Origin of the sequence: Nocardioides luteus (assembly GCF_000960475.2) — a bacterium.
GTDB classification, from domain to species: domain Bacteria; phylum Actinomycetota; class Actinomycetes; order Propionibacteriales; family Nocardioidaceae; genus Nocardioides; species Nocardioides luteus_A.
Map to the genome: position 1 here is coordinate 1 of NZ_JZDQ02000035.1, position 57,298 is coordinate 57,298.

At 70.7% G+C, this 57,298-nt stretch carries 49 protein-coding genes (1 of these 49 cut by a window edge); 22 read left to right on the plus strand and 27 right to left on the minus strand.

The annotated features are described in order from the left end of the window. The 4 genes from UG56_RS21605 to UG56_RS21620 form a co-directional block, all read right to left on the minus strand. Positions 1–1,578, minus strand: a 1,578-nt coding sequence (locus tag UG56_RS21605; RefSeq protein ID WP_045547421.1) for an ABC transporter permease, incomplete at its 3' end; no start/stop codon positions are given. Further along, positions 1,575–2,480, minus strand: coding sequence for an ABC transporter ATP-binding protein (locus UG56_RS21610; RefSeq protein ID WP_045547420.1), 906 nt, complete (start codon positions 2,478–2,480; stop codon positions 1,575–1,577). The genes UG56_RS21610 and UG56_RS21605, both read right to left, overlap by 4 nt. 57 nt (positions 2,481–2,537) lie before the next feature. Then, positions 2,538–3,209: a TetR/AcrR family transcriptional regulator gene (locus tag UG56_RS21615; RefSeq protein WP_045547419.1), complete on the minus strand. Its 672-nt coding sequence runs from the start codon at positions 3,207–3,209 to the stop codon at positions 2,538–2,540. Between the two features lie 75 nt (positions 3,210–3,284). Continuing rightward, positions 3,285–4,817: a carboxyl transferase domain-containing protein gene (locus tag UG56_RS21620; protein ID WP_071327245.1), complete on the minus strand. Its 1,533-nt coding sequence runs from the start codon at positions 4,815–4,817 to the stop codon at positions 3,285–3,287. Between the two features lie 120 nt (positions 4,818–4,937). Between UG56_RS21620 and UG56_RS21625 the strand changes: the two genes are divergently transcribed. The 6 genes from UG56_RS21625 (at position 4,938) to nagB (ending at position 11,265) form a co-directional block, all read left to right on the plus strand. After that, positions 4,938–6,059 (plus strand): LLM class flavin-dependent oxidoreductase, encoded by a 1,122-nt coding sequence (locus tag UG56_RS21625; RefSeq protein ID WP_256206818.1) that lies wholly within the window; start codon positions 4,938–4,940, stop codon positions 6,057–6,059. 351 nt (positions 6,060–6,410) lie between these two features. Continuing rightward, positions 6,411–6,866, plus strand: a complete 456-nt coding sequence (locus tag UG56_RS21630; RefSeq protein WP_256206819.1) for an HNH endonuclease — start codon at positions 6,411–6,413, stop codon at positions 6,864–6,866. Between the two features lie 89 nt (positions 6,867–6,955). After that, entirely contained in the window at positions 6,956–8,074 is a 1,119-nt protein-coding gene (locus UG56_RS21635; protein ID WP_045551753.1) for an ROK family transcriptional regulator, read from the plus strand. Beyond that, positions 8,074–9,522, plus strand: a complete 1,449-nt coding sequence (locus UG56_RS21640) for a glycoside hydrolase family 3 N-terminal domain-containing protein (protein ID WP_052694207.1) — start codon at positions 8,074–8,076, stop codon at positions 9,520–9,522. The genes UG56_RS21635 and UG56_RS21640 overlap by 1 nt, the downstream gene beginning before the upstream one ends. Further along, the gene (locus UG56_RS21645) at positions 9,519–10,466 is read left to right on the plus strand and encodes an ROK family protein (protein WP_071327246.1); all 948 of its coding nucleotides are present in this window, start codon (positions 9,519–9,521) and stop codon (positions 10,464–10,466) included. Before UG56_RS21640 ends, UG56_RS21645 begins: the two co-directional genes overlap by 4 nt. 1 nt (position 10,467) lies before the next feature. Further along, on the plus strand, positions 10,468–11,265 hold the full coding sequence (gene nagB / locus UG56_RS21650; RefSeq protein WP_045551918.1) for a glucosamine-6-phosphate deaminase: 798 nt from the start codon (positions 10,468–10,470) through the stop codon (positions 11,263–11,265). Here nagB and galT read toward each other — a convergent pair. The 4 genes from galT to UG56_RS21670 are packed head-to-tail and all read right to left on the minus strand — an operon-like array spanning position 11,262 to position 16,112. Beyond that, a complete protein-coding gene (gene galT / locus UG56_RS21655) occupies positions 11,262–12,356 on the minus strand; it encodes a galactose-1-phosphate uridylyltransferase (protein WP_045551919.1) in 1,095 nt (364 codons plus the stop codon). The genes nagB and galT overlap by 4 nt on opposite strands. Before the next feature lie 24 nt (positions 12,357–12,380). Beyond that, positions 12,381–13,934, minus strand: coding sequence for a serine/threonine-protein kinase (locus UG56_RS21660; RefSeq protein WP_052694239.1), 1,554 nt, complete (start codon positions 13,932–13,934; stop codon positions 12,381–12,383). Further along, positions 13,931–15,328, minus strand: a complete 1,398-nt coding sequence (locus tag UG56_RS21665; RefSeq protein ID WP_084101406.1) for an FHA domain-containing protein — start codon at positions 15,326–15,328, stop codon at positions 13,931–13,933. The genes UG56_RS21660 and UG56_RS21665 overlap by 4 nt, the downstream gene beginning before the upstream one ends. Beyond that, positions 15,321–16,112, minus strand: a complete 792-nt coding sequence (locus UG56_RS21670) for a PP2C family protein-serine/threonine phosphatase (RefSeq protein WP_045551359.1) — start codon at positions 16,110–16,112, stop codon at positions 15,321–15,323. Before UG56_RS21670 ends, UG56_RS21665 begins: the two co-directional genes overlap by 8 nt. 217 nt (positions 16,113–16,329) lie before the next feature. Between UG56_RS21670 and UG56_RS21675 the strand changes: the two genes are divergently transcribed. From UG56_RS21675 to UG56_RS21690, 4 genes are read left to right on the plus strand one after another with little or no spacing between them, the layout of a single operon-like run. Next, complete coding sequence (locus tag UG56_RS21675; protein ID WP_143055144.1) at positions 16,330–22,647, plus strand: Ig-like domain-containing protein; 6,318 nt, start codon at positions 16,330–16,332, stop codon at positions 22,645–22,647. 10 nt (positions 22,648–22,657) lie between these two features. Beyond that, positions 22,658–23,626 (plus strand): AAA family ATPase, encoded by a 969-nt coding sequence (locus tag UG56_RS21680; RefSeq protein ID WP_045551361.1) that lies wholly within the window; start codon positions 22,658–22,660, stop codon positions 23,624–23,626. A 1-nt stretch (position 23,627) separates the two neighbouring features. Then, positions 23,628–24,899 carry a DUF58 domain-containing protein gene (locus tag UG56_RS21685; RefSeq protein WP_071327248.1) on the plus strand — a complete coding sequence of 424 codons (1,272 nt, stop codon included), beginning with the start codon at positions 23,628–23,630 and terminating at the stop codon, positions 24,897–24,899. Continuing rightward, the gene (locus tag UG56_RS21690) at positions 24,896–27,145 is read left to right on the plus strand and encodes a DUF3488 and transglutaminase-like domain-containing protein (protein ID WP_071327249.1); all 2,250 of its coding nucleotides are present in this window, start codon (positions 24,896–24,898) and stop codon (positions 27,143–27,145) included. The genes UG56_RS21685 and UG56_RS21690 overlap by 4 nt, the downstream gene beginning before the upstream one ends. 1 nt (position 27,146) lies before the next feature. On the opposite strand, the gene UG56_RS21695 is transcribed toward UG56_RS21690, so the two are convergent. The 3 genes from UG56_RS21695 to UG56_RS21705 form a co-directional block, all read right to left on the minus strand. Beyond that, positions 27,147–27,512 (minus strand): PPOX class F420-dependent oxidoreductase, encoded by a 366-nt coding sequence (locus UG56_RS21695; RefSeq protein ID WP_045547689.1) that lies wholly within the window; start codon positions 27,510–27,512, stop codon positions 27,147–27,149. Between the two features lie 33 nt (positions 27,513–27,545). Further along, positions 27,546–29,060, minus strand: a complete 1,515-nt coding sequence (locus UG56_RS21700) for an FAD-dependent oxidoreductase (RefSeq protein ID WP_045547690.1) — start codon at positions 29,058–29,060, stop codon at positions 27,546–27,548. 63 nt (positions 29,061–29,123) lie between these two features. Continuing rightward, positions 29,124–29,558: a DUF4383 domain-containing protein gene (locus UG56_RS21705; protein ID WP_045547691.1), complete on the minus strand. Its 435-nt coding sequence runs from the start codon at positions 29,556–29,558 to the stop codon at positions 29,124–29,126. 111 nt (positions 29,559–29,669) lie between these two features. Here UG56_RS21705 and UG56_RS21710 point away from each other — a divergent pair, with 111 nt between their 5' ends. Continuing rightward, a complete protein-coding gene (locus UG56_RS21710) occupies positions 29,670–30,218 on the plus strand; it encodes a DinB family protein (protein WP_045547692.1) in 549 nt (182 codons plus the stop codon). Further along, positions 30,215–30,385: a VOC family protein gene (locus UG56_RS27650; protein ID WP_177191527.1), complete on the plus strand. Its 171-nt coding sequence runs from the start codon at positions 30,215–30,217 to the stop codon at positions 30,383–30,385. The genes UG56_RS21710 and UG56_RS27650 overlap by 4 nt, the downstream gene beginning before the upstream one ends. On the opposite strand, the gene UG56_RS21715 is transcribed toward UG56_RS27650, so the two are convergent. Beyond that, positions 30,366–31,547 (minus strand): PucR family transcriptional regulator, encoded by a 1,182-nt coding sequence (locus UG56_RS21715; protein WP_084101408.1) that lies wholly within the window; start codon positions 31,545–31,547, stop codon positions 30,366–30,368. The two genes, UG56_RS27650 and UG56_RS21715, sit on opposite strands and share 20 nt — an antisense overlap. A 72-nt stretch (positions 31,548–31,619) precedes the next feature. Between UG56_RS21715 and UG56_RS21720 the strand changes: the two genes are divergently transcribed. Together UG56_RS21720 and UG56_RS21725 are read left to right on the plus strand one after the other, a co-directional pair. Further along, positions 31,620–32,780 (plus strand): ferredoxin reductase, encoded by a 1,161-nt coding sequence (locus tag UG56_RS21720; protein ID WP_045547693.1) that lies wholly within the window; start codon positions 31,620–31,622, stop codon positions 32,778–32,780. 29 nt (positions 32,781–32,809) lie between these two features. Then, on the plus strand, positions 32,810–34,060 hold the full coding sequence (locus UG56_RS21725; RefSeq protein WP_045547694.1) for a fatty acid desaturase family protein: 1,251 nt from the start codon (positions 32,810–32,812) through the stop codon (positions 34,058–34,060). A 1-nt stretch (position 34,061) separates the two neighbouring features. Here the strand turns inward: UG56_RS21725 and UG56_RS21730 are convergent, their stop codons facing one another. Next, complete coding sequence (locus UG56_RS21730) at positions 34,062–34,961, minus strand: SDR family oxidoreductase (RefSeq protein ID WP_045547695.1); 900 nt, start codon at positions 34,959–34,961, stop codon at positions 34,062–34,064. Between the two features lie 76 nt (positions 34,962–35,037). Here UG56_RS21730 and UG56_RS21735 point away from each other — a divergent pair, with 76 nt between their 5' ends. Continuing rightward, positions 35,038–35,601, plus strand: a complete 564-nt coding sequence (locus UG56_RS21735; RefSeq protein WP_045547696.1) for a TetR/AcrR family transcriptional regulator — start codon at positions 35,038–35,040, stop codon at positions 35,599–35,601. Positions 35,602–35,696: 95 nt separating this feature from the next. Further along, complete coding sequence (locus tag UG56_RS21740; protein ID WP_052693289.1) at positions 35,697–36,260, plus strand: RipA family octameric membrane protein; 564 nt, start codon at positions 35,697–35,699, stop codon at positions 36,258–36,260. Here UG56_RS21740 and UG56_RS21745 read toward each other — a convergent pair. Continuing rightward, positions 36,257–36,970, minus strand: coding sequence for a peptidase E (locus UG56_RS21745; RefSeq protein WP_045547697.1), 714 nt, complete (start codon positions 36,968–36,970; stop codon positions 36,257–36,259). The genes UG56_RS21740 and UG56_RS21745 overlap by 4 nt on opposite strands. A gap of 84 nt (positions 36,971–37,054) precedes the next feature. Next, a complete protein-coding gene (locus UG56_RS21750; protein WP_052693291.1) occupies positions 37,055–40,120 on the minus strand; it encodes a M4 family metallopeptidase in 3,066 nt (1,021 codons plus the stop codon). Positions 40,121–40,284: 164 nt separating this feature from the next. Here UG56_RS21750 and UG56_RS21755 point away from each other — a divergent pair, with 164 nt between their 5' ends. Next, positions 40,285–40,584, plus strand: a complete 300-nt coding sequence (locus tag UG56_RS21755) for a WhiB family transcriptional regulator (RefSeq protein WP_045547698.1) — start codon at positions 40,285–40,287, stop codon at positions 40,582–40,584. Here UG56_RS21755 and UG56_RS21760 read toward each other — a convergent pair. Next, positions 40,581–41,462, minus strand: a complete 882-nt coding sequence (locus tag UG56_RS21760; protein WP_045547699.1) for a sigma-70 family RNA polymerase sigma factor — start codon at positions 41,460–41,462, stop codon at positions 40,581–40,583. The genes UG56_RS21755 and UG56_RS21760 overlap by 4 nt on opposite strands. Positions 41,463–41,609: 147 nt before the next feature. Between UG56_RS21760 and UG56_RS21765 the strand changes: the two genes are divergently transcribed. Next, the gene (locus UG56_RS21765; RefSeq protein ID WP_045547700.1) at positions 41,610–42,074 is read left to right on the plus strand and encodes a carboxymuconolactone decarboxylase family protein; all 465 of its coding nucleotides are present in this window, start codon (positions 41,610–41,612) and stop codon (positions 42,072–42,074) included. A 104-nt stretch (positions 42,075–42,178) separates the two neighbouring features. Here UG56_RS21765 and pgm read toward each other — a convergent pair whose 3' ends face one another. Then, positions 42,179–43,828 (minus strand): phosphoglucomutase (alpha-D-glucose-1,6-bisphosphate-dependent), encoded by a 1,650-nt coding sequence (gene pgm / locus UG56_RS21770; protein ID WP_045547701.1) that lies wholly within the window; start codon positions 43,826–43,828, stop codon positions 42,179–42,181. A 38-nt stretch (positions 43,829–43,866) separates the two neighbouring features. Here pgm and UG56_RS21775 point away from each other — a divergent pair, with 38 nt between their 5' ends. Further along, the gene (locus tag UG56_RS21775) at positions 43,867–44,658 is read left to right on the plus strand and encodes a crotonase/enoyl-CoA hydratase family protein (protein ID WP_045547702.1); all 792 of its coding nucleotides are present in this window, start codon (positions 43,867–43,869) and stop codon (positions 44,656–44,658) included. Here the strand turns inward: UG56_RS21775 and UG56_RS21780 are convergent. The 3 genes from UG56_RS21780 to UG56_RS21790 all read right to left on the minus strand — a co-directional run bounded on the left by UG56_RS21780 (position 44,640) and on the right by UG56_RS21790 (position 47,148). Then, entirely contained in the window at positions 44,640–45,467 is an 828-nt protein-coding gene (locus tag UG56_RS21780) for a hypothetical protein (RefSeq protein WP_045547703.1), read from the minus strand. The two genes, UG56_RS21775 and UG56_RS21780, sit on opposite strands and share 19 nt — an antisense overlap. Before the next feature lie 70 nt (positions 45,468–45,537). After that, positions 45,538–46,479 (minus strand): oxidoreductase, encoded by a 942-nt coding sequence (locus UG56_RS21785; protein ID WP_045547704.1) that lies wholly within the window; start codon positions 46,477–46,479, stop codon positions 45,538–45,540. Between the two features lie 60 nt (positions 46,480–46,539). Further along, on the minus strand, positions 46,540–47,148 hold the full coding sequence (locus UG56_RS21790) for a LysE/ArgO family amino acid transporter (protein WP_084101410.1): 609 nt from the start codon (positions 47,146–47,148) through the stop codon (positions 46,540–46,542). 74 nt (positions 47,149–47,222) lie between these two features. Between UG56_RS21790 and UG56_RS21795 the strand changes: the two genes are divergently transcribed. After that, positions 47,223–48,125, plus strand: a complete 903-nt coding sequence (locus UG56_RS21795) for a LysR family transcriptional regulator ArgP (RefSeq protein WP_045547706.1) — start codon at positions 47,223–47,225, stop codon at positions 48,123–48,125. 5 nt (positions 48,126–48,130) lie between these two features. Here the strand turns inward: UG56_RS21795 and UG56_RS21800 are convergent, their stop codons facing one another. Together UG56_RS21800 and UG56_RS21805 are read right to left on the minus strand one after the other, a co-directional pair. Then, complete coding sequence (locus UG56_RS21800; RefSeq protein ID WP_045547707.1) at positions 48,131–48,505, minus strand: hypothetical protein; 375 nt, start codon at positions 48,503–48,505, stop codon at positions 48,131–48,133. A 91-nt stretch (positions 48,506–48,596) separates the two neighbouring features. Next, entirely contained in the window at positions 48,597–49,817 is a 1,221-nt protein-coding gene (locus UG56_RS21805; protein WP_045547729.1) for an MFS transporter, read from the minus strand. Positions 49,818–49,899: 82 nt separating this feature from the next. Between UG56_RS21805 and UG56_RS21810 the strand changes: the two genes are divergently transcribed. Continuing rightward, the gene (locus UG56_RS21810) at positions 49,900–50,775 is read left to right on the plus strand and encodes a LysR family transcriptional regulator (RefSeq protein WP_045547708.1); all 876 of its coding nucleotides are present in this window, start codon (positions 49,900–49,902) and stop codon (positions 50,773–50,775) included. 72 nt (positions 50,776–50,847) lie between these two features. On the opposite strand, the gene UG56_RS21815 is transcribed toward UG56_RS21810, so the two are convergent. Together UG56_RS21815 and UG56_RS21820 are read right to left on the minus strand one after the other, a co-directional pair. After that, positions 50,848–52,701, minus strand: a complete 1,854-nt coding sequence (locus UG56_RS21815; RefSeq protein WP_045547709.1) for an acyl-CoA dehydrogenase — start codon at positions 52,699–52,701, stop codon at positions 50,848–50,850. Between the two features lie 116 nt (positions 52,702–52,817). After that, the gene (locus UG56_RS21820) at positions 52,818–54,062 is read right to left on the minus strand and encodes an MFS transporter (RefSeq protein WP_045547710.1); all 1,245 of its coding nucleotides are present in this window, start codon (positions 54,060–54,062) and stop codon (positions 52,818–52,820) included. 72 nt (positions 54,063–54,134) lie between these two features. Here UG56_RS21820 and UG56_RS21825 point away from each other — a divergent pair, with 72 nt between their 5' ends. Then, entirely contained in the window at positions 54,135–54,587 is a 453-nt protein-coding gene (locus tag UG56_RS21825) for a nuclear transport factor 2 family protein (RefSeq protein ID WP_045547711.1), read from the plus strand. A 76-nt stretch (positions 54,588–54,663) separates the two neighbouring features. Here the strand turns inward: UG56_RS21825 and UG56_RS21830 are convergent, their stop codons facing one another. From UG56_RS21830 to UG56_RS21840, 3 genes are all read right to left on the minus strand, one after another. Beyond that, positions 54,664–55,701, minus strand: a complete 1,038-nt coding sequence (locus UG56_RS21830; RefSeq protein ID WP_052693297.1) for a calcium-binding protein — start codon at positions 55,699–55,701, stop codon at positions 54,664–54,666. Between the two features lie 67 nt (positions 55,702–55,768). After that, positions 55,769–56,401 carry a DUF2461 domain-containing protein gene (locus UG56_RS21835; RefSeq protein WP_045547712.1) on the minus strand — a complete coding sequence of 211 codons (633 nt, stop codon included), beginning with the start codon at positions 56,399–56,401 and terminating at the stop codon, positions 55,769–55,771. Positions 56,402–56,436: 35 nt separating this feature from the next. After that, positions 56,437–57,298, minus strand: the 3' portion of a protein-coding gene (locus tag UG56_RS21840) for a class-II fumarase/aspartase family protein (RefSeq protein WP_045547713.1). Its footprint extends 515 nt past the window's final position; 862 of the gene's 1,377 nt are visible here — the last part of the coding sequence; the start codon falls outside the window, past its right edge; its stop codon occupies positions 56,437–56,439.

A 57,298-nucleotide genomic window follows, 5' to 3' on the forward strand; every position in this document is an offset into this window, starting at 1 on the left:
GCCGATGTCGCGGGTGCGGAACCAACCCCAGGCGCCCAGGAGCACAGCCGCGGTGAGGGCGGTCAGGGTGAGCTCGGGGGCCCACGCGAACGACTCGTTGGGCATCTGCGGGACATGCGAGTAGGGCGAGATGCCGAGGAACCAGCCGGGCGCCTCGAGGAGCTCGCCGACGAGGGTGATCACGAGGCAGAGCGCGGGGAGGGCGTAGCCGAGGCTCGAGCGGCGGAGCGCCAGCAGGCCGGCAGCGAGAGCCGAGGTCAACCAGACCGCCGGTGTCCAGGCCAGGGCCGCGGGCACGATCTGGTCGGGATGCGAGCCGTCGGCCGAGCCCGCCGCCCCGAAGCCGATCCACATGAACAGCCCGGCCAGGAAAAGCAGCCACAGGGCGCCGGCGAAGGCGACCAGCACGGCCGACCAGTACCAGCGGGACCGGGAGGTCGCGGTGGCGAGCACCGTCTCGGCACGCCCGTCGGACTCGTCCGAGCCGGCGTGGGAGATGACCGAGATCGCGAAGAAGGTGATCACGATCGCCACGATCGAGAGGACGGCCGCGACCATGGTGTCGGCCATCGCACCCTCGCCGCCGAGCCGCTGCAGCATCTCCTGGGCGCTGTCGCTGTCCAGCAGGTCACCGAAGCCCGGCACGATCGCGCCGAAGACCGCGCCCATCGCCGCGATCGCGATCGACCAGGTGATCAGCGCCGAGGAGTTCAGACGTACGCAGAGGGCGAGCGCATCCGCCAGGCGGGGCGAGCCGACGGCGGGCCCGGGCCTTGCTGCGATCATCCCCGAGCCGAGGTCGCGGCGACCGTGCAGGACACGGGCGACGCCGACGAGCACGACCGCCAGGCCGACGTAGAGGAGCAGCATCCACCAGCGCGGCTCGGACCAGGCGCGGATCTGGGTGTTCCATCCGAACGGCGTCAGCCAGGAGAGCCAGGACACCGAGGTGTCGCCGATGGCGCGAAGGATGTAGAGGACGCCGATCGCGCCGGCGGTCAGCGAGGCGCACGTCCGCGCGCTCGCGGAGAGCTGCGAGGTCACCGCGGTGATGCCGGTCGCCACCAGGCCGATGCCCGTCCAGGTCGCGCCGAAGACGATGGACCCGGTCGCGGGCAGCCCGCCACCGATCGAGGCGAGCGCCGCGAGGACGCCGACCAGGAGCGAGACCCCGGTGGCCTCGACCAGGGCCGACGCGGTGGGCGCCTCGGCGCCCACCGCGGTGCCGCCCACCAGCTCGAGCCGGCCGCTCTCCTCCTCGACGCGGGTGTGGCGGCGTACGAGGACCACGAGGAGGACGGCGACGAAGATCGCGTAGAGGACGGTCATCTTCGTCATCGCCAGCTCGCCGAGGCTGTGGACGTCGAGGATCGGGCCGTAGAGCGCAACGGTCGCGCCGCTGGCGTTGAGCCCCTCGGCCGTGTGCACCCGCTCCGCCTCGGAGCTGTAGATCGACTCGGTCCCCACGGCGGACGCATAGACCATCAGGGTCAGGACGGCCACCCACACCGGGATGATGACCCGGTCACGGCGCAGGGCCGTGCGGGTGAGCAGTGCGGTGCCTGCGTACGCACTCATCGTGCTGCTCCCTCGGTGCGGTAGGCGTCGAGGAAGAGCTCCTCGAGGCTCGGCGGGGTGGAGGTGAGGGAGCGCACGCCGGCGGCGGTGAGGGCGGTGAGAACGGCCGGGAGGCCCTCGGGGTCGACGGCGCACGTGATGGTCTGGTCCTCGACCTTCACGTCGTGGATGCCGGGGCCGGCGAGCTCCGGGAGGGTGCCGCTGACCTGCGCCGTCACCTTCGAGCGCCGCAGGTGGCGGAGCGACTCCAGGGTGCCGGTCTCGACCGCCTGGCCGGCGCGGATGATCGTCACCCGGTCGGCCAGTCGCTCGACCTCGGAGAGGATGTGGCTGGAGAGCAGCACGGTGGCGCCGCGCTCCTTGTGCTCGGCGACGCACTCGTTGAAGATCTGCTCCATCAGCGGGTCCAGGCCCGAGGTGGGCTCGTCGAGGATCAGCAGGTCGGGGTCCGCGGCGAAGGCGGCGACGAGGGCGACCTTCTGCCGGTTGCCCTTCGAGTAGGCGCGGCCCTTCTTGGTCGGGTCGAGCTGGAAGCGCTCCAGGAGCTCGGCGCGACGGGTGTCCTTCGGGTCCACGTCGCGAAGCCGCAGCAGCAGGTCGATGGTCTCGCCGCCGGAGAGGTTGGGCCACAGGGCGACGTCTCCCGGGACGTACGCCAGGCGCTTGTGGATCGTGACCGAGTCGGCCCAGGGGTCCAGCCCGAAGACCCGGGCGCTGCCGCCGTTGACCCGCAGCAGGCCGAGCAGGGCCCGGATCGTGGTGGACTTGCCGGCGCCGTTGGGGCCGAGGAAGCCGTGCACCTCGCCGGGCTGCACGACCAGGTCGAGCTCGTCGAGCGCACGGAACTTGCCGAACTGCTTGATGAGACCCGCGACCTCGATCGCGGGGACGTTCTCTGCCATGAAGATCTCATTTCCACGTTGAAGACGGATGAGGACGTACGCCGACGGGGCGGGGCATCAATCCGATGCGGGCTCCGTCGCGGTGTCCTGCGGCGGGTCCGGGACGTAGAGCAGGTATTCGTCGAGCATGCGCCGGGTGGTGAAGAAGCCCTGGGTGTAGAGCTCGATCATCGGGAAGTAGCTGGTCGTCAGGAAGTCTCGGACGATGGCGCCGAGGTCGGCCGGGTCCTCGGGAGGCCTGAGCGTGATCTCGAGCATGAGCATGCCGAGGGCGGACAGCACCAGGTAGCGCGCCCGTGCCGGCTCGTCACGGCTGGGTTTGACCAGGCCCGCCTCGACACCGTGCTTGGTGTAGCCGACCGCGTCCTCGATCATCTGCTCGATGAAGGTCTGGCCGACCGGCCCGCCGTTCTGCAGGGAGCGCAGCACATAGCCGAGCATCGGTGCGTACTCGTCGGCCGCCGCGAACCGGTGCAGGATGCTCTGCCCCGCGGCCAGCTCGTCGATCGACTCGTTCTTGGCCTTGCGGATCTCGGCGAGCACCGCCTCGTCGCACTCGGCGTGGAGCTCGTCCTTCGAGCCGAAGTGGTGGATCACCAGGGCCGGACTGACCCCCGCGTCGGTCGCGATCGAACGGACCGAGGCGCCGAAGCCGTCCCGCGCGAACCGCAGCACCGCGGCGTCGCGGATCCGCTCGCGGGTGGTGGGGTCGGCTGAGGCTGAACGCATGTTCAATGCTAAACACGTGTTCAGTCGGAGTGCAAGGGGGTAATACCGATGCGGGGGTAGCAGGTCCTCCGCGCCTCAGCCCGCGTAGCGAGCTGCCCGAGCCGTCGGTTCGCCGGGTCCAGAGGCGAGCAGGGCCAGCAGCTCGTCCTCCAGGACCGCGCCGACGCGGCGGCAGAAGGTCTCGGGCTCGTCGGCGGCGTCGGGGGACTCGGCGACGATCCGGTCGACCACGCCGATCTGCCGGAGGTCGACGGCGAGGACCCGTTGGGCCTCGGCCATCTCGGCGGCGTGGTCGGAGTCGCCGTGCACGATCGCGCTCGCGCCCTCGGGCGGGAGCGGGGAGAGCCAGGCGTGCTGCGCCGCGACCACCCGGTCGGCGGGGAGGAAGGCGAGCGCGCCGCCGCCGTTGCCCTCGCCCAGCATCAGGCTGAGCGTCGGGGTCTCGACGTTGACGAGCGTTCCCAACGTACGCGCGATCTCGCCGGCGATGCCGCCGTTCTCGGCCTCGGGGGAGAGGGCGGCGCCGGGGGTGTCAATGACGGTGACGACGGGGAGCCCGAGGCCGGCAGCGAGCTTCATTCCGCGCTGCGCCTCGCGCAGCCCCTCCGGTCCGAGTGGCTGGTGAGCCTGTTCGCGCCGATCCTGCGCCAGCACCAGGCACGGCGCCGACCCGAACCGCGCCAGCGCGATGATCAGGCCGGGATCGCGCTCGCCCTGTCCGGTGCCGTTGAGGGGTACGACGTCCGAGGCCGCGATCCGGAGCAGCGCTCGCGCCCCCGGCCGGTCGGCGCGCCGGGACCGCGTGATCGCGTCCCAGGTGTCGACCGCCGAGAAGTCGCCCCCGTCGGCCGAAGCGTCACTCGCGTCGGCCGAAGCGTCACCCGGTGACCTCTCGGCCGACGCGAGCGACGTCTCGGCCGACCGGGGCGACTTCTCGGGGCGGAGGTCGAGGATGGTGAGCACTCGGTCGACGAGGCCGGCGAGCTCGTCGGGAGGTACGACGCCGTCGACGAGGCCGTGGGCGAAGAGGTTCTCCGAGACCTGGACGCCGGCGGGGAAGGGGCGGCCGTTGAGCACCTCGTAGACCTTCGGCCCGAGGAACCCCAGGAGCGCGCCCGGCTCGGCGACGGTGACGTGACCCAACGATCCCCAGGAGGCCATCACGCCGCCGGTGGTGGGGTGGCGCAGGTAGACGAGGTAGGGGAGACCGGCCGCCTTGTGGCGGGTGACCGCCTCGGCGATACGCACCATCTGCACGAACGCGGGCGTGCCCTCCTGCATCCGGGTGCCGCCCGAGGCCGGCCCGGCGAGCAGCGGCAGCCCCTCGCGCGTGGCGCGCTCCACGGCCGCGATCAGCCGCTCGGCCGACGCGCGCCCGATCGAGCCGGCGAGGAACCGGAACTCGGAGAGCACCACGGCCACCCGGCGACCGGCGATCCGGGCCTCGCCGGTGACCACCGACTCATCCGTGCCCGCGCGCTCGCGCGCGCGAGCCAGGTCGGCGGCGTACGCCTCGGGGATCGCGGCATATGACGGCGGCGTGTCCCAGGACGTCCATGTCCCGGCGTCGAGGACGAGATCGATCAGCTCGGCAGAGGTCAGGCCCATGCCGGGACCATACCCCGAGTTGGCTCATTGGCTGAGCCTCTGTCCGCCCATGGACACATCCAGTAATAGTCCATAAAGACAATTAACATTGACGACCTAGACCTCATGAAGGAGTCCGGAATGCCCCACGTCCCTGAGTTCCTCTGGTACCTCCCCAACTTCGTCGAGACCGGCCACCGTGGCGACACCGCGTCGGCAGAAGAGGGTTACGGCACGCTCGACTACCAGGTCGGCCTGGCCGAGGCGGTCGAGAACGCCGGCTGGGCCGGTGCCCTGCTCGGCACCAGCTGGGGGAGGCCCGACACCTTCACCGTCGCGACGGCCCTGGCCGCGCGGACCACGACCTTCGAGCCGCTCGTCGCGATCCGGCCGGGCTACTGGCGTCCGGCCAACTTCGCCACCTCGGCCGCGACCCTCGACCAGCTCAGCCGCGGCCGGGTGCGGGTCAACATCGTCTCCGGGCAGGACGACCTGGCCGCGTACGGCGATCGTGAGGACTCCCGTGCTGCCCGCTACGCGCGGACCAAGGAGTTCATGCGGCTGGTGCGGCGGCTGTGGACCGAGGAGAACGTCACCTTCGACGGCGACCACTTCCAGGTCGCCGACTCGACGATCACCCCACGCCCGTACGCCACCGACGGCCGCCCGCACCCCCGGCTGTACTTCGGCGGCGCCTCCCCGGAGGCGGAGGCGGTGGCCGCGACCGAGGCGGACGTGCAGCTCTTCTGGGGTGAGCCGCTGGACGGCATCGCCGAGCGGATCGAGCGCCTGCGCGGGCTGCAGGAGTCGCTGGGCCGCGACCTGGAGCCGCTCGAGTTCGGGCTGAGGATCACCACGCTGATCCGTGACACCCGCGAGGAGGCCTGGCGCGACGCCGAGGAGAAGGTGCGCCGGATGGCCGACAACGTCGGCGACCGCGAGTTCCGGCGCACGGCCCGGGCGGCGGTCGGGCAGAGCCGGCTCCTCGACCTCGCCGACCGCGGCGACGTGCTCGACGACTGCCTCTACACCGCCCCGGGACGCTACGGCGGTGGCGGCGCCGGCACCACCTGGCTGGTCGGCTCGGCGGACGATGTCGCCGCCGCGCTCGCTCGCTACCAGGAGCTCGGCGTGAGCCACTTCGTCCTCTCGGACACGCCCTACCGGACCGAGGTCGCCCGGGTCGGCGAGGCACTGATCCCGCGACTCCGAGAGACGAGCCGGGCCGCGCTAACGGCATCAAACGGCGTACGTCGGGCGTAGTTAACCGGAAAGACACGCGCCTGACCTGGGAAAACCGTTGGTAGGTGGAGCGTGTTCGCTCTATCCTGGTAGTACCCGGTCTACCCACCGGGCCAAATCGACCTGACCACTTGAAGGACCCACGCATGAGCACGCAGCACTCGACCACCGCCCCGGCGGCGTGGTCGCTGACCGCTGCGCACGAGCGCGACCCTCATGCCCGCGGGAGCCGACAGTGACCTGGGTGCATAGCCGCACCGGATCACTCCGGGCCGCTCCTGCGAGACATGTCTGTCTCGTCGGGGCGGCCCTTTTTGTTTCTGTCCGACCATCACGCGATCTCTATCCGACTCTCCTGGGAGGTAACCGAATATGACCACGACCATGGGCGCCGTGACCCTCTATAACGCCTCCTTCGAGCCGCTCGGACGGGTCTCGTTCAAGCACGCCGTGCGGATGCTCTTCCGTGAGGTGGCGGTGGTTCACGAGCAACAGGGCGACAAGATGATCGGGCCTCATCCATGGCCCAAGGCGGTGCGGCTGGTCCGCTACATCGCCATGCATTGGATGTATCGCCCGGCCGGCTACTCCCGCGAGGGAGTGCTCAAGCGCGACCAGCATCGTTGTGCCTACTGCGGCGGCCAGGCCCGCACCATCGACCACCTGCTGCCACAGTCACGCGGCGGTAGATGGACGTGGATGAACACCGTGGCGGCGTGCGGCAAGTGCAACGGCCGCAAGGGCAATCGCACGCCCGAGGAGGCCCACATGGCTCTCCGGATCCAGCCGTATGTCCCGACCCGCGCTCAGCTCGCGGCCATCATCTGATCCTCGATGTGCCATTTTCTGCTCGCGGGCTGGGCGAATTCGCCGTGTCGACTTGACGCATCATTAATAAGTACGATGGACTAACAAACATGTCCAAGGCGAGACGGCGAACGTTGCGGCCGATCGGGAAATTGCTGCAGGAGGATGCGCGGCGTCATCACCGTTCGCTGGTGCTCCAGCACCTCTTCGCGGTGGGGCCTGCCAGCCGTGCCGACCTGGCCCGGGCCTCCGGTCTGACGCGGGCGACGGTCTCCGATCTGGTCGGCAGTCTCCTCGAGGACGGCCTCGTCGAGGAGCTCGGCGCACCGGTCGAGAGCCGGGTGGGGAAGCCGCCGATGCTGGTCGGTCTCGCCGCCGACGCCACCCACATCGTGGCCGTCGACGTCTCCGGCGACGACCAGGTCGCCGGGGCCGTGCTCAACCTGACCGGCGACGTCGTCCACCGCACCACCCGGTGCCGGGAGGGCCGCACCGGCGCCGCCGCCGTACGCCTCGTGAAGGAGCTGGTCACCGAGCTGATCGCGAGCACCGACCGGCCGATCCTCGGCATCGGGATCGGCAGCCCCGGTGTGGTCGCCGCCGACGGCACCGTGGTCGCCGCCCCCAACCTGGGCTGGACCGACGTCACCCTGGCCGAGCAGGTGCGGCGCGAGACCGGCCGACCGACGTACGTCGCCAACGACGCCAACACGGCCGTGCTGGGGGAGTACACCTTCGGTCAGTCGGGCGACGGCGGCCTGATGCTCGTGCGGGTCGGGACCGGTGTCGGTGCGGGGCTCGTCCTCGAGGGGGCGCTGCTGCACGGGTTCGTCGACGCGGCCGGTGAGGTCGGGCACGTGACCGTCGACCCCGAGGGCCCGCTGTGCGCCTGCGGCCGCAAGGGCTGCCTGGAGACCTTCCTCGCGGTGCCGCGCCTGCGCGAACGCCTCGAGACGGACCACGACGACGCGCTCGTGGAAGCCGGAGAACACCTGGGAAAGGCATTGGCGCCTGTGGTCGGAACCCTCAACCTTCACGAGCTGGTCCTCTCCGGGCCGGCCGATCTGCTCGACGGGACGCTGCGCGAGACCGCCGACCGGATCATCCGCGAGCGGACGATGCCGGTCAGCGGCGAGCCGCTGGAGTTCCGTACGTCGACGCTCGGCGAGGACGTCGTCATCGTCGGCGCCGCGGTGCTCGTCCTCGCCGGTGAGCTGGGGGTCTCGTGATGCCCTCGCCTACCGCCGTCGAGACGCTGGCGCTGCGCGTCCAGGTCTCCGCCTTCGCCGGCCCCACCCTGCCGGCCGGCTACGCCGAGCTGCTCCGCGAGGGCATGGGCGGGATCTGTCTCTTCGGCCCCAACACGGAGGCCGGCGAGGAGTCCGTACGCAGCCTGTCGGCCGAGATCCGGGCAGCCTCCGCCGAGGGTGGCTGGACCCCGGTGATCACCATCGACGAGGAGGGCGGCGACGTCACCCGGCTGGAGGCGCTCACCGGGTCCTCGGTGCTCGGCGCCGCGGCCCTCGGAGCGGCCGACGACCTGGCACTGACCGAGGAGACCGGGCGTGCCATCGGCCTGCGGCTGGCGCGGGCCGGCATCAACCTCGACCTGGCCCCCGTCGCGGACGTGAACTCCAACCCCGACAACCCGGTGATCGCGACCCGCTCGTTCTCCCACGACGCCGGCGTGGCCGCCAAGCATGTGGCCGCGTGGGTGCGCGGCCTGGAGTCGGCCGGCGTCGCGGCCTGCGTCAAGCACTTCCCGGGTCACGGCGACACCGGCCAGGACAGCCACGTCGCCCTTCCGGTCCTCGAGGCCACGATGGAGACCCTGCGTGAGCGCGAGCTGGTCCCGTTCCTGGCGGCCGCCGAGGCCGGAGCCGCCTCGGTGATGACCTCCCACATCGTGGTGCCGGCGATCGACCCCGAGCTGCCCGGCACGCTCTCGGCGCCGGTGCTCGGGCTGTTGCGCGAGCTGGGCTACGAAGGCCCCATCGTCTCCGACGCCCTCGACATGGCCGGTGCGTCGGCGAGCCGGGGCATCCCGGCGGCGGCGGTGCTCTCGCTCAGGGCGGGTGCCGACCTGCTCCTCCTCGGGCCCGACAAGCCCACGTCGCTGGTCCGCGAGGTCGCCGCGGCGATCGTCGCCGCGGTCGAGTCCGGAGAGCTGCCGCTGGAGCGGCTCCAGGACGCGGTCGCGCGCGTCGACAGGCTGCTCGCCGACCTCACCGCAGCCCGGCAGCGGCCCGAGGCCGCCCTCGATCCGCGGTTCGAGGCGCACTTGGTCGAGGGCGCTCGCCGGGCGCTCGCCACGGCCAGCGACCTCACCGACCTCCCGGACCTGGCCGGTGCGAAGGTCGTCACCGTCGACACCGCGGCCAACATCGCCGTGGGCGACGTGCCCTGGGGGCTGCCCCCGGACGTCGTCGTCCGCCCCGGAGACCCGCTCCCGGAGCTCCCCGACGCACCCCTCATCGTGCAGGTACGCGACGCCCACCGGCGTCCCGAGGTCGGCCGGACCGTCGCAGAGCTCCACGGCGCCGCGGTGCTGGTGGAGTGGGGGTGGCCCGGGGCGTACGACGGGACGGGGGTGCCACGGCTGTGTCCGCAGGGCTTCTCCCTCCCGGGCGTCGCGGCCGTCACCGAGGTGCTCAGACGATCGGGCTGGGGCCGATGAACGGCGCACGGGTCGGCCTGGACATCGGCGGCACCAAGATCCACGGCATCGCGATCGGGCCGGACGGGGAGGTGCTGGCCGAGGAGCGTGCCGCCACCACCCTCGGTGGCGAGGGCGTCGTGAAGAGCGCGGCCGCGGTGGTCGCGAGCCTGCGTGAGGCACTCGACGGCGGGGAGATCGGCTCGATCGGGGTCGGCATCCCCGGCATCGTCGACACCCGCGCCGGCACCGTGAAGCACGCGGTCAACCTGGGCCTGGACGGCGACGCCTTCCCGCTCGCCGAGCTCCTCGGTGCCCGGACCGGAGCGGTCGTCACCCTCGAGAACGACACCAACGCGGCCACCCTCGGTGCCCACGCCGTCGAGGACGTCGACGACCTGATCTACCTCTCGCTCGGCACCGGCCTGGCCGCCGGTCTCTACCTCAGCGGTGCGCTCCGCCGGGGCTTCCACGGCGCCGCCGGGGAGGTCGGCCACCTCCCGGTCGACCCGGAGGGCCCGGTGTGCGGGTGCGGGCAGCGCGGCTGCCTCGAGCTGGTCGCCTCCGGTGCCGCGCTCGCGGCGGCCTGGCCCACGGCCACCGGCCATCCCGCCGCAGCGCTCTTCGCGGCAGCGGCCGCGGGCGACCCGGCAGCCGTCGAGGTCCGCGACCGGTTCGCCAACGGCGTCGCCGCCGCCGTACGCGCCCTCGCGCTCGCCGTCGACCCCGAACGTGTCGTCATCGGCGGAGGCGTCGCGGCGGTCGGCGAGCCGTTGCGGGAGGCGGTCGCGGTCGCGCTCACCAGGCAGGCCGAGACCTCGCCGTTCCTCGCGTCCCTCGAGCTCGCCTCGCGCCTGCGGGTGGTCTCGGCCGCCCCCGTCGCCGCCATCGGTGCCGCCCTGATCACCCCGATCACGTCGGCCACCCCGACGATCACCCCGACGATCACCTCGACCAAGGACTGACATGGAAGTAGTTGTCCTCGACTCCGCCGCCGAGGTGGCCTCCCTCGCCGCGGACACCATCGAAGACGTCGTACGCCGCCGGGCGGCCGCCGGCACCCCCGCGGTGCTCGGGCTGGCCACCGGCTCGACGCCGCTGGCGACGTACGAGGAGCTCATCCGGCGTGCACGCGACGGCCGCGGGCCGTCCTACGACGGTGTGGAGACGTTCAACCTGGACGAGTACGTCGGCCTCCCCGCCGGGCACGAGCAGTCCTATCTGGCGACCATCCGGCGGGAGTTCACCGACGCGATCGGCATCCCGCCGGAGCGGGTCCACGGGCCCGACCCGACCGAGGAGACGCTGGCGACGGCGGGGGAGCGCTACGAGGCGGCGATCGTGGCCGCCGGCGGGATCGAGGTGCAGATCCTCGGCATCGGCTCCGACGGCCACCTGGCCTTCAACGAGCCCGGCTCGTCGCTGGCCTCGCTAACCCGGATCAAGACGCTCACCGCCCGGACGCGGAAGGACAACGCGCGCTTCTTCGGCTCTCCCGACGCGGTGCCGCACCACGTACTCACCCAGGGGCTCGGCACCATCACCCGCGCCGGCCACCTGCTGCTCCTCGCCACCGGCGAGGGCAAGGCCGAGGCGGTCGCCGCCGCGGTCGAGGGCCCGGTCTCGGCGACCTGTCCCGCCTCGGTCCTCCAGCTCCACGACCACGTCTCCGTCCTGCTGGACGAGGCCGCGGCCTCCCGCCTCGTACGCCGCGACTACTACCGCGAGGTCTACGGGGGGAAGCCGGACTGGCAGGGGCTCTAGAGAGCCTCGCGGAGCCGTTCGGCGGCGGTCTCCGGCGGGATGTCGTTGACCCAGAGAGCGACTCCGGACTCGATGCCGGCCAGGTACTTCAACCGCCCCGGCGCCCGCCGGATGGTGAAGATCTCGGTGGCCATGTGCCAGGTGTTCTCGCGGCCGGTCGGGGCCTGCTGCCAGCCGGCGATGTAGGGAACCGGGCCGGCGTCGTCGAGCCCGTCCATCCGCCCCAGGCACTCCTGGTAGAGCGCGGCGAGGTCGCCCATCTCCGCAGGCGTCAGACCCGGCAGCGAGCCGACGTGGCGCCGCGGCACGACGCGGATCTCGTAGGGCCAGCGGCCGGCGTAGGGCACGTACGCCACGAACGACCTGTTCTCGGTCACCACCCGCGACCCGTCGGCGATCTCGTCGGCCAGCACCGCGCACTGCAGGCACTCGCCGGTCGCCTCCCGATGGGCGTCGGCGGCGTTGGCGAGGGACTCGATCCGCGGCGGCAGCACCGGCATCGCGTAGATCTGCCCGTGGGGATGCTGCAGGGTCACCCCGATCTCCTCGCCGCGGTTCTCGAAGCAGAAGACGTACGCCACCCCCGGCATCGCCGTCAGCTCCTCGGTGCGGTGCGCGAGCGCTGTCAGCACCGTCCGCACCCGCTCGGGCGGAAGGTCGACGAAGCTCTGCTCGTGGTCGCTGGTGAAGCACACCACCTCGCAGCGGCCGTAACCCGGCTGGGAGACGAACGGCTCCCCGGTCGTCTCGCCGACCGCGACGGTCGACAGCGCCGGGAACCGGTTCTCGAAGGACACCACGTCGTAGCTCTCCGCCGGGATCTCGGTGAGCCGCCCGTCGACCGACGGGCACAGCGGGCACTCGTCCGACGGCGGCTTGAACGTCCGCGTCTGCCGGTGCCCCGCCACCGCCGTCCAGGTTGCGGTCAGCCGGTCCCAGCGCAGCTGGGACCCGCCCGCCCGCGGCTCCAGCGGCCGCTCGTCGTGCACCGACCGCAGCGTCGGCTGCTCGTCGAAGAACCAGATCTCACGTCCGTCCGCCAGCTTCGCTGACGTGGCCACCGGGGTGGTCGGCGCAGGGATGTTCGGCATGTGCCCAGTATCGCCTGTGGCGGGCTACTTGCTGACGCAGGCCTGGGCTGCGCCCTGGGAGAGGTCGCCGTTCTCGCCGAGGGAGCGGACCTGGATGCAGACCTTGGTGGCTCCCTCGAGGCGTACGACCGCCTTGGGCTGGCTCACGTTGCCGCTGGTGGAGTTGTCGCCGACCCACTTGTAGCCGGTGGCTCCGGGTACGCCGGACCAGGTGAAGATGGCGCGGTTGCCCTTGAGCGTGCCCTTGACCTTGCCTGGGGCGGCGGGGCCGGTGACGCCGGGGAGATCGGTCTCGACGGGCGGGGGCGGGACCTCGTCGGGCTTCTCGTCCTTGCTGCCGCGGGAGAGCACGATGCCGATGGCGGCGGCGATGAGGAAGAGGACGACGACGCCGATGATCGCCGGGGTCTTGCTCCGCGACTCGGTCGGGGGCGCGCCGGTGAGGACCGACGGGCCCTCCTCCGCGCGCGGGTAGCTGAACCGGGTGCGCTCGGCCGAGGCCGAGGCGGCGTCGGGGAACGGAGCCGCGTGGACCGGCGGCGGGGGCTGGGCGATGACCTGCGAGGGCGGCTTGACCTCGGTGACCAGCTCGGCCTCCGGGTCGCTCGGCATGCTCGGCAGGTTCCTGCGTCCCGAACCGGTGGGCGGGCCGTCACCGGGCGAGGCGGGGACCGCGGGGACGACGGGAACGGATCCGCTGCCACCGGCATCGCGGTCGAGGACCTGCACCTCGGTGCGGCCGAGCCGCAGCTCCTGCTCGATCCGCTGGAAGTGGCGGGCCAGGTCGAGAGCCGTCCGCGGCCGGTAGGCCGGGTCCTTCGCCATCGCCTGCTGCAGCACCCGGTCCAGCGACGGCGGCACATCCGGGCGCCCGGTCGCCGGGGGAGCCGTGTGCAGGATGCGGGAGAAGACGGCGCGGTCGGAGTTGTTGCCCCGCTCCGCGAACGGCGAGCGGCCGACGAGCAGGTGCCAGACGGTGGCGGCCAGCGAGTAGACGTCGGAGGCGACGGAGCCGTTGGACGCCGACGTCAGGACCTCGGGCGGTGACCACGGCAGCGAGACCCCGATGTCGCCCTCGTCGTCGCGCGGACGGCCGGCGATGCCGAAGTCGGCCAGGCCGGGCACGTCGTAGCGGGAGAGCAGGATGTTGGAGGGCTTGATGTCGCGGTGGATGATCCCGGCGCGGTGCGCGGTCTCGACGGCCGAGGCCATCTGGATGCCGAAGCGCAGCGCGTCCTGCACCTTCATCGGGTTGTTGCGTACGCGGGCACCGAGGTCGGCGTTGGGGTAGTAGCCCATCACCAGGTAGGGGCGGCCGTCCGGCGTCTCGCCGGCACTGTGGACGGGCACGATGAACGGGTGCTCGGCCAGCTCGGCCATCACCGCCGCCTCCGCGGCGAACTGCGCCCGCTGCGCCTCGGCCAGGTCGGAGGAGCGCATCAGCTTCACCGCGACCCGGACCTTCGGGTGATGACGCTCGTAGAGGTAGACGTCGGCGAACCCGCCCGAGCCGAGCCGGCCCAGGCAGGTCATCCCCGGAAGCTCGGGGCCGAGCTCGGGGTGTGGTGTGTCGTTCACCCGAGAACCTCGTAGGTCAGGTTGATCGAGCCGGCGAGGCTGACCACGGAGCCGGGCTCCAGGGCGTACTCCTCCATCGGCCGCATCTGCTGCGGGCGCCCGCCGGGCAGGGTTAGGTAGGACCCGTTGGCGGAGCCGAGGTCGCGGACGAGCACCTGCCACTCCTCCAGGCGCACCTCGGTGTGCAGCCGGCTGATGTCCGGCAGCATCACCTTCACCAGATGCGGAGGTACGCCACCAGCCCCCGTGTTGCCGCTGGCATCGGCCCGCGGCGACCGCCCGAAGACCGCACCCCGGTCCAGGATGACGACCCGGCCGTCGCCCAGCTTGAGCTGACCGAGCGCGGGGCGCGGGACCGAGACCGGCTGTTGGTGGGGCGGCAGCGCCATCCGGCAGATGCGGCAGGTCGGGGAGTAGGGCGGGGACGCGTGGCCCTGCGGGCAGTAGACCGCCCACACCGTGGGCCCGCCCGCGGGTGGCACCGGGGTCGGCGTCGCGACGTCACGGACCCGGGTCGCCATGTCGTTGGGCGGCGTCGGAACCGGCGTAGGAACCGGCGTCGGGACCGGCGGTGGGATCGGCGCAGGCGCAGGCATCGGCGCAGGCGCGGGCATCGGGGGCGGCGGCGCAACGGGCGGCGAGGCGGGCGGCATCGCCGGCGGTGGCGAAGACTGTCGCTCCGGCGGACCCCACGCGTTCGGGTCGGGCTTCTTGGCGCCCTTCTTGCGCCACGGAAGCCCGTCGATGATGCCCTTCTTGGCCTCCGGGGCAGGCGAGGACGGCGGCGGCGCCGCAGCCGGCGGAGGGCTCTGGAACGACGGCGTGCTCGGCATCGCCGGAGGCCGCGCGGCAGGCGGCATCCCGGGCGGCGGCGAGGCAGCCAGGTCCGAGCGCCGGATGGTGTGGTCCAGCGGCGGTGCCATGGTCGAGTCGACCTGCACCTGCGCGTAGTAGTGGGGGTCGAAGACGACGTCCAGCGAACGCGCGTGGGCGGTGTCGATCAGCGGCTGGTCCTCCTCCATCCCGCCCCAGGAGCCGTTGGCGAGCTCGGCCCGCTCGGGGACGGCGGCGAAGTGGCCGTCGGCCCACTTGCCGGAGACGTCGATGCCGTCGATGAAGACCGGCACCTCGTTGACGACCGCGGTCACCTTGGCAGGGGAGCGCACGGCGTAGCGCACCCGCGGGCCCTCGCGCCCGACCAGCGCGAAGCCGGGGGCTCGGGGGCCGTCGGCGGAGAGCAGCCCGGCGATCGCGTCGACCGGGTGGGGGTCGGACAGCGCGGCCTGGACACCGGTGACCCGGGGGTCACCCGGTCCGAGCTGCACCAGAGCCCAGCACCGGTCGCCCTTCAACGCGAGCCAGTGCCCAACACAGTAGGTAGCGGTATCACTCATGGGTCGAGGAGGCGTCGACTTCCGACGGGGCGGTGAAGAGCGAGGGTGGGGGCGTCACGAGTACCACAGTGACATTGTCGCGCCCGCCCGAAGCGACCGCGGCGTCCACCAGCCTCTGGGCCAGGTTGTCGATGCTGCCGCCCACGCTGAGCGTCTTGGAGGCGATCTCATGGATCTCGTGGTCCTCGAGCTCGCCGGTGAGGCCGTCGGAGCAGAGCAGGAACATGTCCTCGGGCGACACGGCCATCAGCCAGGTGTCGGCCTCGGGCCCCGGGAAGGTGCCGAGCGAGCGGGTGATGACGTTGCGCAGCGGGTGGACGCGGGCCTCCGCGGAGGTGATCATCCCCGCCTCGACCATCGCGGCGACCTCGGAGTGGTCGATGGTCACCTGCGTCACGCCGGTCGGCGAGAGCCGGTAGACGCGCGAGTCGCCGACGTTGAACACCAGCCAGTGGGGCGCGCCCTCCGACTCGACGAGAGCCACCCCGGTCAGGGTCGTGCCCATGCCCTGCTTCTCGGAGCTGCGCCGCGCCTCGGCCGTGATCGCGGCGTTGGCGGCGTGAACGGCATCGATGATGTCCTCGGGAACCGGGCAGATGGTCGCGAAGCGACTCTGGAAGGTCTCCACCGCGAGCGCGCTGGCGACGTCACCACTGGCATGACCGCCCATCCCGTCGGCGACGACGGCCACCGCGGGCAGCATGACGAACGAGTCCTCGTTCACCTCGCGGACCCGGCCGACATCAGTCGCCCCCGCGGCACGCAGGGCTGGGTATGCGGTCATGCGGTTTCCTTTTATCGGACATCCCGGTCAGGATGCGAAATAGTGACGCTGGAAGCGGACACTTTAGAACATCACGTACGGTATCCGTGAGCGTGTTCACTGAGCCGTGTGCCACGTTTGGCTCATTCGTGTGGCTTCAATCCCGACGCCCGCTTAGAGTAAGCCCGGCCCATGTGTCGGCTGGCCATTTGCACGGAAGGACTTGGGGAGAGTCTTGGTGGCACGTTTCGGGATGGCGCCCGGTTGGATGCGGCGTCATCGGACCTCCATCGCGTCCTGGGCCGCTCTTGCCGTGGTTGCGGGCGGTTTGACCGTCTACGCGATCCAGTCGACCGGCTACCCCGTGCACAAGGCCGACCTCGACGACGGCGGCATCTGGGTGACCAACCAGTCCTGGGGCACCCTGGGCCGGCAGAACCGTCCGGTGGCCCAGCTCGACGGCGTCGTCTGGGCCGGCAACGAGACCGGCTCCAGGTCCGAGCGCGCCGGCCTCGACGTGGTGCAGAACGGCATCGCGGTGGCCTCCGTCGACCGTGACGCCCGCACCGTGACACCGGTCAACACCAAGCTCGCCGAGGGTCTCGACGACGACGCGGTGACGGTGAAGGACAGCCGGGTGGTGATGGGCGGCAACACCATCGGTGTCGCCGAGCAGAAGACCGGCAAGGTCTGGCTCACCTCCGTCGACCCCACCACCGGCGTCGGCGATCTCTCCGACCTCTCCGGCTCCGCGAAGCCCACCGACACGGTCGGCGCGGACGCGGTGCTCACCATCGGCACCGACGGGACCGCGTACGCCGTCTCGGCCGCCAAGCGCACACTGACCGCGTTCGCGCCGGACGGTGAGCGGTTCGCCGACCCTGCCGAGACCGAGCTCCCGAAGGCTCCGGAGTACGCGGAGACCCCGACCTCCGCCACCGTCGTCGGCGACCACGTCATCACCCTCGACGAGGCCGGGTGGCTGCTCGGCGCCTCCAAGGGCTCCGACGTGGCGGCAGACTTCGGTGAGACCGCGGAGAGCGCCGTCCTCCAGCAGCCCTCCGTGAAGGCCAAGGAGGTGCTCGTCGGCGACGCCACGGGCCTCAAGGCCGTCTCCCTCGGCAACGGCGAGATCCGCCACGTCGCCGAGTCCGCCGGTGACCCGGCGGCCCCCGTCCGGCTCGGTGACTGCATCTTCGGCGCCTGGGCCAACGGGTCCACCGGCTCGGTGGTGACCCAGTGCGGCGAGGGTGAGCCGGTGCTGGGTGAGATCCCGACGCTCGGCCCGGCCGCCGAGCTGGAGTTCCGGGTCAACCGCGGCCAGCTGGTGCTCAACGACCTGCGCAACGGCGATGTGTGGGAGATCGACGGCGCCGACGTCAAGAAGATCTCCAACTGGGAGGCGTTCCAGCCGCAGACCCAGAAGCAGAACCAGAAGAAGGACAAGCAGCAGCAGCAGACCAAGGCCGCTCAGGCGCCGAAGGCCAAGGACGACCAGCTCGGCGCCCGCGCCGGGCGTACGACGGTCCTGCACGTCCTCGACAACGACTCCTCGGCCAAGGACTCGATCCTGAGCGTGGTCTCGGTCGGCAAGGCATCGATGAAGGGCGTCCAGACCACCATCGCCCCCGACCGGCAGTCGATCCTGGTGACCACCCCCGATGGGGCCGAGGGCAAGAAGACCAGCTTCAAATACACGGTCGACGACGGGCTCAAGGGCAAGGCGGGCCAGGACGACGCCAGCGTGCAGCTCGCGATCGAGGGCTCCGGCGGCACGGGCAAGCCGACGCTGCGTGAGCACTACACGCCGACCGACTACACCGTCGCCGCCGGCGGCACCGTGGAGATCCCGGTGGTCGGCGACTGGCGCGACGAGCGCTACGGCGACCCGGTCACCGCGCAGTCCCCGACCGCGTCCAAGGGCAAGGCGAGCGTGACCCCGGACGGCCTGATCCGCTACACCGCGGCCACGGACGCCACCGGGAACGAGAGCCTCGGCTACCAGGTCACCACCGGCGGGAAGCCGTCGAAGGACAAGGTGCGGATCAACATCGTCGCCGGGGCCAACACCGCCTCCCCGGAGCCGAAGGACGACGTTGCCGAGGGCACCCAGGGTTCCTGGGTGACGATCCGTCCGCTCGACAACGACATCCCAGGTGCCGACCCGTCCAACCTCGACGCCAGCCTCACCCTCGCCGGTGACGTCCCGCCCAAGGGCGGCCTCGAGGTGAGCACCGACCGGGAGACCGGCGTGGTGCGGGCCCGGGGCAGCTCGCCGGGCACCTACCAGCTCAGCTACAGCGCCGGCTTCGGGGCGGCGAAGCCCGCCTCCGCGAAGATCCGGGTCGACGTCAAGCCCGCCTCCCAGGCGGCGGACGAGCCGATCGCGACCCCGGACACGACCGCCGTCCTCGGCACCTCGACCCGCACCCTCGACGTCCTCGCCAACGACTACGACTCCCGTGGCCGGCTCCTGGCCGTGACCCATGCCGAGCCGGTCGGCGACAGCGATCTGACCGTCGCGGTGCTCGACGGCCGCTGGCTGCGGATCCAGGCGTCGAAGCCCGACATGGATCCGGCCACGCAGGCGATCCGCTACACGATCAGCAACGGCGCCGCCGAGGCCGAGGGATCGGTGACGGTGAGCCAGCGGCCGGCGCTGCGGGGCGCCGAGAACGCCCCCGAGGTGGTCGACGACGAGGCCACCGTGAGGGCCGCCGACTCCGTCTCGATCCCGGTCCTCGACAACGACTCGACGCCGTCGGGTGACCCGGTCGGCCTGGTCGTCGACCAGACCATCGAGACCAAGGGACAGCTGCAGGTGCTGGGCCAGCCGACGGTCGGCGAGGCCTACATCGACGGCAACCGGGTCCGCTACGTCGCCCCCGACGACGTGAAGGGTCCGGTCGACGTCGATGTCCGCTACGTCGTCCAGAACACCGGCGACCCCTCCGCGGAGCACTCCTCCGGCAACATCCGCATCCACGTCAAGCCGCTGCCGAAGAAGAAGGCCGACAACTCCGCGCCGGCCCCGAAGGCGCTGGAGTCGCGGGTCGTCCAGGGCGACGAGGTCACGCTGCGGCTGCCGACGGTCGGCACCGACCCTGACGGCGACTCGGTCTCGGTGACCCGGATCAACAGCGCGCCCTCCTTCGGCCGCGTCCTGGCCCACGGTGCCAACACGATCACCTATCAGGCCTTCCCCAACGCCGCCGGCACCGACGAGTTCACCTACGAGGTCAGCGACCCCTTCGGCGCCGTCGCGACCGGCACCGTGCGGATCGCCGTCGTCGCGCCCGGTGCGCCCCAGCGCCCGGTCGCCGTCGACGACCTGGTCACGCTCGATCCCGCCAAGAAGCTGACCTACGACGTGCTCGCCAACGACCTGCGTACGCCGGGGACCGAGCTGCACCTGGCCTCGACCGACGCGGCCGAGGGCACCGGCGTCAAGCAGCGCTCCGACGGCATCATCACGGTCGAGGGCGGCGCCGAGGAGCCGTTCCAGCACATCGCCTACCGTGCCACCACGGGTCTCCACGAGGACACCGGTGAGCTCGCGATCCGCTACCAGGAGGGCTACGACAACCCGCCGATGGCCGGGATCGTGGTCGCCCACCCGGAGGGCGACTCCTCGACCACCACCGTCGACGTGATGACCAAGGTGACCGACATCGACGACGCGCTCGAGGACCTCACCGTCGACGCCGTCGAGGGTCCGTCGGTCGGCGAGGACGAGTCGAAGCCGAAGATCGACGACGGCAAGGTCACGCTGCCGGTCGGCGAGACCACCCGGGTGTGGACCTACCGGGTCACCGACCCCGACGGCGCCCAGGCGGTCGGCTCGATCTACGTCCCGGCCCGCCCCAAGGACACTCCCTACCTGAAGCCGGGCTCCGAGCTCCAGCTCAACCCCGGCGAGACGAAGAACATCGACATCACCGACTACGTCGAGGACCCCGAGGGCGACCCGGTGGTGCTGACCACCACCGACAAGATCGTGGCCGCGCCCGAGGGCATGCTCAACACCGGCGACACCACCGCGACGACCGTCAAGGTCACCGCCGGTGAGACCAAGGGTCCCGCGACCCTGACCTTCGAGGTCGCCGACCGCGAGAAGATCACCTCCGCCGACGCCCACCTCTCGGTGATCTCGCTGCCGGTCCAGATCGGCAAGGAGGAGCCGGAGATCAACTGTCCGAGCACCCCGGTCGAGGTCCCGGAGAGCGGCAACGGTGCGCTGGTCGACATCGCCGCCATCTGCCACGTCTGGACCGCCGACCCGGCCGACGCCGACGACCTCGACTTCACCGCCGAGGTCGGCGACGGGCTCGACGGGGTCGAGGTCAAGCCCGAGGACGGCGGCCTGCGCCTCACCGCCGAGCACGCCGACGCCGGCGCCCAGGGCGCGCTGCAGATCGGGGTCGAGGGCACCGACGCGACCGGCCAGCTCCTGGTCACCGTGATCGCGTTGCCGGCGCCGTCGCTCTCGCCGATCAAACCGCTGCAGACCGAGGCCGGGAAGACGGTCTCGATCGACATGGCCGACTATCTGCAGACACCGGTGCCGTCGGAGTCGCAGGAGATCGTGATCACCAAGCTCGACCCGGTGGACGGTGACTCGCCCGACATGGGCAAGGCCAGCGGCTCGAAGATCACCTTCAACACCCCCGAGGAGGGGCACGGCCACTACCGCTACGCGATCGAGGTCAGCGACTCCGGCAAGGACTCCAAGCGGGTGAAGGCCACCGGGGTCATCGAGGTGGACGTCATCGACGTCCCCGGCGCGCCGACGGGGCTGCGTACGACCTCGGACTTCCTCTCCAACGTGGTCGCGCTGTCGTGGAACGCGCCGAAGGACAACGGCGACGACCCGATCCAGCGCTACGAGGTCGAGGCCAACGGCGACCACGTCCAGGACTGCCCGTCGACCTCGTGCCGGATCACCGGGCTGAAGAACGGCACCGTCTACGACTTCCGGGTGCGTGCGGTGAACTCCGTCGGCCCGAGCCGCGAGTGGAGCAACTCGGCCGAGGGTGAACCCGACGCCTACACCGGTCCGGTGCAGAACCTCCGCGTCACCCGCCAGCGTGACCACAAGGTCGAGCTGAGCTGGGCGCCGCCGGCGGCGTGCGACTGCTCGGACGTGCAGAAGTACCGGATCAGCTGGCCGGGCGGTGGCATCAAGGACATCTCCGCAGGTCAGACCACCTATCCGGCGGCCGTCAGCTCCAACGGCGACCCGATCCAGTTCACCGTCGTGCCGCTCAACGACAAGGGCGTCAAGACCAACAAGGGCCCGACGTCGACGGTCGAGGGAATGGGCGCCGGCAAGCCGGACACCCCGGCCACGCCGACCTTCGAGTGGGCCAACACGGCCAACAACTCCGGCAAGGCGGTGACCGTCTCGTGGAGCCCGGTCGCGGCCAACGGCCCCGCGCCGGTCACCTACGAGGTACGCCGCACCGGCGGTGACGGCGAGAAGATCGTCTGCTCCTGGGTGACCGAGACGAGCTGCCGCGACGACGTCGCCAACGACGGCACGATCTACACCTACGCCGTCAGGGCCCGCAACGCCGAGGCGACCTCGCCGCGCGAGACCACCGCCGGCGGCTCGCCGGACACGCACGTCTCCAGCTACTCCGCGGGCGGCAAGGTCGAGGCGGCCGCGACGCCCGACGCGGTCTCCTTCGCGAGCGCGACTCCGACCGGGACGAACGGTCAGGCGGAGATCGTCTTCACGCCGCGGGCCTCCCACGGGAAGACCAACATCGTCGAGTGTGTGCGCAACGGGTCCTCCTGCGGGTCGTGGACCTACCCGCCCGAGGGCGCAGGTCAGCAGACCAAGACGATCTCGGGCTTCTCCAACGGCACGCCCACCAACGTCCAGCTCCGGTCGTGCAACGGCTCCTCGGGCGGCACCGGTGCCGGGACGGCCTGCGGTGCCTGGTCGACGAAGTCGGTGACCACCTATGGTCCGCTGGGCCAGCCGTCGATCTCGGTCAGCTCGGCCGGCGGCACCAAGATCCGCTGGAACGTGAGCTACGACCCGAACGGCAACGCGGCGACGGTCGTGGTCAAGCGCGGCAGCACCGTGATCCACCGCATCGACCCGACCGGCACGGGTGCCGCCAACGCGTCCGGCACCGACGATGCGCCGAACTGGGACACCAGCTACACCTACACGGTGACGATCAGCGACAGCTCCCCGTCGAGGGCCGCCAAGTCCGCATCAGACAGTGCCCGCACCGACCCGCCGCCGGACCCGACGATGCAGGTGAACAAGGCCGGCGAGTGCTCCGGCAGCGCCTGCCCGCAGCCGGAGACGCAGTGCGGTGGCACCTGCTGGTACGTCGGGTCCACGATCACCGACCCCGCCTTCACGGGCAAGACCTGGGAGTGCCGCACCAGCGCCACCACGTCGCGCTGGAACGTGACGATCGGAAACGGCGGCTCCGGCTCCGGCAGCGGTCGGGGCTGGGTCGGCGCCAACACCCCGTTCACGGTGACCTGCCAGACCTCTGGGCGTCCCATCCTGACGAAGAACGTAACGTGGTAGGAGAGAAGAAATGACCGTCACACACGAGCAGGCTCGCTGGTTCCACGAGACGTTCGAGAAGCTGTGCGACAACGTCGAGAAGGCGGTGCTCGGCAAGCGCAACGTGATCCGCCTGGTGCTGACCGCGCTGCTCTCCGAGGGCCACCTGCTCCTCGAGGACTACCCCGGCACGGGGAAGACCCAGCTCGCCCGCGCGCTGGCCAACACCGTCCAGGGGTCGCACGCGCGCATCCAGTTCACGCCGGACCTGCTGCCGTCCGACGTCACCGGTGTGACGGTCTACGACCAGGGCAAGGGCGCCTTCGAGTTCCACCCGGGCCCGATCTTCCACTCGATCGTGCTCGCCGACGAGATCAACCGGGCCTCTCCGAAGACCCAGTCGGCGCTGCTCGAGGTCATGGAGGAGGGCCGGGTCACCGTCGACGGCGCCACCCGCGAGGTCGGCCGCCCGTTCATGGTGATCGCGACCCAGAACCCGATCGAGCAGGCCGGGACGTACCGGCTGCCCGAGGCGCAGCTGGACCGCTTCCTGATGAAGACGTCGGTCGGCTACCCCGACCAGAACGCCACCGTCGAGCTGCTGATGAACTCCTCGGTCCGCGACCGGGCCACGCTGGTCACCCCCATCATCACCGCCCCGACGGTCACCCAGATGGCCGAGATGGCCGACCAGGTCTACATCGACCCCGCGATCGTCGCCTACGTCTCGGCGCTGATCGACGAGTCGCGTCGCCACAAGCACATCCGCCTCGGGGCCTCCATGCGTGGCTGCCTCGCCCTGGTGCGCACCGCCAAGGTCTGGGCCCTCTCCGAGGGCCGCTCCCAGGTGCTGCCCGACGACGTCAAGGCGCTCGCCGAGCCGGTGCTCTGCCACCGCCTGATCCTCGACCCGGAGGCGATGTTCAACGGCGTCACCGTCGAGGACGTCATCGGCGACCTGCTCACCTCGGTCCCGGCTCCCACCGAGCGTGTCGCCTGAGATGAGCAGGCTCAGTGTCCGCAACCTCGTTGCTGACCTGCGGGAACGATCAGCCCCGGTAGCCTCCGGGGCCGGTTCGGCCTACTCGTTCGTCGCCGACCGGGTCCGTCCGTGGTTCGGCACGGTGACCTCGATCGGCTGGGGCGTGCTGCTCCTCGGCGCACTGGCCTGGGTCGCCGCGACCGCGCTCGGCTGGATCGAGGCGGCCGTGGTGGCGATGGCGGCGCTCTTCCTCCTGATCGGTGCGGCCTTCTTCATGATCGGGCGCACCCGGCTCGCGGTCGCGACCGTGGTCGAGCCGCCGCGCGTCGCCGTCGGCCAGGCGCTGACCGGCGAGCTGCGGGCCCGCAACGAGGCGCGCGGCCCGCTCGTCTCGACGAGCCTGGAGTTCCCGATCGGGGCAGGTGGGGTGACGTACGACCTGCCGATGCTGCTCCCGGGAGCCGAGCACACCGAGCTCTTCGTGGTGCCGACCCAGCGCCGCGGCGTGATCGACGTCGGCCCCGTCCGGACCGTACGCGGCGACCCGCTCGGTCTCTTCCGGCGCGTGCAGGAGTGGACCGACCGCACCGAGGTGTTCGTCCACCCGCGCACCACCCACCTGGAGCCCTTCGGGGTCGGTCTCGTCCGTGACCTCGAGGGCTCGACGGCACAGAACACCTCGATGAGCGACCTGGCCTTCCACGCCCTGCGCGAGTACGTCCCCGGCGACGACCTGCGCCACATCCACTGGCGCTCCTCGGCACGCCACGGCCAGCTGCTGGTGCGCCAGTTCCTCGACACCCGCCGCTCCCACATCGTCGTCATCGTCGACTCCTCGCCGATGTCCTACGACTCCGAGGACGAGTACGAGACCGCGATGTCGATCGCGGGCTCCCTGCTCCGTCGCGGGATCCTGGACGAGTTCGACGTCTCGTTCGCGACCGGCGACGTACTCATGGTGCGGGCCACCGCGGCGAGCGGGGGAGGGCGTACGGCCCTCGACGCCTGCTCCCGGGCGACCCCGCAGCACACCAGCCTGATCGAGATCACCGCCGAGGCCGCCCGGCAGGCGCCGGACGCCTCGCTGGTGATGCTGGTGACCGGGCGCTACCCGGAGTTCGTCACGCTGCAGCGCGCCGCCGGGCAGTTCTCGGTCGACGCCACCACCGTCGCCGTGCGGGTCGACTCCTCGCAGCGCGCCGGCTTCAAGGCGATCGCCGACCTGCCCATGATCACCCTGCCCGATCTGGACCAGCTGCCGGTCGTGCTGTCGAAGGGCCTGTCCGGATGAAGATGACGAAGCACTACGCCGTCGACGGCGTCCTCCTCTTCCTGCTCGGCACCATCGCCTTCCTCGGCTTCGACGACACCTACGCCGGCTGGACCTACCTCATCGCCGGTGTCGCCGGGCTGCTGCTCGGGATCCTCATCGCCTTCGTCGGCCGCGGCCAGCCGGTCGTCGTGCTGGCGGTCGGGCTCCTCGCCGCCTTCTTCGTGCTCGGCGGCGCGGTCGCGCTGCACGGAATCGGCGACCTCTCGTTCCTGCCGGTCCCGGACACGATCGGCACGCTCGCCGACAACTCGGTGCACGGCTGGAAGCGACTGCTGACCACGCTGCCGCCGGTCGACGGCGGGGCGCTGCTGACGATCCCCTACATCCTCGGCCTGGTCGCCGGCTGCCTCGGCTTCGCGCTCGCGGTGCGGGTCAAGGCGGCCCTGCCGCCCGTGCTCGTCGCGTTCGCGCTGATGGCCGGAGTGATCCTGCTCGGCGTACAGGACCCGTCCAAGACCGCCCTGCTCGGCGCGCTCTTCGGAGCGCTCGCGATCACCTGGCTCTGCATCCGAGGGATGCGGGCCCGTGCCCTCGCCGCCGCCGGCGGCGGCCGCCGGATCTCACGGACCGCGATCGGGGCCGCGCTGTGCCTCGGCGCCGCCGGGCTGGCGTTCCTCGCCGGGCCGCTGCTGCCCGGTCTCGCGCCCGAGCGCACCGTGCTGCGCGGCGAGATCGAGCCGCCCTTCAACGTCGGGCAGTACCCCTCGCCGCTGGCCGGCTTCCGGGTCTACACCAAGGGCTACCAGACGCCGGAGGACGACCGCCGACTCTACGAGAAGGACCTGTTCACCGTCTCGGGTCTGCCCGAGGGCACCCGGATCCGGGTCGCCGCGATGGATTCGTACGACGGCACCGTCTGGCGCGCGGCCAACGACTCCGGCGAGACCGAAGGCCCCGAGGACACCTTCCAGAAGATCAGCTCGACGCTGCGCAACCCGCTCGCCGACGGCAAGCAGGTGCGCGGCACGATCACGATCGGCGACGACTTCGGCGGCGTCTGGGTGCCGCTGCCGACCGCGCTCACCCACATCTCCTTCGACGGCCCCGACTCCGACTCGTTCCGCTACAACCTGGCCACCTCGACCGGCGTCCTGCCGACCGCGCTGAAGCCCGGCGACTCCTACTCGTTCACCGCCTCGGTCACCGACGAGAACGTGAGCAAGAAGAGCGAGGTGTGGTCCGGCGGGTCGCCGATCGGCGACGAGGCCGCCCAGTTCCAGGCGCTCGCCGCCGAGTACGCCGGTGGTGGCGACTCTCCGATCACCAACGCCCTGGCGGTGGCCGCGAAGCTGAAGGAGGAGGGCACCTACACGGACGGGGAGCCGCCCAACCAGCAGTACCCGGCCGGCCACTCGCTGCGCCGCCTCGCCGACTTCACCGCCAAGGGTGGCCAGCTCGCCGGCAACGACGAGCAGTACGCCGCGCTGATGGCGATCCTCGCCAACCAGGTCGGCGTCCCGGCCCGGGTGGTCCTTGGGGCCGTCGTCGGCTCCGACGGTGTGGTCCAGGGCAAGGACATGCATGCCTGGGTCGAGCTTCGGATGTCGGACGGGTCCTGGGCGACCCTGGACTGGTCCGAGTTCATGAACACCGAGAAGCCGCCCCAGCAGAACGCCCCTCAGCCCGAGGAGCTCGTCACCGGCAAGGTCGTGCCGCCGCCGGCCCCGGTGCGCCCGCCCGCGACCTCCGGGGACCCCCTGGACGAGTCGGTCAACCAGAAGGCCAACTCGCGCCCCGACGGCTTCACGCTGCCCGGATGGCTGGTCGCCGTCTTCACGTACGTCGGTATCCCGGTGCTGCTCGTCGCGGCCCTGTGCGGGGCGATCATCGGCGCCAAGATCTGGCGCAGGCATCGCCGGCGGACGCGGGGCACTCCGGTCGCCCGTCTCTCCGGTGGCTGGCGAGAGACCCTCGACCATGCCCGTGACTTCGGGGTCCGCGTACCTGTCGGGGCGACGCGTCGCGAGCAGGCGTCCGTGCTGGCCACCTCGCCGGGCATGGACGGTGCCCCCGGGCTGGCGCTGCTCACCGACACCACGATGTTCGGCGAGACCGGTCCGGACGACGCCGAGGTGGCCGCGTTCTGGGAGCAGGTCGGCACGCTTCGCTCGTCGGTCTCCGACTCGCGCACCCGGTGGCAGCGCATCCGGGCGGCCGTCAACCCGCTCTCGCTGGTGCCCGCACGGCTGTGGCGGAAGCGCTGACTCAGTCGCCGAGGCCGTAGTCCCTGATCCACTCCGGGGTGATCCGGATGATCTCGCGGGACATCCCGCGCATCGGCGGATCGACGTCCGTGAGTGCCTCGGCGGTCCCGCGGATCTCGATCATCCGTGGCTTCCACGGGTCGGTGGACTCGAGGTCGTCGACCACGAAGGCCACCTGGGCATGCTTCTGGGCGTTCCTGAACTTCCGGGACCTGCCCATCTGGTGGCCGCCGATGACGATCCGGTGCTCCTCGTCGATCTTGAACCCGACAGGGTTGTTCTGGAGGCCGCCGTCGGGGGCCAGGGTGGCGAGCCTGCCCAGGAGCTGGGTGCGCAGATAGCGGAGCTGGGTGTCGGTGAACCTCATGACCTCAGCATCGATCCTCGAGCCGGGTTGAGGTCAACCCCGCGTGTCCGTGGTCGGTCGGCCGAGCGGCCGGACGGCGGGCCCGTCGAGGACGGAGCCGTCGGGGGAGAACCGGGAGCCGTGGCAGGTGCAGTCCCAGCTGGTCTCGGCGGGATTCCAGTGCAGCGGGCAACCGAGATGGCTGCACCGGGGGCTCACCGTGTGCAGGGCGCCCGCGGAGTCGCGATAGCCGCCGACGGTGTGGCCGCCGATGTCGACGAGCCCGCCTTCGCCCGGGCGCAGCTCGGCGGCCGGGCGGGCATCGGGGTCGTGGCGACGGCCCGCGACGAGCTCCTGGCCCACCTTGAGGTTGTCCTTGATGAGGCGGCCGACGGTCCGGACGCCGCCGATACGGCCGGCGTCGAACGTCGGGAGCCACGGGTTGTCGTTGCCGGCGAGAAGGTCGGCCAGCATCATGGCGGCCGCGGTTCCGCTGCTCAGGCCCCACTTCTGGAAGCCGGTGGCCACCAGGACCTGCTCGCTCGTCGGCGAGTGGCCGACATAGGGAACGCGGTCCGGGGTGAGGTAGTCCTGGGACGACCACCGGTAGTCGACCGCCTCGACGTCGAAGGTGGCGCGCGTCCAGGCCTCGAGGTCCGCGTACATCGCCTCGGTGTCGGACTCGGCGCCGGTCTCGTGGCCGTTGCCGACCACGATCAGGCCGTTCGGGCCGGGGTCGAGCCACGGCCGGGTCGAGCGGCTGGGTGTGTCGATGCTGATCGCCATGCTGGTCGGGGCCGCGCCGTGCAGGCGGACCGCCAACCCGTAGGAGCGTGAGGGTCTGGTGCGCGCGAAGTATCCGCCGAGCAGCCCGGGCGGGAGCAGCGTGGCGACGACCACCTGGTGGGCGACCACCTTCCCGGTGGGAGTGGTGAGCTCGACCGTACGATCACGCTGCTCGTCGATGGAGGTGACCCGGGTGCCCTCGAAGATCGGTCCTCCGGCCGCGGTGAACGCGGCAGCCAGGCCCGCCAGATACCTGCCGGGATGGAAGTGGATCTGGTCGTCGAACACGACCCCCGCCTCGACGTCGAACGGCAGGTCGGTCCGGTCGGCCACCCGTGCCGGCAGCCCGAGCCGAGCCGCAGCCTTGACCTCGTCCTCGATCTGCGACCGCTGTTCCGGCAACCGGGTGTAGGTGAGCGCCGGGGCGCGGGTCAGGTCACACTCGATCCGCAGCTCCGCGGCGAGGTCGGCGACCTGCTCGACCCCGGCCCGCTGCGCGTCCGCGTAGCGGCGCGCGCCGTCGTCCCCGTGCCGATCGACCAGGTCGGCGTAGATCAGCCCGTGCTGCGCGGTCACCTTCCCGGTGGTGTACCCGGTGGTGCCGGCCCCCACGGTCGCCGCCTCCAGCACCGCGACCCGCAGGCCGCGTCGCTGCGCGAGCAGCGCGGTCGTCAAGCCGACGATGCCACCACCCACCACGGCGACATCGACCTCGAGCTCCGTGTCCAGGGCGGCTGACCGCGGCATCTCTGCCGTGGCCAGCCACACGCTCCTGCGTTCCATCACGTACGTCCTCTCCGGCGACGTCCGGGCGGACCCGCGAGCGCCTTCCCCGGGACGGGGCGGTCAGGGTGCCAGGTGTTCTCCGGTGTGCGGCGTCCGTCCCAGCGCGAGGCCGAGGGCGATCATGCCGGCGCCGAGGATCAGGTGGAGCCAGTTGTCGGCGTCGTCGAGCGGCACGAAGTTCGCGGCGCTCTGATGGTCGATGGCGAGGCCGTAGATCCACAGCACGAGGTAGATCGCCCCGCCGCCGATCAGGAAGGCGCGGGCTCCGTTCCACGTGGTGGCCAGCACGAGGCCGGCGATCCCGAACAGCAGATGCACGATGTTGTGCAGGATCGACACCTGGAAGATGCCGAGGAGCTGGGCGTTGGACTCGTGGCCGGCGAAGGTCATCGAGTCATAGTCGGTGGTGATTCCCGGGATGAACCCGAGGACACCGACGAGCAGGAAGGTCCCGCCCACGACGGTCGCTGCGGTCTGCAGCGTCGTCGCGGTCATGGACCGGTATGCAGTGGCGTCAGTCATGGCTGGGGTGGTACCCCGTTTAACCGATCACCATGCCGCAGTAGCGGAAGACGTACGTCCGGAACCCGGCCTACCGTGGGCCACATGACGATCATCGACCCCACCCAGCCGCTCGAGATGACCCCGGTCATGGACGAGACCGGGACCCTGCTCAGCACGCTCGACCGGATCCGGCGCACGTTCGCCTGGAAGTGCGGCGGGCTGACCGACGAGCAGCTGCGCCAGCGGCTCGAGCCGTCCCGGATCACCCTCGGCTGGCTCCTCAAGCACCTCGCGTTCTGCGAGGACCACTACTTCACCGCGGTCCTCGCCGACAACGGCTACCCGGACGTCTGGGCGTCCTACGGCCCGGGGGAGGAGGGCTGGGACTGGAAGACCGAGGCCGAGGACACCGCCGACGGGTTGATGGCCCTGTGGGAGGGAGCGGTCGCCCGATCGCGTCGCTCGATCGCGGAAGCCCTGGCCAAGGACGGGATGGACACGCTCGCGACCAACGCCGAATGGGGCGTCGAGGCCAACGCCCGCCGCTACATCGCCGACATGATCGAGGAGTACGCCCGCCACACCGGCCACGCCGACCTCATCCGCGAGTCCATCGACGGCCTCGTCGGCGAGGATCCGCGGGATGGGTGAGTGACGTGGCGGGAATCAGGGGCGCCACGGGCTGGATCGGCGTGAACCTCGCCTGCACGGACCCGCCCGCGCTCGCCAGGTTCTACGCGCAGCTGTTCGGCTGGGAGGTCAGCAGCTCCGAGCCGACGTACGCCATGACCCAGCAGGTCAGCCCAGGGCGACCGTGAGGGCGAGGAGAGTCGCGGGGTCGTCGAGCCGGTCCCCGTACGCCTCGCGCAGCTGTCCCATCCGATAGCGGACGGTCTGGGGGTGGATGAAGAGCTCGGCGGCGACCTCGTCGCGCCGGCCCTGGTGGAGGAGCCAGGAGCGGAGGGTCTCGGTGAGCTTCTCGGCGGTGGCGGGGCGCAGCTCGGCCAGCGGGGCGAGGACCTGGGCGCGGAGGTCCTCGCGGGCGTCGATGTCGGCGGAGAGGACCAGCTCGACGAGGTGCTGCTCGGTATCGGAGCCGAGGCCGGCGACGTGAGCGCGCCGGGTGCGCTCGTAGGAGATCCGGGCTTCGCGCCACGGCTTGGCCGGCCCGACGACGGCCCGGCGCCCCTCCAGCGCCTTCATCAGCGCCCGGCGCCGGCGGCCGTGGGCGTCGGGGACGAGCAGCAGGGTGTGGTCGTCGAGGTCGGTCAGATCGTCGTGCTCCAGCGTCGCCTGGTTGACCTTGGCGAGGATGCTGCCGACCTGGGAGTTGGGGACGAGCACGGCCGTGAGCGTGCTCGGTGGGGTCCACTCGGCACGGACCGCCGCGTCGTCGAGTTCCTCGGGGCTCGCGCCGGCCAGCAGCTGCCGGGCGAGCCGTTCGCGCAGCTGCCGCTGCACCCGGCCGGTGGTGGCGCGTTCGTCGGCGTGCCCGGCGGCGGAGGCCTCGGAGATCTCGTCGATCCAGGCGAAGACCAGCGCCGCGAACTCGACCAGCCCTTCCGGCGCCATGCCGCCCTCGACCGCCTTTCTGGAGAGCTCGCGCCAGGCGACCCGGGCGCCGATGCGGTACGCCGCCAGCAGCGCCTCGGTCGTCCGGCCCGAACGGGCCTCTCCGCGCCCCAGCCCGTAGGCGCCTTCGAGGGCCGGGGGAGTGGCGGTGGCCACCTCGGCCGGAAGCTCGTCCACCGAGGCCAGCGACAGGAACCCGCCCAGCGCGATGCCCACGGCCGTACGGATCGTCTCGCCCATCGGGCCCGAGAAGGCGTCGCGATAGGCCGGCACCTCGGCGGTGATCGCCGCCACGACGTCCTCGCTGACGCGGGGCAGCACCTCCCGGATCGAGGCGACGATCTCGGGCGTCAGATGGACGTCATAAGACGAAAGTGTCAGGGCATCTCGGGAACTTTTGTTCGTCACGTATAAATCCACCTATCAGATTCACGTCGCTGACACAGGAGTTTACCTCGCACAAATAGCATCATGGAAAGCATGGTTGAGATCTCCACATCCCCCGCCCTGTTCGCCCCGGGCGAGGCCAGGCGACCCGCATGGCGGGCGCGGCTCTCGCGCAAGGCGTGGGGGGTCGCCGAGAAGATCGCCACGCCCCTGGCGCCGGCCGACTACCTGGACATGTTCAACCCGCTCCGCCCCGGCGCTGACCTGCGCGGACGCGTCGTGAAGGTGACTCCGGAGACCGCCGACGCGGCCACGATCGAGATCAAGCCCGGTGCCGACTGGGCGGGCCACACGCCCGGTCAGTACGTCCGCGTGGGCGTCGACGTCAACGGCGTACGCCACTGGCGGGCCTACTCGCTGACCCACGGGCCCCGCAAGGACGGCCTGATCTCGATCACCGTCAAGGCCGTGCCCGACGGCAAGGTCTCCAGCCACCTGGTGCGCCGCCTGCGCCCGGGCAAGATCGTCCACCTCGAGCAGGCCGCCGGCGACTTCGTGCTGCCCAGCGACCTGCGCGGCCACAAGTTCCTGATGGTCACCGCCGGCTCCGGCGTGACCCCGGTCATCGGGATGCTGCGCAACCTCTTCCCGGTCACCGACGAGGGTGTCGTCGAGCACCAGCGTCTCGACGTCACCGTGGTCCACCTCGCACCGAGCCGCCCCGACTCGATCTTCATCCGCAACCTCGAGTCGCTCCACGAGGCCGGCGCGATCCGCCTCGTCACCCGCTACACCGGCTCCGAGGGCCGCCTCGACATCGACACCCTGACCGAGCTCGTCCCCGACCTGAAGGAGCGGAAGGCCTACGCCTGCGGGCCGGCCGGGCTCCTCGACAACCTCCAGGCCTGGTACGACGCGGAGGGCCTGCCGCTCCAGACCGAGCAGTTCCGCCTGGCCACGGTCGTGACCGGCGAGGGTGGCACGCTCACCTTCACCGGCAAGACCGTCGACGCACCTGGTGACAAGCCGATCCTCGACGCGGCCGAAGAGGCCGGCGTCCTCATGCCGAGCGGCTGCCGTATGGGCATCTGCTTCGGCTGCGTGCTCCCGATGAAGGAGGGCGCCGTGCGCGACCTCCGCAACGGCGAGCTCACCGTCGCCCGGCCGGGTGAGACCGGCCCCGAAGGGGTACCGATCCAGACCTGCATCTCCGCCGCCGCCGGCGAGTGCGTCATCGACCACCCCGCCTCCTGAACCCCCACAAGACGAGAAGTGAGACAGCCATGACCATCGCACCTGACGCCCCGGCCTACACCGGCCCGATCGCCCACCTCACCCGCGAGGACATCGAGCAGCTCGGCCGCGAGCTCGACGCCATCCGCCAAGAGGTCATCGACACCCGCGGGGAGCGGGACGCTGCCTACATCCACAAGGTCATCAAGGTCCAGCGCTCGCTGGAGCTCGGCTCCCGCGCCGTCCTGCTCGCGAGCATCTTCCCGCCGGCGTTCGTCGTCGGCACCGTCGGTCTCTCGATCGCCAAGATCCTGGACAACATGGAGATCGGCCACAACATCATGCACGGCCAGTGGGACTGGATGCGTGACCCGAAGATCCACTCCACCGTGTGGGAGTGGGACAACGCCTCGACGAGCGAGGGCTGGAAGCACTCCCACAACGAGCTGCACCACACCTACACGAACATCGTCGGCAAGGACAATGACCTCGGCTGGGGCATCATGCGCGTCGACGAGGAGCAGCGCTGGACACCGGCGAGCCTGTTCCAGCCCGCGATGAACTTCCTCAACATGTGCATCTTCGAGTACGGGATCGCGATGTACGACCTCGAGCTCGGCCGGGTGATCCGGCAGAAGAAGAAGGGCCGCCGCCCGTCCGCCGAGTGGCAGATCGCGGCGAAGAAGACGCTCGCCAAGATCCGCCGCCAGGCGTTCAAGGACTACGTCGCCCACCCGCTCGTCTCGATGGTCACCCTCTCCGGTCCGACCACGCTGCTGGCCAACCTGACCGCCAACTTCGTCCGCAACGTCTGGACCCACTCGGTGATCATGTGCGGCCACTTCCCGGAGGGCGTGGAGACCTTCGAGCTCAAGGACATCCCGGAGAACGAGAGCCGCGGTGAGTGGTACGTCCGGCAGATGCTCGGCTCGGCCAACATCTCCGGCTCGAAGTTCCTGCACGTGATGACCGGCAACCTGTCCCACCAGATCGAGCACCACATCTTCCCGGACCTGCCCTCGAACCGCTACGCCGAGATCGCGCCGAAGGTCCGCGCGCTCTTCGACAAGTACGGCCTCAACTACCACACCGCGCCGATGCCGCAGCAGGTCGCTTCGGCGTGGCACAAGGTGCTGCGCCTCTCGCTGCCCAACGGCTTCCTCGAGTCCACCACGGTGCGCAACGCGCCGTCGCAGCTCGTCAAGCTCGTCAAGGCGGTCCGCGGCGACACCCGTACGCGACGCCGGCTCCTCAAGGAGTTCGAGGCCGCCGGCGCCGCCTCGGTCGGCAAGGCCATCTGACTCAGGCGTCGTAGGCGCCGGCCGCGATGTCCTCGAGCAGCGTGGGCATGGTCGGTTCCCAGCCGAGCAGACGACGGGTCTGCTCGGCGGACGCCCAGGCGTCGAAGCCGAAGAAGTTGCTGAGCCAGCCGAAGTGGGCCTCGGCGTCCGCCGGGTCGATCGAGGCCGTGGGCAGCTCGAGACGGCGGCCGATCGCCTCGGCGATCTCGCGGGTGGGGATGCCCTCCTCGGCCACCGCGTGGGCACGGAAGCCCGCCGGCGCCTTCTCCAGCGCGAGCCGGACCATGCGGGCCGCGTCGGTGCGGTGCACGGCCGGCCACCGGTTCTGGCCGTCGCCGATGTAGCCGGCGACGCCGTGCTGCCGGGCGATGGATGACAGGACCGCGACGAAGCCGTGGTCACCGCCCTCGCCGTGGACCGAGGCCGCGAAGCGGAGCGCCACGGGACGTACGCCTCGGTCAGCGTAGCCGAGCGCGAGGTTCTCGCTGCCGCCGCGCATCGAGTCGCGGCCGTGGTTGGGGTTGGCGTCGTCCTCGGTGAACGGCTGCCCGGTGACGTCGCTGATCAGTCCCGAGGCGAGCAGGAACGGCTTCCCGCTCCCCTCGATCGCGGTGAGCATGGCCTCGACCGTCGCGTTCTCGGTGTGGCCGGCTCCCGCGTAGTCGCTGAAGTCGTGCTTGAAGGCCAGGTGGATCACGCCGTCGGACGCCTTCGCGGCGGTGGCGAGCGTGTCGGGGTCGTCGAGCGAGCCGCGGTGGACGGTCACGCCCTTGGCCTCGAGAGCGGCGGCGCTCTCGTCGGAGCGGGCCAGGCCCGTGACGGCATAGCCGTGAGCGAGCAGCTCGTCGGTGACCGCCGAGCCGATCCAGCCCGAGGCTCCGGTGATGAAGATGTTCGTCATGCTTCCTCCTATGTCAGTTACTGACATCAACCGTAGCAGATGATGTCATGAACTGACATCACGCTAGGATGGGCCCATGGCGAGATGGGAGCCGGACGCGCGTGGTCGGATGCTGACCGCTGCCCTCGAGCTGTTCGCCGAGAAGGGCTACGACGGCACGACCGCCGGTGACATCGCTGCCCGGGCCGGGGTCACCGAGCGCACCTTCTTCCGCCACTTCGCCGACAAGCGCGAGGTGCTCTTCGCCAACCCCAACTCCCTCGACGAGATGGTCGTCAAGGCGATCGCTGCCGCCGACGAGCAGGCGACCCCGCTCGAGATGGTGATCGGCGGCGTACGCGCGGCGGCGGTGGGGCTCGCGGAGGCACGCACCCGCGAGCAGGCCGCCCAGCGGTCCCGGATCGTCGAGGCGACCCCGGCCCTCCAGGAGCGTGAGCTGCTCAAGATGGCCGCCATGACGGCCGCTGCGCAGGCCGCGCTCGCCGAGCGTGGCGTGGGGGAGCCGACCGCCGCGATGGCCGCCTACGGCGGCGTCGCGGTCTTCCAGACGGCTTTCTCCCGGTGGGTGTCCGGTGCCACCGACCTCGGCCTTCCCGAGTGCGTCGACGAGGCTGCCGCGACGCTGCGGGCCCTGACCTAGGAACGGCCGCCGGTGAACACCTCGGTCACACCTGCGCCACGGTGACGAATGTCGTATGGACATCACTCGCCCGGACCGGTAGACAACTAGGCACTATGGAGAACCAGTTGATTCCCGGAGCCGAGTCGCAGACCGTGGTGCGCAGCTATGTGACCGCCAACCAGCCGAACCCGTCGGCGCTCGCCGAGGGTCTGTGGGTGCTGCCTCCCGACGTGCTCTCCAGCGGTGACCGCGCGGTGCTCTTCGACCAGTACAAGCTCTACGTCGCCGAGGCCGAGCGGCTCAGCGTGAGGCGCACGATCACCAGCGCGTTCTTCCTGATCCTCAACATCGGCGTCCTGGTCGCCGGCACCGCCCTCCTGGCCCACGCTCCCGAGCGCCCCTGGCTGTTCACGGTCGCGCTGATCGCCGCCCTCGGCCTCTGCCTCGGCTGGTTCTGGATCATCCGGTCCTACCGGCAGATGGCGGGCGGGAAATACAGCGTCATCTCCCACCTCGAGAAGCAGCTGCCGGCAGCGCCCGGCGTCGCGGAGTGGTCGGCCGTCGGCCTCGGTCGCGACAGCTCGCGCTACCTGCCGATGAGCAACATCGAGGTGTGGGCGCCCGCGCTCTTCGCCTTCTGCCACGTCGCGACGTACGTCCTGCTCTACCTGCCCTAGCCGAGAACCCTGACCTCGAGCGGGGTCTCGCCGTCCGGTCCGACGGCGTAGGCGACGCCGTCGGGCCGCTCGCTGAGCACCTCGACCAGCTCGCCATCGCGCCACAGCAGCGCGACGCCGTCATCGGCCGCGTAGCCCGCGGGCAGCGCCCCGGAGCCGACGAACCGGACGTACGTCTCCCGCCGGTCGGCCTCGCCGAGGTAGTGCGGGCAGAACGAGCCGGGGAGGAAGCCCAGGCCGTCGGGGAGCGGCGCGGTGGGGCCGAAGGAGTCGGTCGAGGAGGCCTCGTACCAGCAGTTGGCCCCCGCCGAGATCCCCGCCAGGATCGTCCCGCCGGCGGCGGCCTTCTCGAGCAGCGCCGGCAGGCCGTGCAGCCGCCACACCGCCAGCAGATTGGCCGTGGACCCGCCGCCGACGTAGACGATGTCCTGGTCGAGCAGCTGCTCGAGGTCGTCGATCGGGAGCTCGTGCCCCTCGGGCGCCTTGTTGAACAGCGACAGCACCCTCGCCTCGGCACGGTCGGCGTACGCCGCGAGGAACTTGTCGTGATAGCTGTCCGCGTCGCCGCTCGCGGTCCCGATGAAGCAGACCTTGGGCCGCTCCTTGCCGCTCAGGCGGCCGAGCTCGGCGTCGAGAGGTGAGAAGTCCCGGCCGTGCACGTCGGGCATCGAGAAGCCGCCACCGCCGAGGGTCAGGATCGTTCCGCGCATGGGGTGAGTGTAGGGACACAGAAGGCCCCGCCGGGGCGGCCACGGTGAGGTGGCGGGCCGGCGGGGCCTCTGACGGTGTGACGGCTACCTGACAGTGACGGTCACCGTGTCGGTGATCGCCTCGTTCCTCCGGTCACCCGAGTAGGCCACCTCGTAGGTGTGCGTGCCTCGGAGCGCCCGGAAGGTCGCCTCCTCCCTCTTCAGGGTGAAGCGGCCGACGCGGATGCCGTGCTCCTTGACGACGATCTCGCCGGTGGCGCGCTCGCCGTCGACGGTGATCTCGACCTTGCCGCGCTTGGGCGAGGTGGCGGAGATCTCCGGGACCGCCTTCTCGGTGCAGTAGCTCACCTTGACGTTGTCGACGGCCCAGCCCCGGGCGCCGCCACAGCCGTCACGACCGAAGTCGAAGCGGAACTGCACGGTGTCGCCCGCGGCCGCGACGGAGTCGAGCTTCACGATGGTGGTGCCCCACTTACCGGTGAAGCTGTTGCCGTCGGATCCGGTCCAGGCCGGCTCGCCCTCCATGTAGCCGCTGTCGGCGCTCATCGTGCCGCCCGGTGCGTTGAAGGCGTACGCGGCCTGGTCGACGAGCTTGAACTCGCCGCCGTTGACCGAGACCTTGACGTTGCCACCGTCATAGCCCCACTCGGTCAGGACCGAGTGGTCGAAGCTGAACCGTGGCGAGAGGCCCTTGGGCACCGTGAGGGCCGGGCTGATCAGGCCGTTCCGGCTGGTGATGTCACCCGTGGCGGAGCCACAGGAACCCTCGTTGGGGTCGGGGGCGAACGCGACACCGGTGGCGTTGTCCTCGACGTCGCTGGCCGCCTCCCAGGGGTAGTCGTTGCCGGGCACGCCGGCCTCGGCGTCCTGGGTCCAACCGGCCAGACCGTCCTCGAAGTCCTCGGTGTAGGTGGTGACCTCGTTGGTGCCCTCGCCACAGAGCGCGGGGGTGTTCGGGTCGAGCATCGGGCCGAAGTTGCACTGGGCCGGCTCCTTGGTGAGCTCGGTGGCCGTGTTGGCCGCCGCGACCGACGCGCAGTCGTCGGCCGTGATCGGCTCCAGAGCCGGGGCTACGGCCTCGCCACCCGGGGTCTCGCCGCCGCCGGCCTGCGGGGTCGAGGTGCCCAGGGTGAGCTTCTTGAGCGTCGTCACACCCATCAGGTCGGCGCAGGAGGAGACCATCGCCTGGGCGAACTCGGGGAAGCCCGAGGTCGGCGTCAGGTAGTTGGTCTGGGCGTGCCAGATCAGGTTGGCCGCCTTGTCCAGGCCGATGCCCGCCACGTTGACGTCGTTGTAGGAGCCACCGTCCACGAGCAGGGCGTAGTGGTGGTTGATGACGCCCGAGTTGGTGTGGACGCCGCCGGAGTCGGTGGCACCGTCGCAGTGGTACTCCGCGTCGGAGACCTTGCCCGGGTCGCCGTAGCAGGTCGGGTTCCACATGTCGCGGATCGCGCCGCCGAAGGCGGTCGAGTCCTCACCCATCAGCCAGCGTACGGAGTCGTCCTTGGTGCTGGTCGAGGCGTCCTTGATGGTGATGTTGACCGTCGAGGTGGCGCTCTTGATCTTCTGGCCGGTGGCGAAGTCGGTCGTCGCGCCGTAGATGCTGGAGTTGCCGGAGATCGAGCCGATCGGCTGGCCCTGCAGGAAGCCGATCACGATGCCCTTGGCACCCGCCGCGTTCGCGTTCGCGACCTTGGTGGCGAAGGAGCAGACGCCGCGGTCGACGTAGACGAACTTGCCGGCCAGGTCGGCCGCGTTGGTGAACGCGCCACAGCCGTTGGTCGGGCTGCCGTCGGCCGGGTCGTCCTGACCCACGACGATGTCGGAGGTCACGCCCGAGGTCGGGTAGACCGGGCCGAAGTTGGCCGCGGCCGCCGGGCAGCCGCCCGCGATGTCGGCGGGGGAGTTGATCGTCAGCTCGATCGCCCCACGCGTCGACGAGGAGCAGTGGCCGTCGGTGCGGTCGACGTCGTCGGTGGTGTTCTCACGCGCGTTGAGGAAGTCGACCGTGTTGCCCCACATGTCGGAGTACGCCTCGTTGAGCGCACCCGGCTGCCACTGGTAGATCAGGCCGGAGGTGTATTCGGTGTAGGCGTGACCCCACTCGTGGGCCACCACGTCGTCGGAGGTGACGCCGGAGCAGTAGTTGGTGGTCTCGCCGTTCCAGTTGGCGTTCGGGCACGAGATCGCCGGGTCGTTGTTGACCGTGACCATCTTGGCGCCGTTGCCGTCGTAGGAGTCGCGGCCGAAGGTGTTCTTGTAGAGCCAGTAGGACTCGCCGGTGGTGGCGACCTCGTTGGCCTGGTCCTTGTCGAGCGTGCCCGGGAAGGCGTCGTTCTCGCGCCAGACGGTGGCGTCGTCGGTGGTGTCGCCGGTGTTGTGCTTCTCGATCAGCTCACGGTCGGTCGCGTTGTCGATCATCGAGTAGCGGTTGACCGGCTTGCCGGTGGCGGCGTCGAGCACGAGCGTCTCGCGCACGGTGGACTTGTTGGACACCTCGATGACCCAGGCGAGCAGGCTCTTGCCGCTCACGCCCTGGGCGGCGCCCATGCGGTAGATGTTGAGGTCGGCCTTGACGACCTCGAGGCCGCTCGTGTCGATCTTGCTGTCGACGGGGGCCTCCGCCGGCTTCGCCTTCACCAGCTGGAGCGCCTTGGCGGTGGCCTTCTCCTTCGACCACTTCGGGGTCGTGCTGAGGTCGAGGTTCGGGGCGGCGAAGCCGTTGACCGAGGTGAGGTCGCCGGACTTGTCGACGTGGGCCTTGAGGACGCCGCCGAAGACCGGCACGCCCTGGTAGGCCTGCTCGAACTCGACCGTCCAGCCGGCCGGGGTCGTGCTCACCTTCGACTGGTCGAGCTGGCCGGCCTTCGCGCCGAAGACCGAGGCGTACTCGTCGAGGTAGGCGCGCGCCTTCGCGGCGGCTTCGGACTTGGTGTCGGCGGCGACACGGGGCAGCAGGTCGCCCTTGGTGGACACGAAGCCGAGCAGGCCGGTGGCGCCCTCCTTCTTGAGGGTGACGGTCTGGTCGGCCGTGGCCTTGAGCTTGTCGATGCCGCTGGGATCCGGTTTCGCAGCGACCGCGGCGACCGGTGTGATCACCAGGCTCGCCGCGACGAGTGCAAGGCTGATTCCCTGCATTCCGAGCTTCACGGGTTGCTCCTCTCGGGGACTCGCCGCGTCAGGTCGCGGCGTTTCGCATCGTAGAGAGATTTGCGCCGAAGAGAGGTGCAAACACGAATCACGAGTCCGAAACGATTCATCCTCGGGCAATCCTCAAGGGGAGGGCCTCAGGGGAGATCTAAGGTAGTTTCCCGATGTGCGGGCCTACCTCAGGCGCAGATTCTCGAGGGGTGCCCTTGGAGATCATCCCGCCTTTGTACGCCGCCGGCCTGCCGTGCCACGGAGACGACTCTGCGTTGTGGTTCTCAGAGTCCCCCGCCGCCCTCGAGGTGGCCAAAGATCGCTGTCTCGACTGCCCGGTCATGCGCGAGTGCCTCTCGGGTGCTCTCGCGCGCTCTGAGCCATGGGGTGTCTGGGGCGGCGAGATCGTCGAGCGCGGCCAGGTGGTCACCCACAAGCGCGGCCGCGGCCGACCCCGCCGCCAGGCCGCCTAGGCGTGCGCCGACTCCAGCCCCAGGCTCGCGGCGAGCTTCGCGACCTGGGCGGGGGCGGCGTACGCCTCGATCTCGGTGATCCTGCCGTCGACCACGGTGAAGGCCATGACGCTGAAGAGCTTCCCGTGGAAGGTGATCGCGACACCTGCGGCGCCGTTGACGAGGGCAGCGTGGGTGACGCGGTCGGCGTGGGCGTACATGACGGCGTTGCCCGCCACCTTCGCGGCGCCCCGGTAGGTGGTGATCCCGGAGCCGAGATCGGCCCGCAGGACCACGTCGGGGTGGAGTGCACCGATCAGCCGGTCCAGGTCGCCGTCCTGCGCGGCGGCGAAGAACGCGTCGACGACCTCGCGCTGCGCGGCGACGTCGCTCTGGGGCGTACGTCCTCGGACCCGGCGCCGCGCCCGGCTCGCGAGCTGACGGGTCGAGTCCGAGGAGCGGTCGAGCATCGTCGCGATCTCGTCGAAGGGCACGGCGAAGAGATCATGGAGTACGAAGGCCAGCCGCTCGTCCGGGGAGAGCTGGTCGAGCACCACCAGGAGAGCGAGGCTGACCGAGTCGGCGAGCATGGCGCGCTCGGCCGGGTCCTGGGTAGTGCCGTCGTCGAGGACGACCGTGGGGTCGGGCAGCCGGTCCTCGATCGAGACCTCGCCGCGGGTCTTGCGTGAGCGAAGCATGTTGAGCGAGACGCGTGCCACCACCGTCGTCAGCCACGCGCCGACGTTGTCGATCTCATCGGTCTCGCTCCGGCTCAGCCGGAGCCAGGCATCCTGCACGGCGTCCTCGGCCTCCGAGGTGGAACCGAGCATCCGGTAGGCCACCCCGTACAAGTGCTGCCGCTCCTGCTCGAAGCGCTCGGCCAGCCACTCCTGCTGCATCGTCCGTCCTCCGGATCTGTGGGTCTCGGGGTAGGTCGTCCCCTATGGACCCGACACGTGAAGCAGACCAGATGTGACCGATCCGGGCGAAGAATTTTTTCTTTCGCAGATCTGTCACATCTCCTCGGCCGGGCGGGTCGAGAGGGCATGAGCAACCGAATGAAGAACCCCGCAGAAGTCATCCCGCAGGCCTACAAGGGCATCGGCAACCTCCTCGCCGCTGTCGCCGACGGCGGCCTCCCCGAGACCACGACCGAGCTGATCGCCATGCGAGTCAGCTCGCTCAACGGCTGCGCCGCCTGCCTCCAGGGCCACGCCGTCCGCGTGGAGGAGGTCGGTCTCCCGATCGAGAAGATCGTCGGCCTCGCGGCCTACCGCGAGTCGCCGTTCTTCAGCGAGGCCGAGAAGGCGGCCCTCGCGCTGGCCGACGCCGTCACCCGCCTCGCCGACTCCGAGGACGCCGTGCCCGACGAGCTCTGGCGCGAGGTCACCAAGCACTACGACGAGAGGCAGACCGCCGCGCTGATCCTCTGCATCGCCACCCACAACCTCTTCAACCGGGTCAACGTGACGGTGCGTGAGGACGCCGAGAATCCCTTCTGGATGCGCTGACCAGCCGGGCCCGCGCCGGCTGTAACACGTTGTTCGTCGGACTATCCGGTCGCTCTCATAGGGCGAGTAGTCCTACGAACGACGTGTTACACGTTCGGGAAGCGCTAGCTCAACGCCACCGTGACGACGGCCTTGGCCTCCTCCTGGACCTTCGTCAGGTGGTCGGCGCCGCGGAACGACTCGGCGTAGATCTTGTAGACGTCCTCGGTCCCCGACGGGCGGGCGGCGAACCAGGCCGACTCGGTGGTCACCTTGAGTCCACCGATGGCCGCGCCGTTGCCGGGGGCCTCGGTGAGCTTGGCGGTGATCTCCTCGCCGGCCAGGGTCGTCGCGGTGACCGCGTCGGGGGAGAGGGCCGCGAGCTTCGCCTTCTCCTCGCGAGTGGCAGGGGCGTCGATGCGTGCGTACGCCGGGGTTCCGTGCTCCGCGACCAGCTCGGCGTAGCGCTGGGACGGTGACTTCCCGGTGCGCGCGAGGATCTCGGAGGCGAGCAGGGACAGGATGATGCCGTCCTTGTCGGTGGTCCACACGGTGCCGTCGAAGCGCAGGAACGAGGCCCCGGCCGACTCCTCGCCACCGAAGCCGAACGAGCCGTCGATCAGCCCCGGCACGAACCACTTGAACCCGACCGGCACCTCGACCAGCGGCTTGCCGAGCGCGCCGGCGACCCGGTCGATCATCGAGGACGAGACCAGGGTCTTGCCGATCCGCGCGGTGGCGGGCCAGCCCGGACGGGCGCCGCCGAAGAGGTGGTCGATCGCGACCGCGAGGAAGTGGTTGGGGTTCATCAGCCCGGCGTCGCGGGTCACGATGCCGTGCCGATCGGAGTCGGCGTCGTTGCCGGTGGCGATGTCGAACTCCGGGGTGCTCTCCAGGAACCGCACCAGCTCGGCCATCGCGCTGGGGGAGGAGCAGTCCATCCGGATCTTGCCGTCCCAGTCCAGCGGCATGAACCGCCAGGTCGGGTCGACCAGCTCGTTGACCACGTTGAGGTCGATCTTGTGACGCTCGGCGATCTCGCCCCAGTAGGCGACCGAGGCCCCGCCCAGCGGGTCCGCCGCGATCCGGACCCCGGCGTCGCGGATGGCGGCCAGGTCGACCACGGTGGGCAGGTCGTCGACGTAGGTGCCCAGGAAGTCGTACGTCTCGGCCTGCCGCCGCGCGGCCGCGAACGGCACGCGCTTGACGCCGGCCAGACCGGCCCGGATCAGCTCGTTGGCACGGGCGGCGATGACCTTGGTGGCGTCGGAGTCGGCGGGGCCGCCGTGGGGCGGGTTGTACTTGAAGCCGCCGTCGGACGGCGGGTTGTGCGAGGGCGTGACGACGATCCCGTCGGCCAGGCCGGAGCCCGACAGCCGCCCGGCGTTGGCGCGAAGGATCGCGTGCGAGACCGCCGGGGTGGGCGTGTAGCCGTCGCGATCGTCCACAAGGACGCGTACGTCGTTGGCGACCAGCACCTCCAGCGCGCTCGCCCACGCGGGCTCGGAGAGGCCGTGGGTGTCGCGCCCGATGAACAGCGGCCCGTCGATCCCCTGCGAGGTCCGGTAGTCGACGATCGCCTGGGTGGTGGCCAGGATGTGCGTCTCGTTGAACGCCGAGTTGAGCGAGGACCCTCGATGCCCCGACGTACCGAACACGACCTGCTGGGCCGGATCCTCCGGATCGGGCTGCAGGTTGTAGTAGGAGGCGACCAGGTGAGGTACGTCGACCAGGTCGGCGGGCGTAGCGAGCGTTCCAGCGCGTGGGTCAGCCATGTGTCCCATCATGCCTACTGCCCCGTAGTCTTCTCCCCATGCCCCTCGTCACCACCGAAATCAGCGACGGCATCGCCCAGGTGCGTCTCAACCGCCCGGACAAGCTCAACGCGCTGACCCTCGAGCTGCTCCAGGAGCTGGTCGACACCGCCAAGCGGCTCGGCAAGGACCACGACCTGCGTGCGGTGGTCATCGCCGGTGAGGGCGACGCGTTCACCGCCGGTCTCGACTTCGCCTCGGTCCTGCGTGACCCGAAGAAGATCGTCGGCGCGTTCATCCCGGTGCCCTTCCGCGGCACCAACCTCTTCCAGGAGTCGGTCTGGGCGTGGCGCCGGCTGCCGGTCCCGGTGATCGCGGCCGTCCACGGCCACTGCCTCGGTGGCGGCGTACAGATCGCCCTCGGTGCCGACTTCCGCATCGCCGAGCCCGACTCGCAGTGGTCGGTCCTCGAGGGCAAGTGGGGCATCATCCCCGACATGACCGGCATCCGGTCGCTCTCCGAGGTCGTCGGCATCGACACCGCCAAGAAGCTCACCATGACCGCCGAGCAGTTCTCCGGCGAGCGCGCCTACGAGCTGGGTCTGGTCACCGAGCTCTCCGCCGACCCGGTGGCCACCGCGACGGCCTTCGCCCGCAAGCTCTCCGAACGCTCCCCGGACCAGCTCGCCGCCGCCAAGCGCCTCTTCAACGACACCTGGTACGCCCCCATCAAGCGCACCTTCTCCCGCGAGCGCATCGAGCAGCTCCGCCTCCTCTTCGGCGAGAACACCAAGATCGCCCGCGAGGCCGCCTTCAAGCGCGAGAAGCCGACCTACAAGCCCCGCCGCTGACCCTCCTCAGCCGAGGCGTCACCCCCGTCGGCCGAGGCGTCAGCCAGGTCGGCCGAGACGTCACTCGCGTCGGCCGAGACGTCATCCGCTGCCTTCTCGGCCGACGTACGTGACTTCTCGGCCGACGTACCTGACGCCTCGGCCTGCGCGGCGGACGCCTCGGCGTGCTTGCGGCGGCGCTTGATCTCGCCCTGGGCGAGGACGAAGGCGAGGATGACGGGCCAGACGTATTTCAGGTGGCTGGCGATCCATGTCACCCAGTCGGGGAGCTGGACCTCGGGCAGGTCCGGCCAGGGGATCGACGGCCACGGGACGCTGGGGAGATCGGGGAGCGGCAGGTCGGGGAGGTTCGGCAGGTTCGGGAGCGGGATGTGCGGCAGCGAGATCCGGGCGAGGATCCACGCGACGACCGCCGCGGCGACGATACCGGCGACCACGCCCGCGGCGCCGCCGAGGGTCTCGATGAGCGCATAGCGCTTCGGGTGGTCGATCACCCGGCGTTCGTACGCAGCAGCCCGTGACCCCGGCTCCGGAGTCAGGTCGGCGCCGCCGATGCCGGCCATCCCGGCCAGGTCCTCGCCGGGCGCGAAGTAGGTCGCCCGACGTGGGGTACCGAGCGCGGAGTGGATCACGAGCAGGCTCCCGTGCGTCTTGGTCTCGAGCCGTGCCCGGTCGTCGGCGGTCTTCCGGGTGAGGACCTCCTCGCCGTCGACGGTCCACACGAACGTACGGATGAAGTCGCCGGTCACCTCGAGTCGGTGGGTGTGCCCGGCGATCGTCCGCGACCAGATCTGGACCTTCGTGCTCACCCTGGTGAATCTAGGATCCGGGGCGCCCTGACGGCATCGGCCCGAGGTAGCGACCGGGGTCAGACTTTGGTCAGGGGTAGGCGATACCGGTGGTCTGCTCGGAGAGCTCCCACAGCGCCCGCGCCGCCTCCGGATCGCGCGCGAGCCGGGACGCGGTGACCGGCTTCGGCACCCCGCGGGCCTCGAAGGCGTCGCTCGGACCGATGTACGTCCCCGGCTCCAGCCCCGGATAGGTCGCCGCCATCAGCGCAGGCCAGGCACCGGCCTCGGGCGTCTGCGCCATCGCATGGACAGCGGCCTCGCTGATGCTGGCGATCGGCGCGATCAGCCGCCGGGACGTGCCGTTCGCCATCAGCCGGGTCGAGGCGAGCCCGGGGTGGGCGGCGTACGCAGAGATCGGCAGCCCCGCCTTCTCCAGGCGCCGCTGCAGCTCGAAGGTGAAGAGCAGGTTGGCGAGCTTGGACTGCGAGTAGACGTTCCAGGGTGAATACCGCCCGACCTGCACGGTCGGGTAGCCCAGCGGCGCCTTGCGGGCCAGCTTGTGCATCATGCTCGACACCGTCACGATCCGCGCCTCGCCGCTCTCGGCCAACGGCTCGAGCAGCAGCCCGGTCAGCAGGAACGGCCCGAAGTGGTTGGTCGCCATCTGCAGGTCGAGGTCGTCCACGGTCCGCGACTGCGGCGTCGCCATCACCCCCGCGTTGTTGACCAGCAGGTGCAGCGGTCCGCCGCCGTCGAACGTCGCCGCCGCGATCGCCTCGGCTCCGGCACGCACCGCCTGGAGCGAGGAGAGGTCGAGCGCGACCCGGTCGAGCCGGGCACCCGGAACCTCCTCGCTCAACGCCGCCGCGGCCGCGTCGAGCTTCTCCCAGGACCGCCCCGCCAGGATCACCCGCGCCCCGGCGGCCGCGAGGCCGCGCGCGGTGAAGTAGCCGATCCCGCCCAGCGTCGGTCCGGTCACCACGGCGTTCTTGCCGGTCAGGTCAGGAATGTCGGAGGTCGTCCACGGCATGCGGCCACACTAGGCGGCGACTCCACACAATGGACGCATTTGACGGTCGGCCCCGGCCTGTCAGCCCAGCCCGCCCAGCGCGAGCCCAGCAGCGATCGCGAGCATCGTGCACCCGATGAGGCTGTCGAGCACCTGCCACGCACGCCGGCTGGCGAGCAGCGGCCCGAGCAGCCGGGCGCCGTAGCCGAGCCCGGCGAACCAGATGATGCTGGCCAGGCAGCCGCCGACGGCGAACCCCCAGCGCGCCGGGCCGTACGTCGCCGCGATCGACCCGTGGAGCACAAGTGTGTCGATGTAAACATGCGGGTTGAGCCAGGTGAAGGCGGCGGCCTTGGCGATCACCCGGGGGAGCGCCTCGCGAGGAGCATCGGCCGCATCGAGACCGGAGGGCCGCAGCGCCCGCCGGAACGACCCGATGCCGTACCAGCCCAGGAACGCCACCCCGAACCACCGCAGCAGCTCCAGTGCCCAGCCCGCGCGCGAGACGACGACTCCCATCCCGCCCACCCCGGCGCAGATGAGGACGAGATCCGAGACCGCGCAGACGCTCACCACCACGAGCACATGCGAGCGCAGGATGCCCTGCCGCAGGACGTACGCGTTCTGGGACCCGATGGCGACGATGAGGCTGAGCCCGGTGAGGAGCCCGGCGAGGCTGGCGTTGATCACCCCGGCGACGCTAGAGCGCGACCCATCAACAGACCAGCGAAAGAATCTAACCGAAGACAAGCCACACTTAAGTCATGCCAGCCCTCGACCCGACCCAGCTCGAGACCCTCGTCGTGATCGCCGAGGAAGGCACCTTCGACGCCGCGGCGCGCCGCCTCCACATCACCCCGAGCGCCGTCAGCCAGCGGATCCGCGCACTCGAGCGTACGGCCGGACAGGTGCTGGTGCGGCGTACGACTCCCTGCACGCCCACCGAGGCCGGCGAGCCCCTGATCCGCCAGGGAAGACAGCTCCGCCTGCTCCTCGCCGAGGCGGCCGCGTCCCTGGGAACGGACGAGACCAGCGCCGACACGGTCGTCGACCTCTCGGTCGTCGTCAACGCGGACACCCTCGCGACCTGGTTCCGACCGGTGCTCGACGAGGTCGCGACCTGGGACCGGACGGCATTGCGGATGACCGTCGAGGACCAGGGCTACTCGGCCGACGCGCTCCGACGCGGCGAGGTCCTGGCGGCCGTGACCAGCGAGCCGAAGCCGGTCCAGGGCTGCACGGTCGAGCCGCTGGGAAGGCTCCGCTACACCCCCGGCGCCGCCCCGGCGCTGGTCGAGCGCCACCGCAGGGGCAGAGGCATCGACTGGAGCGCGATCCCGATGATCGTCTACAACGAGAAGGACCATCTCCAGGACGAGGTGCTCGCCGCGCACGGCGCGACCAGGCCGCCGGTCGTCCACCGGGTCCCGAGCAGCCACGACTTCCACGAGGCGATCCGGCGCGGCCTCGGCTGGGGGATGCTCCTCGACGCCCAGGCCGAGGCCGACCTCGAGTCCGGTCGGACGATCCCGCTCCCGGGCGCGAAGCCGATCGACGTCCAGCTCTTCTGGCAGCGCTGGCGCCTCGACTCGGTCGCCCTCGACGACCTGAGCGAGGCCGTACGCCGCGCCGCCCGCTCCGGGCTACGCCCGACGCGCCGCCGCTGAACGGGTCAGCGCCGGCGGTCGGGGTAGCCGGCGCCGAAGTGCTGGTCCTGAGGAGCGTGGCCCGGCATGGGCTGCCCGGCCGGCGGGTAGTGCCCCTGCGGAGGCGGGCCCGGAGGGTAGTGCCCCTGGGGGCCGCCGCCGTAGGGGCCGGGCTCGTAGGGGCCGGGGTCGTACTGGCGGTGCTCCACGGCGGTGGTGTGCTGGGACCGGTTCACCGACAGCAGCACGCCGATCACGATCGCGAGGCCGCCGGTGACGACGAAGATCCAGCCCAGCGGTTCGCTGGCGATCGCGTTGGCGACCTCGTCGGGCAGATCCACGGCGTTGGTGAGCAGGACGAGTCCGAGGACCAGCAGGATGATTCCCAGGCCGATGGTCATGGCAGAACTCCAGAGGTTGGGGGCTGGCGCGCCACGCTACCCAGCCACTTCAGGCCCCCATACCGTCCCCCGCATCGCAGCCCCGACCCGATCATGCCGTACGCCGCGTCCCGGCCACTCCACGCGCCGCGACCCCGAGCAGCACCAGCAGGAGCGCACCGAAGGCGAGCATCGCCGGGTCGGTCGCGACGTACTGCACCAGGATCCCCAGCAGCACCACCGGCACTGTGATCCCCAGATAGGCCATCAGGAAGAGCCCGGCCAGCGCCTCGCCGCGGCCCTCTGCCGGCGCCACCGAGATGACGGTCGCGACCGCGGCCTTGAACGACATCCCCGAACCGGCCCCGGTGACGACGGCCCCGACGACCAGCACCCAGAACGTGCCGGAGAGCAGGGCACCGACCACGAGGAGGAGCCCGACGGTGAGCGCGACCAGCCCGGTGACGTACAGCCGACGGCGCTGCCAGCGCCCGGCCAGCACCTGGAAGAGCGCCGCGGCCCCGAAGATGGAGAACCCGACGACGCCTGCCACCGCATGCGAGTGGAGGGAGAGCTCGTCAGCCAGGAACGACGGCACCAGCGAGGTGAAGAAGCCGAACATCGCGAAGGCCACGAAGCTCGCCATCCCCGCGGCGAAGTAGGCGCTGCGTGCGTCGGCCGGCACCCGCACCCGCTGTGGCCGGTAGGTCCAGCCCGGCTGGTCGGTGTCGACCGTCTCCGGTGCGGCGACGACCGCCAGCAGTCCGATCACCATCAGGAAGGCGAAGACCGCGTAGGGGGTGTAGAGCGGACGCGGCGCCCACTCGGCCAGGGCGCCGGCGACCAGCGGTCCCAGCCCCAGGCCGCCGATGTTGGCCGCGGTCGCGACCACCTCGGCCCGGGTCGCGGGAGCCTCCGGCCGCGCGTTCCGGTGCAGCTCCGCGAGATGCGCCGTCGCCGTCGCGGTCAGCATCCCGACGCCTAGGCCGGACAGCAGCCGCGCCAGCAGCAGCCAGCCCAGCTCGTGGGTCGAGAGGAAGATCAGTGCCGAGAGCACGTTGAGCAGCACCGCCGGCGCCACCACCCGCCGCCTTCCGAACCGGTCCGAGAGGTGGCCGGCGAGGAAGAGCGAGACCGCCACCCCCGCGCCGTACGTCGCGAAGACCACCGTGATCGCGAACGAGCCCCATCCCTGCTCGTCCACGTAGAAGACGTAGAGCGGAGCCGGTGCGGCCGCGAAGCCCATGGTCGCGGCGAACAGGAACGCCACCGACCAGAACCCGCGGGCGTGGTGGTGCCGCTCGGTGAGGGGCGCTGCCTGGATTGTTGTCATGCCTCCATGGTCACCGATCGGCGTCATCATCTCCAACGAATCTTGTCGAAGGTAAGCATCATCATCTGCGATAGTGAGCAGCATGCAGCCGCACCAGCTGGAGTACTTCGTCGCCGTCGCCGAGACCGGCAGCTTCACCGCCGGCGCGGACCGGGTCGGTGTCGTGCAGTCCGCCGTCTCCGCAGCCATCAAGCAGCTCGAGCGGGGCCTCGGGGCGCCGCTGATCGAACGCGGCTACCACCGCCTCACGCTCACCGCCGAGGGCGAGGCGCTGCTCCCACGCGCCCGCGAGGTGCTCGCCGGCATCGACGCTGCGCGGGAGGCCGTCGCCGGCGCCCGTGGCCAGGTGGTCGGCACCGTCCTCTTCGGCACGCTCTCCTATACCGGCCGCTGGGACATCGCCGAGGTGCTGCAGGGCTTCGCCGCCCGCCATCCCGGCATCACCGTGCGCATGCGCCAGACCATCTCCGGCAGCGCCACCAACGAGGCGGACGTACGCTCCGGGGCCCTCGATCTCGCCCTGGTCTCCACGCCCGCGACCTCACTGCCGGGCCTGACCCTGACCCGCATCCACGGCGACGAGCTGGTCTTCGTCTGCGCGCCCGACCACCGCCTGGCGCGGGCGCGTGCCGTGTCTCCCGCAGACCTCGCCGAGGAGAGCTGGATCGACTTCCCGACCGGGTGGGGCAACCGTACGGTCGTGGACGCCGCGTTCGCCTCGGCCGGCGTCTCCCGGACGGTCCGCACCGAGGTCACCAGCTTCGGGCTCGCGCGCAACCTCGTCTGCCGCGGTCTCGGCGTCTCGATCGTCCCCCGCGCGTCGATCGCGGGCGACCCGGTGATCGTCTCCGTGCCGATCGGCCTGGAGTGGTCCTTCCAGCTCGCCGTCGCGAGCAACCGACGGATCTCTGCGGCCGCCGCACGGCTCGCCGAGGCGGTCGAGGCCTCAGCGATCTGAACAGCAGAGGACGAAGCGGCCCGCCCGGAGAACCGGGCGGGCCGCTTCGTACTGCAGGTCAGAACCTGGGAATCAGAAGGCCGACTCCGGCAGGTCCATGATCGAGTTGTCGATCGCCTCGGCGATGGCCCGCTCAGCGGTCAGCTTGGGCAGGTTGTAGGAGGCGAAGAACTTCGCGGCGGCGACCTTGCCGGTGTAGAAGTCCTTGTCCTTGCCGGGGTCGCCGGCCAGGGCGGCGAGGGCGACCTCGGCCTGGCGCAGCAGCAGCCACGCGACCACGACGTCGCCGACGGCGAGCAGCAGGCGAGAGGTGTTCTGGGCGACCTTGTAGATGTTGGTGATCTCCTCCTGGGAGGCCATCAGGTCGTTGAACATGTGGCCGACGATCGCGTTGACGTCCTCGAGCGCGGTCGCGAGCAGGGCACGCGACTCCTTGAGCTCGGCGGAGCCCTCGTTGTCGAGGAAGGCCTGGATCTCGCCAGCGATCTGGCCGAGCGCGGCGCCCTGGTTCTTCACGATCTTGCGGAAGAAGAAGTCCTGGCCCTGGATCGCGGTGGTGCCCTCGTAGATCGAGTCGATCTTGGCGTCGCGGACGTACTGCTCGATCGGGTACTCCTGCAGGAAGCCCGACCCACCGAAGGTCTGCAGCGACTCGGTGCCGAGCAGCACCCAGGCGCGCTCGGAGCCGTAGCCCTTGACGATCGGCAGCAGCAGGTCGTTGACCGCCGCGGCCAGCTTGTTCTCGTCGGAGCCGTCCTCGGTGAGGACGACCTTCTCCTGCCACGAGGTCGTGTAGTAGACGAGCGCGCGCATGCCCTCGGCGAACGACTTCTGCACCAGCAGCGAGCGACGCACGTCGGGGTGGTGGGTGATCGTGACGCGCGGGTCGGTCTTGGCGGCCTTGGTCAGGTCGGCGCCCTGGACGCGGGTCTTGGCGTACTCCAGCGCGTTCAGGTAGCCGGTCGACAGGGTCGCGATGGCCTTGGTGCCGACCATCATCCGGGCGTTCTCGATGACGTCGAACATCTGGCGGATGCCGTCGTGCACCTCGCCGAGCAGCCAGCCCTTGGCGGGCTCGCCGCCGCCGACCTGCGGGTCGCCGAAGGTGAGCTCGCAGGTGTTGGAGACCTTGATGCCCATCTTGTGCTCGACGTTGGTGACGTACGCACCGTTGCGCTCGCCGGTGAGCTCACCGGTCTCGTGGTCGAAGTGGTACTTCGGCACGAGGAAGAGGGAGAGGCCCTTGGTGCCCGGGCCGCCGACGCCCTCGACGCCCTTCGGGCGGGCGAGGACGAGGTGCATGATGTTCTCCTGCAGGTCCGACTCGGCGCTGGTGATGAAGCGCTTGACGCCGGTGATGTTCCAGGAGCCGTCCTCGTTCGGCGTGGCGAAGGTCTTGCCGGCGCCGACGTCGGAGCCCGCGTCGGGCTCGGTCAGCACCATCGTGGAGCCCCACAGGCGCTCGACCATGATCTCGGCGATGCGCTTGTCGCGGTCGTTGCCGTTCTCGTAGACGACCTTGGAGAAGAATGGGCCGGCGCCGTACATCCAGATCGCCGGGTTGGCGCCGAGCAGCATCTCGGCGGTCGCCCAGATCAGCGAGTTCGGGGCCACCTGGCCACCGATCTGCTCCGGGGTCTGCAGGCTCCAGAAGCCCGACTCCATCCACGCGTCGTAGGACTTCTTGAACGCGGCGGGGACCGGAGCGGTGTTGGTCTTGGGGTCGAAGACCGGCGGGTTGCGGTCGGCCTCGACGAACGACTCGGCGAGGTCCTCGCGCGAAAGACGCTCGACCTCCGCGAGGATCTCCTTCGCGGTGTCGACGTCCAGGTCCGCGAAGGGACCGGTGCCGAGAACCTTGTCGGTGCCGAAGACCTCGAACAGGTTGAACTCGATGTCGCGGAGATTGCTCTTGTAGTGGCTCACTGATCCACCTTCATAACCTTTGTCGGATTTACCAGTTGCGGGAGCGCCGGTCGGCACGCACTACTGGCGGGTAACATCAAGAATAGGCATGCGATTCAGGGGTGGCAAGCCCGGGGCTACTCACAGGTAAGGTTCTTCGTCACAGCGGGCCGCCAGGGAAGCAGGCCGGACGAGAGCAGAAGTACGACGCCGGCCACCGCGATCGCTGTCCGCGGGCTCGTCGCCGCGGCCAGCGCCCCGGCCGCCAGGACGCCGACCGGCTGCGCGACCTTCATCGTGATCGACCACGCCGCCTGCACCCGGGACATGTGGTCGTCGTCGGTCTCGCGCATCCGGTAGGTGGCGAACGTCGGGTTGAAGACGGCCGCGCAGAGGATCAGCCCGAAGTTGGCGGCGGTGAACCATGCGAAGGCGACGGGCCCGCTCGGGGTGAACGCGATCGGGATCGTCCACAGGGTCCGGGCGACCCCCGCCCCGAGCAGCACCCTCCGCTCGCCGAGCCGGCTCGTGAGCCGGGGCGCCCACATCGCGCCGAGGATGCCGCTGAGGCACGGCAGGCCCATCGCGACGCCGTACATCCACGGCTCCATGCCCAGCACCCGCAGGCTCAGCACCGTCTGCAGCGGGCTGGTCGCGATCACGCACGAGCCGAAGAGCGCGGCGTTGAGGAAGAGTGCGCGCAGGTCGCGCCGGGCGAGGATGTAGCGCCAGCCGGCGGTCACCTCGGCCGGCCAGTGCTGCGGCTTCCTCGTCGGAGGTTGCGGTTCCGGCGTACGGATCGAGCGGATGCCGAGCGCCGAGAGCAGGTACGTCACCGCGTCCACGAGCACGGTCAGCGTCGGCCCGAACGCCGAGACGAGCGCGCCGCCGACCGGCGGGCCCAGGGTGAAGGTGGTCCAGAACGTCGTCTCCAGCCGGCTCGTCGCCGTCAACCGGGCCTCGGGTCCGACCAGTGCCTTCAGGTGTGCTCCCGAGGCTGCGGTGAAGGCGAGCTCGCAGGTCGCGGCCAGGACGCCGACGACGCAGAGGTGCGCATAGGTGAGCCGGTCGGCCAGCCCCGCTATCGGGACGCTGAGCATCGCTGCGAACCGGATCAGGTCGGCGCCGACCATCGTCGGCCGCTTGTGGCGATACTCGATCCACGGCCCGAGCCGGATGCCGGCCGCCGCGGCCGCGAACCCCGACAGCGCCGCCAGCAGCGACACCTGGAAGGTCGACGAGTCGAGGGCGAGCACGGCGACCAGCGGCAGGGCGCCGTAGGCGATGGTCGACCCCGCCTGGCTCGTCGCCGTCGCCAGCCAGAGCCGGTTGAAGTCCCGCCCCGGCGTCGCGGTCCCGCGAGTGGTCTCCGAGACGGTCACCCGCTGACCCTAGTCGGGCGGGAGTCGGCGATCAGGTAGAACACGTTTCAGTTTCGGCGTACGATCGCCTGCATGATCTCCTCCGACGCCATCACCTGGAACGCCCCCGACGACGAACACCCCGCACGTACGGCCGGCCAGCGCTCCTATGCCGCCGTCGCCAAGGGCGATCTCGACGAGTGGCTGACGATCTATGCCGAGGACTGCGTGCTCGAGGACCCCGTCGGGCCGTCGATGTTCGACCCCGAGGGCAAGGGCCACCACGGTCACGAGGGCCTCAAGGCGTTCTGGGAGAAGGCGATCGCCTCGGTCCACCGGTTCGAGTTCGAGATCAACGACTCCTTCGCCAACCCCGGCGGCAACACCTGCGCCAACATCGGCCGCATCAAGACGAGCTTCCCTGACGGCAGCCACACCACCACCGACCTGATCATGGTCTACACCGTCAACGACGAGGGCCGCATCAAGTCCATGAAGGCCTTCTGGGAGCCCGAGCGCACGATGGCGAGCTTCACGAGCGCCTGACGTCAGATAGTCCGAGACGTTTCGGCCCATCTACCGACTGGTAATGGGCCGGAACGTCTCGGACTATCTGAGCTGGTCAGGGGGTCCAGTAGGTGCCACCGCTCGGCGGTCCGGTCGGCAGGTTCCGTGTGACCAGGCAGGAGTACGTCGCGCCGGCGCCAGGCTCGGCGGCACACTGATCCGCGCCGGCCTCGCCCCGCACCACATCGGCGAGCGGGCCGCCGTTGAGCCGATCATCCCCGCCGCCCCCGAGGAGTCGATCGCGGCCGTCTCCGCCGACGACCGAGTCACCCTCGGTTCCTGCCGCGAGGTAGTCGGATCCGCTCCACCCCTTGAGCCAGTCGCGCCCGGAGCCGCCGTAGATCCGGTCGTTCCCGGACATGCCGTGAAGGCTGTCCCGCCCGGCGTTGCCGTAGATGAGGTCGGCGCCGCTGTCGCCGACGACGACGTCGGCGCCGTCGCTGGCATACATCTGGTCGTCGCCGACGCCGCCTCGGAGGGTGTCGTCTCCCGCTGCGCCCCACATTCTGTCGTTGCCGCCGCCGCCGATCAGTGCGTCTGAGCCGTCCTCGCCGTAGAGGCGGTCGTTGCCTCCTTGGCCGTGGAGGAAGTCCCGACCGGTGCCGCCGTAGAGGAGGTCGCCGCTATCGGTGCCCGCAGTCGAGTCGAACGTTCCGGAGATGAAGTGTCCGGCGATCGTGTCGCTCCCGCCGCCGCCCTTGATCGTGTCGGAACCGGTGCCGCCGGTGAGCTCGTCGTCACCTGACGTGCCGTAGATGGTGTCGTTGCCCGACTCGCCATTGGCCCAGTTGCTACCCCGGATCTCGTCGTTACCAGGGCCGGCGAGTACGCGACTCCCGCCGCGGATCTGGTCGTCCCCAGAGCCTGCGCAGACGACGTCGTTGGAGTCGGCAGCGATCGAGTCGGCGCCGGACGTACCCAGAATGACGTCGCGGATCGCTGGATCCGTCCGCTTCTCGCCCTTGCTCAGGTCGACGGTGACCGCCCTGTCGATGCAGCTGGTCGCGGCCACGCCGCTCGAGCTGGTGGTCAGGACGAAGGCGGGGACGATCAGGAGCGATGCCGCCGCCGCAACCGAAAGAGGTGTACGCACGGCGCACACCGTAGCGGGTATCGCTCGGCCGCGCGCCGGCATTCGTCGATCGGTCCAGACGGCCGGATCACGCCACCGCGTGCTCGGCGATCCACTCCACCAACGGACGTACGGCTCGCCAGTCCTTCTTCACCTCGCCGACCAAGTCAGGGGTGTGGATGATCGGCTCGAAGCCGATGGTGCGGCCGAGGTGGATCGACTTGTGACGCAGGAGCTCGATCTTGGGGTGGTCCTTGTCGAAGCCGCGGGGCGCGGTCTTGAGGCGGTCGCCGGTGACGGCGTAGCCCTTCTTCTCCGCAGTGGCGAGGCGTTTCTCCAGGTCGGCGCCGTAGTGGTCGTGGACGATGGCGTCGCGGAAGGCGGCCAGGCGGGGCGGCTCGAACCAGTAGCAGCCACCGCCGGTGCGGATGCCGCGGGGCGAGACCTCGACGTAGTAGCCGGTCTGCGGGGCCACCGCCACGAAGGCTCCCTGGTGGGTCTTGTAGGGGAGCTTGTCCTTCGAGAAACGTACGTCGCGGTAGGGCCGGAAGATCTTGGCGCTGCCGAACTCCTCGGCCAGCTCGTCGGTGAGCGCCTTCATCGGCGCATGCACCGACTCCTTGTAGATGTGCTTGTGGGCTTCCCAGAACGACTTGGTGTTGTCGACCTCGAGGTCGTCGTAGAAGTCGAGTGCCGCAACGGGGAAACCTTCGAAAGCCACGTACGCAGCCTATCGACGTCCGCGCAACGACCGGGTCAGACGGCGGGGATCTGGATGGTGTCGGCGACCCGGCGCGCGTGCTCGGCCATCGAGCGGGCGATGTTGGCGGACTCGCCGAGGTGGCGGCAGGGGTCGAGCAGGTCGGCGATCTCGGCGCGGCTGAAGTGGGCCGAGACCTCGGGGGAGGCGGCGAGCAGCGAGGCGAAGTCGATGTCCTCGACGGCGGAGCGCTGGGCCAGCTCGAAGACGACGTCGTGGGCGACCTGCCGGCCGATGCGCTCGCCGAGCTCGAGCATCAGCGACTCGGAGCCGATGAGTCCTCCGGAGAGGGCCAGGTTGGCGCGCATCCGGTCCTCGTCGAAGGTCAGGCCGGTGAAGATGACCACGAGCCGGGCCAGGACGTCGCCGGCGAGCTGGGAGGCCTGGGCGACCGCGTCCTCGAGGATGCCGGTCATGGCGCCGTTGGCCTCGTGGTCGTGGAGCATCGACTCCATCGCCGGGGCGACGAGCCCGCGCAGCTGGGTGGCGGCGGTGATCACGTCCAGCGTCAGCTGCGGGTTGCGCTTGTGGGGCATCGTCGAGGAGCCGATGGTGCCTTCCGGGATCGGCTCGAAGGCCTCGCCGAACTCGGGCTGCATCATCGAGTAGACGTCCTTGCCGATCTTGCCGGCGGTGCCACCGAGCATCCCCAGGATCGAGACCCACTCGACCATGCCGTCGTTGATCGCGCGCGACGGGACCGGCATCGAGCCCATGTCGAGCCGGGAGGCGGTCTCGGTCTCGATGGCCCGGGCGTGGGAGCCGAAGGAGGCCATGGTGCCCGCGGCCCCGCCCATCAGCAGACGGAAGACGCGGTCCTCGACCGAGCGGAGCCGGTCGACGTGGGCGGCGATCTCG

Excerpts from the sequence above, each read along its gene's own strand:
- UG56_RS21610 (WP_045547420.1), bottom strand. The coding sequence starts at position 2,480 with ATGGCAGAGAACGTCCCCGCGATCGAGGTCGCGGGTCTCATCAAGCAG.
- UG56_RS21615 (WP_045547419.1), bottom strand. The coding sequence starts at position 3,209 with ATGCGTTCAGCCTCAGCCGACCCCACCACCCGCGAGCGGATCCGCGAC.
- UG56_RS21620 (WP_071327245.1), bottom strand. The coding sequence starts at position 4,817 with ATGGGCCTGACCTCTGCCGAGCTGATCGATCTCGTCCTCGACGCCGGG.
- UG56_RS21625 (WP_256206818.1), top strand. The coding sequence starts at position 4,938 with ATGCCCCACGTCCCTGAGTTCCTCTGGTACCTCCCCAACTTCGTCGAG.
- UG56_RS21630 (WP_256206819.1), top strand. The coding sequence starts at position 6,411 with ATGACCACGACCATGGGCGCCGTGACCCTCTATAACGCCTCCTTCGAG.
- UG56_RS21635 (WP_045551753.1), top strand. The coding sequence starts at position 6,956 with ATGTCCAAGGCGAGACGGCGAACGTTGCGGCCGATCGGGAAATTGCTG.
- UG56_RS21640 (WP_052694207.1), top strand. The coding sequence starts at position 8,074 with ATGCCCTCGCCTACCGCCGTCGAGACGCTGGCGCTGCGCGTCCAGGTC.
- UG56_RS21645 (WP_071327246.1), top strand. The coding sequence starts at position 9,519 with ATGAACGGCGCACGGGTCGGCCTGGACATCGGCGGCACCAAGATCCAC.
- nagB (WP_045551918.1), top strand. The coding sequence starts at position 10,468 with ATGGAAGTAGTTGTCCTCGACTCCGCCGCCGAGGTGGCCTCCCTCGCC.
- galT (WP_045551919.1), bottom strand. The coding sequence starts at position 12,356 with ATGCCGAACATCCCTGCGCCGACCACCCCGGTGGCCACGTCAGCGAAG.
- UG56_RS21665 (WP_084101406.1), bottom strand. The coding sequence starts at position 15,328 with ATGAGTGATACCGCTACCTACTGTGTTGGGCACTGGCTCGCGTTGAAG.
- UG56_RS21670 (WP_045551359.1), bottom strand. The coding sequence starts at position 16,112 with ATGACCGCATACCCAGCCCTGCGTGCCGCGGGGGCGACTGATGTCGGC.
- UG56_RS21680 (WP_045551361.1), top strand. The coding sequence starts at position 22,658 with ATGACCGTCACACACGAGCAGGCTCGCTGGTTCCACGAGACGTTCGAG.
- UG56_RS21685 (WP_071327248.1), top strand. The coding sequence starts at position 23,628 with ATGAGCAGGCTCAGTGTCCGCAACCTCGTTGCTGACCTGCGGGAACGA.
- UG56_RS21690 (WP_071327249.1), top strand. The coding sequence starts at position 24,896 with ATGAAGATGACGAAGCACTACGCCGTCGACGGCGTCCTCCTCTTCCTG.
- UG56_RS21695 (WP_045547689.1), bottom strand. The coding sequence starts at position 27,512 with ATGAGGTTCACCGACACCCAGCTCCGCTATCTGCGCACCCAGCTCCTG.
- UG56_RS21700 (WP_045547690.1), bottom strand. The coding sequence starts at position 29,060 with ATGGAACGCAGGAGCGTGTGGCTGGCCACGGCAGAGATGCCGCGGTCA.
- UG56_RS21705 (WP_045547691.1), bottom strand. The coding sequence starts at position 29,558 with ATGACCGCGACGACGCTGCAGACCGCAGCGACCGTCGTGGGCGGGACC.
- UG56_RS21710 (WP_045547692.1), top strand. The coding sequence starts at position 29,670 with ATGACGATCATCGACCCCACCCAGCCGCTCGAGATGACCCCGGTCATG.
- UG56_RS21720 (WP_045547693.1), top strand. The coding sequence starts at position 31,620 with ATGGTTGAGATCTCCACATCCCCCGCCCTGTTCGCCCCGGGCGAGGCC.
- UG56_RS21725 (WP_045547694.1), top strand. The coding sequence starts at position 32,810 with ATGACCATCGCACCTGACGCCCCGGCCTACACCGGCCCGATCGCCCAC.
- UG56_RS21730 (WP_045547695.1), bottom strand. The coding sequence starts at position 34,961 with ATGACGAACATCTTCATCACCGGAGCCTCGGGCTGGATCGGCTCGGCG.
- UG56_RS21735 (WP_045547696.1), top strand. The coding sequence starts at position 35,038 with ATGGCGAGATGGGAGCCGGACGCGCGTGGTCGGATGCTGACCGCTGCC.
- UG56_RS21740 (WP_052693289.1), top strand. The coding sequence starts at position 35,697 with ATGGAGAACCAGTTGATTCCCGGAGCCGAGTCGCAGACCGTGGTGCGC.
- UG56_RS21745 (WP_045547697.1), bottom strand. The coding sequence starts at position 36,970 with ATGCGCGGAACGATCCTGACCCTCGGCGGTGGCGGCTTCTCGATGCCC.
- UG56_RS21755 (WP_045547698.1), top strand. The coding sequence starts at position 40,285 with ATGTGCGGGCCTACCTCAGGCGCAGATTCTCGAGGGGTGCCCTTGGAG.
- UG56_RS21760 (WP_045547699.1), bottom strand. The coding sequence starts at position 41,462 with ATGCAGCAGGAGTGGCTGGCCGAGCGCTTCGAGCAGGAGCGGCAGCAC.
- UG56_RS21765 (WP_045547700.1), top strand. The coding sequence starts at position 41,610 with ATGAGCAACCGAATGAAGAACCCCGCAGAAGTCATCCCGCAGGCCTAC.
- pgm (WP_045547701.1), bottom strand. The coding sequence starts at position 43,828 with ATGGCTGACCCACGCGCTGGAACGCTCGCTACGCCCGCCGACCTGGTC.
- UG56_RS21775 (WP_045547702.1), top strand. The coding sequence starts at position 43,867 with ATGCCCCTCGTCACCACCGAAATCAGCGACGGCATCGCCCAGGTGCGT.
- UG56_RS21785 (WP_045547704.1), bottom strand. The coding sequence starts at position 46,479 with ATGCCGTGGACGACCTCCGACATTCCTGACCTGACCGGCAAGAACGCC.
- UG56_RS21795 (WP_045547706.1), top strand. The coding sequence starts at position 47,223 with ATGCCAGCCCTCGACCCGACCCAGCTCGAGACCCTCGTCGTGATCGCC.
- UG56_RS21800 (WP_045547707.1), bottom strand. The coding sequence starts at position 48,505 with ATGACCATCGGCCTGGGAATCATCCTGCTGGTCCTCGGACTCGTCCTG.
- UG56_RS21805 (WP_045547729.1), bottom strand. The coding sequence starts at position 49,817 with ATGACAACAATCCAGGCAGCGCCCCTCACCGAGCGGCACCACCACGCC.
- UG56_RS21810 (WP_045547708.1), top strand. The coding sequence starts at position 49,900 with ATGCAGCCGCACCAGCTGGAGTACTTCGTCGCCGTCGCCGAGACCGGC.
- UG56_RS21825 (WP_045547711.1), top strand. The coding sequence starts at position 54,135 with ATGATCTCCTCCGACGCCATCACCTGGAACGCCCCCGACGACGAACAC.